Annotated in this window: 38 protein-coding genes and 2 pseudogenes (2 of these 40 cut by a window edge); 18 read left to right on the top strand and 22 right to left on the bottom strand. The window is 65.8% G+C overall.

The window, feature by feature from the left end; genetic code table 11:
• The 4 genes in view from ABIE44_RS13790 to dbpB (ABIE44_RS13775) are tightly spaced (each overlapping or abutting the next) and all read left to right on the top strand, a layout consistent with a single transcriptional unit that may run on beyond the window.
• Positions 1 to 20, top strand: partial view of a hypothetical protein gene (locus ABIE44_RS13790; protein WP_209716569.1) — the end only. It extends 478 nt beyond the left edge of the window; only the last 20 of its 498 coding nucleotides appear in the window; its start codon lies off the left edge, out of view; it ends in the stop codon at positions 18 to 20.
• Positions 17 to 1147, top strand: a complete 1131-nt coding sequence (dbpB, locus tag ABIE44_RS13785) for a DGQHR domain-containing protein DpdB (RefSeq protein WP_209716572.1) — start codon at positions 17 to 19, stop codon at positions 1145 to 1147. The genes ABIE44_RS13790 and dbpB (ABIE44_RS13785) overlap by 4 nt, the downstream gene beginning before the upstream one ends.
• Positions 1144 to 2391: a tRNA-guanine transglycosylase DpdA gene (dpdA, locus tag ABIE44_RS13780; RefSeq protein ID WP_209716575.1), complete on the top strand. Its 1248-nt coding sequence runs from the start codon at positions 1144 to 1146 to the stop codon at positions 2389 to 2391. Before dbpB (ABIE44_RS13785) ends, dpdA begins: the two co-directional genes overlap by 4 nt.
• Positions 2384 to 3487: a DGQHR domain-containing protein DpdB gene (gene dbpB / locus ABIE44_RS13775; RefSeq protein WP_209716578.1), complete on the top strand. Its 1104-nt coding sequence runs from the start codon at positions 2384 to 2386 to the stop codon at positions 3485 to 3487. Before dpdA ends, dbpB (ABIE44_RS13775) begins: the two co-directional genes overlap by 8 nt.
• Position 3488: 1 nt before the next feature.
• Here dbpB (ABIE44_RS13775) and dpdD read toward each other — a convergent pair whose 3' ends face one another.
• The 9 genes and pseudogenes from dpdD to ABIE44_RS13730 form a co-directional block, all read right to left on the bottom strand.
• Positions 3489 to 5627, bottom strand: a complete 2139-nt coding sequence (dpdD, locus tag ABIE44_RS13770) for a protein DpdD (protein ID WP_209716581.1) — start codon at positions 5625 to 5627, stop codon at positions 3489 to 3491.
• Positions 5628 to 5680: 53 nt separating this feature from the next.
• On the bottom strand, positions 5681 to 6211 hold the full coding sequence (gene dpdK, locus ABIE44_RS13765; RefSeq protein ID WP_209716584.1) for a phospholipase D-like domain-containing protein DpdK: 531 nt from the start codon (positions 6209 to 6211) through the stop codon (positions 5681 to 5683).
• On the bottom strand, positions 6208 to 10584 hold the full coding sequence (dpdJ, locus tag ABIE44_RS13760; RefSeq protein WP_209716587.1) for a protein DpdJ: 4377 nt from the start codon (positions 10582 to 10584) through the stop codon (positions 6208 to 6210). The genes dpdK and dpdJ overlap by 4 nt, the downstream gene beginning before the upstream one ends.
• Positions 10581 to 11264, bottom strand: coding sequence for a hypothetical protein (locus ABIE44_RS13755; protein ID WP_209716590.1), 684 nt, complete (start codon positions 11262 to 11264; stop codon positions 10581 to 10583). The genes dpdJ and ABIE44_RS13755 overlap by 4 nt, the downstream gene beginning before the upstream one ends.
• A 3-nt stretch (positions 11265 to 11267) precedes the next feature.
• Complete coding sequence (locus ABIE44_RS13750) at positions 11268 to 14339, bottom strand: ATP-binding protein (RefSeq protein ID WP_209716593.1); 3072 nt, start codon at positions 14337 to 14339, stop codon at positions 11268 to 11270.
• The gene (locus ABIE44_RS13745; RefSeq protein ID WP_209716596.1) at positions 14336 to 15238 is read right to left on the bottom strand and encodes a hypothetical protein; all 903 of its coding nucleotides are present in this window, start codon (positions 15236 to 15238) and stop codon (positions 14336 to 14338) included. Before ABIE44_RS13745 ends, ABIE44_RS13750 begins: the two co-directional genes overlap by 4 nt.
• A gap of 3 nt (positions 15239 to 15241) precedes the next feature.
• Positions 15242 to 17695, bottom strand: a pseudogene (gene dpdF / locus ABIE44_RS13740) (protein DpdF); the annotation flags it as partial.
• 72 nt (positions 17696 to 17767) lie between these two features.
• Positions 17768 to 20872, bottom strand: coding sequence for a protein DpdE (gene dpdE, locus ABIE44_RS13735; protein ID WP_209716612.1), 3105 nt, complete (start codon positions 20870 to 20872; stop codon positions 17768 to 17770).
• 123 nt (positions 20873 to 20995) lie between these two features.
• Entirely contained in the window at positions 20996 to 23167 is a 2172-nt protein-coding gene (locus tag ABIE44_RS13730) for a hypothetical protein (protein ID WP_209716615.1), read from the bottom strand.
• Between the two features lie 200 nt (positions 23168 to 23367).
• Here ABIE44_RS13730 and ABIE44_RS13725 point away from each other — a divergent pair, with 200 nt between their 5' ends.
• Entirely contained in the window at positions 23368 to 25032 is a 1665-nt protein-coding gene (locus ABIE44_RS13725; protein WP_209716617.1) for an ATP-binding protein, read from the top strand.
• A 780-nt stretch (positions 25033 to 25812) separates the two neighbouring features.
• On the opposite strand, the pseudogene ABIE44_RS13720 reads toward ABIE44_RS13725, so the two are convergent.
• Together ABIE44_RS13720 and nrdR are read right to left on the bottom strand one after the other, a co-directional pair.
• A pseudogene (locus ABIE44_RS13720) lies at positions 25813 to 28723 on the bottom strand (vitamin B12-dependent ribonucleotide reductase).
• Positions 28724 to 28852: 129 nt separating this feature from the next.
• A complete protein-coding gene (gene nrdR / locus ABIE44_RS13715; protein WP_209716624.1) occupies positions 28853 to 29341 on the bottom strand; it encodes a transcriptional regulator NrdR in 489 nt (162 codons plus the stop codon).
• A 422-nt stretch (positions 29342 to 29763) separates the two neighbouring features.
• Here nrdR and ABIE44_RS13710 point away from each other — a divergent pair, with 422 nt between their 5' ends.
• Both ABIE44_RS13710 and ABIE44_RS13705 read left to right on the top strand, forming a co-directional pair.
• Entirely contained in the window at positions 29764 to 30075 is a 312-nt protein-coding gene (locus ABIE44_RS13710) for a hypothetical protein (RefSeq protein WP_209716626.1), read from the top strand.
• A gap of 115 nt (positions 30076 to 30190) precedes the next feature.
• A complete protein-coding gene (locus tag ABIE44_RS13705) occupies positions 30191 to 31474 on the top strand; it encodes a hypothetical protein (protein ID WP_209716629.1) in 1284 nt (427 codons plus the stop codon).
• Positions 31475 to 31520: 46 nt separating this feature from the next.
• On the opposite strand, the gene ABIE44_RS13700 is transcribed toward ABIE44_RS13705, so the two are convergent.
• From ABIE44_RS13700 to ABIE44_RS13690, 3 genes are all read right to left on the bottom strand, one after another.
• Positions 31521 to 31871, bottom strand: coding sequence for a VOC family protein (locus ABIE44_RS13700; RefSeq protein WP_209716632.1), 351 nt, complete (start codon positions 31869 to 31871; stop codon positions 31521 to 31523).
• A 12-nt stretch (positions 31872 to 31883) separates the two neighbouring features.
• The gene (locus ABIE44_RS13695) at positions 31884 to 32561 is read right to left on the bottom strand and encodes a thermonuclease family protein (RefSeq protein WP_209716635.1); all 678 of its coding nucleotides are present in this window, start codon (positions 32559 to 32561) and stop codon (positions 31884 to 31886) included.
• 65 nt (positions 32562 to 32626) lie between these two features.
• Positions 32627 to 33022, bottom strand: a complete 396-nt coding sequence (locus ABIE44_RS13690; RefSeq protein ID WP_209716638.1) for a DUF3052 domain-containing protein — start codon at positions 33020 to 33022, stop codon at positions 32627 to 32629.
• Positions 33023 to 33057: 35 nt separating this feature from the next.
• On the opposite strand from ABIE44_RS13690, the gene ABIE44_RS13685 reads away from it, so the two are divergent.
• Positions 33058 to 33780 carry a lysoplasmalogenase gene (locus ABIE44_RS13685; RefSeq protein ID WP_209716641.1) on the top strand — a complete coding sequence of 241 codons (723 nt, stop codon included), beginning with the start codon at positions 33058 to 33060 and terminating at the stop codon, positions 33778 to 33780.
• Positions 33781 to 33996: 216 nt separating this feature from the next.
• On the opposite strand, the gene ABIE44_RS13680 is transcribed toward ABIE44_RS13685, so the two are convergent.
• Positions 33997 to 34362: a LysM peptidoglycan-binding domain-containing protein gene (locus ABIE44_RS13680; protein ID WP_209716644.1), complete on the bottom strand. Its 366-nt coding sequence runs from the start codon at positions 34360 to 34362 to the stop codon at positions 33997 to 33999.
• Between the two features lie 304 nt (positions 34363 to 34666).
• Between ABIE44_RS13680 and lexA the strand changes: the two genes are divergently transcribed.
• From lexA to ABIE44_RS13655, 5 genes are all read left to right on the top strand, one after another.
• Positions 34667 to 35395, top strand: a complete 729-nt coding sequence (gene lexA, locus ABIE44_RS13675) for a transcriptional repressor LexA (protein ID WP_209716648.1) — start codon at positions 34667 to 34669, stop codon at positions 35393 to 35395.
• A 59-nt stretch (positions 35396 to 35454) separates the two neighbouring features.
• On the top strand, positions 35455 to 37995 hold the full coding sequence (locus ABIE44_RS13670) for a fibronectin type III domain-containing protein (RefSeq protein ID WP_209716651.1): 2541 nt from the start codon (positions 35455 to 35457) through the stop codon (positions 37993 to 37995).
• Between the two features lie 100 nt (positions 37996 to 38095).
• Positions 38096 to 39349, top strand: coding sequence for an MFS transporter (locus ABIE44_RS13665; protein WP_209716654.1), 1254 nt, complete (start codon positions 38096 to 38098; stop codon positions 39347 to 39349).
• Between the two features lie 139 nt (positions 39350 to 39488).
• Complete coding sequence (locus ABIE44_RS13660; protein ID WP_209716657.1) at positions 39489 to 41834, top strand: hypothetical protein; 2346 nt, start codon at positions 39489 to 39491, stop codon at positions 41832 to 41834.
• Positions 41835 to 41900: 66 nt separating this feature from the next.
• Positions 41901 to 44195, top strand: coding sequence for a M12 family metallo-peptidase (locus ABIE44_RS13655; protein ID WP_209716660.1), 2295 nt, complete (start codon positions 41901 to 41903; stop codon positions 44193 to 44195).
• On the opposite strand, the gene ABIE44_RS13650 is transcribed toward ABIE44_RS13655, so the two are convergent.
• On the bottom strand, positions 44196 to 46145 hold the full coding sequence (locus ABIE44_RS13650; RefSeq protein ID WP_502912739.1) for an ATP-dependent DNA helicase: 1950 nt from the start codon (positions 46143 to 46145) through the stop codon (positions 44196 to 44198). It abuts the gene before it with no gap.
• A gap of 254 nt (positions 46146 to 46399) precedes the next feature.
• Between ABIE44_RS13650 and ABIE44_RS13645 the strand changes: the two genes are divergently transcribed.
• Genes ABIE44_RS13645 through ABIE44_RS13630 form a run of 4 tightly spaced genes read left to right on the top strand, consistent with a single transcriptional unit; the run spans position 46400 to position 50401 of the window.
• Positions 46400 to 47482 carry an ABC transporter ATP-binding protein gene (locus tag ABIE44_RS13645; protein WP_209716663.1) on the top strand — a complete coding sequence of 361 codons (1083 nt, stop codon included), beginning with the start codon at positions 46400 to 46402 and terminating at the stop codon, positions 47480 to 47482.
• Positions 47483 to 47517: 35 nt separating this feature from the next.
• The gene (locus ABIE44_RS13640) at positions 47518 to 48696 is read left to right on the top strand and encodes an ABC transporter substrate-binding protein (RefSeq protein ID WP_209716666.1); all 1179 of its coding nucleotides are present in this window, start codon (positions 47518 to 47520) and stop codon (positions 48694 to 48696) included.
• Positions 48663 to 49595 (top strand): ABC transporter permease, encoded by a 933-nt coding sequence (locus ABIE44_RS13635; protein WP_354438077.1) that lies wholly within the window; start codon positions 48663 to 48665, stop codon positions 49593 to 49595. Before ABIE44_RS13640 ends, ABIE44_RS13635 begins: the two co-directional genes overlap by 34 nt.
• Positions 49592 to 50401 carry an ABC transporter permease gene (locus ABIE44_RS13630; protein WP_209716669.1) on the top strand — a complete coding sequence of 270 codons (810 nt, stop codon included), beginning with the start codon at positions 49592 to 49594 and terminating at the stop codon, positions 50399 to 50401. Before ABIE44_RS13635 ends, ABIE44_RS13630 begins: the two co-directional genes overlap by 4 nt.
• 85 nt (positions 50402 to 50486) lie before the next feature.
• Here the strand turns inward: ABIE44_RS13630 and ABIE44_RS13625 are convergent, their stop codons facing one another.
• The 3 genes from ABIE44_RS13625 to hflX form a co-directional block, all read right to left on the bottom strand.
• Complete coding sequence (locus ABIE44_RS13625; protein ID WP_209716672.1) at positions 50487 to 51251, bottom strand: LemA family protein; 765 nt, start codon at positions 51249 to 51251, stop codon at positions 50487 to 50489.
• Positions 51252 to 51313: 62 nt separating this feature from the next.
• The gene (locus tag ABIE44_RS13620; RefSeq protein WP_209716675.1) at positions 51314 to 53059 is read right to left on the bottom strand and encodes a DUF2207 domain-containing protein; all 1746 of its coding nucleotides are present in this window, start codon (positions 53057 to 53059) and stop codon (positions 51314 to 51316) included.
• A 76-nt stretch (positions 53060 to 53135) separates the two neighbouring features.
• Positions 53136 to 54629 carry a GTPase HflX gene (hflX, locus tag ABIE44_RS13615; protein ID WP_209716678.1) on the bottom strand — a complete coding sequence of 498 codons (1494 nt, stop codon included), beginning with the start codon at positions 54627 to 54629 and terminating at the stop codon, positions 53136 to 53138.
• 299 nt (positions 54630 to 54928) lie between these two features.
• Between hflX and ABIE44_RS13610 the strand changes: the two genes are divergently transcribed.
• Positions 54929 to 55141, top strand: coding sequence for a hypothetical protein (locus tag ABIE44_RS13610; RefSeq protein ID WP_209716681.1), 213 nt, complete (start codon positions 54929 to 54931; stop codon positions 55139 to 55141).
• Positions 55142 to 55212: 71 nt separating this feature from the next.
• On the opposite strand, the gene ABIE44_RS13605 is transcribed toward ABIE44_RS13610, so the two are convergent.
• The 3 genes in view from ABIE44_RS13605 to ABIE44_RS13595 are tightly spaced (at most 47 nt apart) and all read right to left on the bottom strand, a layout consistent with a single transcriptional unit that may run on beyond the window.
• Complete coding sequence (locus ABIE44_RS13605; RefSeq protein WP_209716684.1) at positions 55213 to 56418, bottom strand: sulfite oxidase; 1206 nt, start codon at positions 56416 to 56418, stop codon at positions 55213 to 55215.
• Positions 56419 to 56460: 42 nt separating this feature from the next.
• Positions 56461 to 57237: an SDR family NAD(P)-dependent oxidoreductase gene (locus tag ABIE44_RS13600; protein ID WP_209716687.1), complete on the bottom strand. Its 777-nt coding sequence runs from the start codon at positions 57235 to 57237 to the stop codon at positions 56461 to 56463.
• Positions 57238 to 57284: 47 nt separating this feature from the next.
• Positions 57285 to 57671, bottom strand: partial view of a winged helix-turn-helix transcriptional regulator gene (locus ABIE44_RS13595; protein ID WP_209716690.1) — the 3' portion only. Its footprint extends 261 nt past the window's final position; the window shows 387 of its 648 coding nt (coding positions 262–648); the start codon falls outside the window, past its right edge; its stop codon occupies positions 57285 to 57287.

Here is a 57671-nt window from a genome sequence, read left to right as displayed (position 1 = left end):
ATGCAGGAGTCACTCGATGACTGAGAAATGGTTGGAACGCAGAGCGCTGAAAGTGCTGCAGAACGACGACGTCCCGCTGTACCTGTTCACACTCGCCGCGGACGAGATCGATCTCGTGGCCGACGTCTCGCGTATCGGCCGCGACGAGGCGGGCAAGCTCATCGGGTACCAGCGTCCTGAAAAGAAGAAACATGTCAAACAGATCCAAGACTACCTCGATTCGGGTGACGTTCTCTTTCCGAACGGACTGATCCTTGCTCTGCCACCCGAGGTGAGGTGGAAGTCGAGTCGTGGCCCAAACACGAGCGACGGCCTAGCGGTATCGGGCACCTTGGAGATACCGGTTTCACCGGACGGCGACGGTCCTCGGCCAGCGTGGATCGTCGATGGTCAGCAACGTAGCGTCGCGCTCTCACGCACCAAGAACAGTCGAATGCCTGTGCCCGTGGCGGGTTTCGTTGCCGGCGACCTGGACGTGCAGCGCGAACAGTTCCTCCGTGTGAACACCGTGCAACCGCTGCCTGTCGGCCTAGTCACCGAACTTCTTCCGGAGATCGCTCGAGTGCCGTCCGCTCGAATGGCGACAAGGCAACTGCCTTCGGCATTGGTCGACATGCTGAACCAAGATCCGGACTCGCCGTTCTTCGGAATCATCCGGCGCGCGTCTACCGCGGCCGACAAGAAGGTAGCGGTGGTCACGGACACAGGCCTGGTTGAGGCTTTGCGTGAGTCGATCGAGTCACCATCTGGAGTGCTCTTCCCCTACCGCAACATCGCTACCGGAACCACTGATACGGAAGGCATCCGTCGACTGCTCATGGCGTATTGGGGGGCCGTTCGGGAGACCTTCCCGCGTGCTTGGGGCAAACCGCCGACTGACTCCCGACTGATGGGTGGAGTCGGCATCCGAGCAATGGGGCGATTGATGGATCGAGTCATGGCTCATGTTGATCCTGCCGCGTCGGATGCCGCCGAGCAGGCACGGGCAGAGTTGGCACTGATCGCCGACCAGTGCCGGTGGACCGCCGGCACATGGGAGGACCTTGGCATGGTCTGGAACGACCTGCAGAACACACCGCGGCACATCAGTGCGCTTTCGAACTTCTTGGTTCGCGCGTACTTGGCGGAACGGACCGGGCGCCGATGAAGTTCTACTTCCCGGATAGCCAAGACCTGGTCAGCCCAACCTACGATTTCGCTCGCGACGAGTACTCGCCACTACGAGTTCGCCAGCGCGACGATCGTTACGCGCACGAAGTGCTCGAGACTCCGCCCTACCACGGCATCTTGGTCAGCAAGTCGATCGTCGACGGCTCTATCATGGGGTCTGGCAAATACACCGCGTCCCAACGAGCCAGGCTGTACCGCCTCGGCGTCGACCGATTCTTCCGACTGCCGGACGGTGTCGAGTCACTCGGTGATAACGGTGCCTTCAACTACGCCGACGAACTCGTGCCCCCTGTCAGCGTGCGGGAGACTCTCGACTTCTATGAAGGGTGTGGCTTCGACGCTGGGGTCAGCGTCGACCACATCATCTTTGGATACGACTCTGCGGCCTCTTTTGAGTCTGTTGATCCTGCGTGGGCTGAGCGCCGACTGATCACGCTGCGCCTTGCCGCGGAATTCATCGAAATGGTCAACGACGAGAAGTCGCCGGTAGTCCCAGTCGGCGCAGCCCAAGGTTGGGGTCCGGCGTCGTACGCCGACAGCGTCGCTCAACTCCAGAAGATGGGCTATCAGCGGATCGCTCTCGGCGGCATGGTCCCGCTCAAAACGAAGGAGATCCTCGAGTCGCTGGACGCGATCCAAGAGATTCTCGAACCGACCACGGACCTGCATCTGCTCGGAATCACTCGGTTCGAGTCGATGGAGACATTCGCTGACCTGGGGGTAACCAGCTTCGACAGCACGTCGGCTTTCCGGCAGTCATTCATGGATGACCGCAAAAACTTCCACTCAATGGACGGTGAGTACGTCGCCCTCCGTATCCCTCAGGTCGACGGGAATCCCACGCTGAAGCGCGCGATTCTGGCCGGGCGCGTGTCCCAGGCCGAGGCAGTGAAGCACGAGCGCGAGTGCCTGGCGGCGGTGCGCGCGTTCGACGGCAGCGCCAAGGCGACCACGAACGCACTGGCCGCCCTTGGCGCCTACGAACAGATCTGCCAGACAAAGAAGAGTTACCTCGAGGCCTACGCCCGTACTCTCGACGCCGCGCCCTGGACCACCTGCCCCTGCAGTCTCTGCCGAGAACTCGGGATCGAGATCGCGATCTTCCGAGGCACCGAGCGGAACAAGCGGCGCGGGTTCCACAACCTGTCGGTCCTGTCGCGGAAGATGGAGACCTTGCAACCGAGAAAGCCCAAAGTGATGTCGAGGAGTACCGATGGCTGACCGATACGACATCAGGCTGCCGGCGATCCAGATCCGTCAGGGGTCGCAGTTCATCTATTGCTTCGGCGTCGACGGCAAGCACATCCACGACTTCGCAACCGTCTCGCGTGTGCACCGCGACGACGCCACGTTGCAGGGATATCAGCGCCCCGAGGTGCTGAGCCACATCAAAGCGATCCGCCGGTATCTCGAGTCGGATGGAGCCATGCTCCCCAATGCGGTGGTTCTTGCGTTTGACGAGCGGGTGAGTTTTGAACCTGCCGGTGTCAACCTTGGGCCTGACTACTCCACCCTTGGCGAACTGGTGATCCCGGTCGATGAGTCGCTGTCCGACGATCAGAAGCCGGCTTGGTTGGTCGACGGCCAGCAGCGAAGTGCCGCCATTCGCGATGCAGACCTCGCGGAGTTTCCGGTCGCAGCTGTCGGGTTCATTGCCCACGGCGAGGCCGAGCAGCGATCCCAGTTCATCCTGGTTAACAACACTAAGCCGTTGCCCAAGGGCCTGATCCACGAACTGCTGCCGGAGACGGCCGGCCACCTGCCGACCGCGTACGCACGTAAGCAACTCCCTGCCCAAGTGCTGGCCTTGCTCAACGGCGGCGAAACCGCACCGGGGTTGCCATTCGCTGGTCGGATCGCGACGCCGACCCGACCCGACGGATACATCAAGGACAACAGCGTCCTGAAGATGATCGAGAACAGCCTGTACGACGGAGCGCTCTACCAGTACCGCGACCCGATGGACGGCACCGGCGACGTCGACCAGATCTTGCTCCACCTTAACTTCTTCTGGACCGTCGTTGAATTGACCTTCCCCGATGCTTGGGCCCTGCCACCGACCAAGTCGCGACTGACGCATGGCGCCGGCATCCAGTCGCTCGGTTACGTCATGGACTACCTCACCGAGGGCATACCAGCGTCGGATCTCCCCGAGATCGACATCCCGGCACGGTTGTCAAAACTGAAGGACGCGTGTGCTTGGACCGGTGGCGCCTGGGACTTCGGCGGCGACCAGCAGAGACGTTGGAACGGGATTCAGAACACACCGAACGATGTTCGGGTGCTCACCGGGCATCTGATGCGGGCCGTTCGCTGACCTAGCCCTCGAGAGAGCTTTCCAGGGCGCGCAAGAATCCGGTCACGCCTTTCTGTCGCGGCAAAATCTGCTGTGACTTCGGCCGAACTTGATCAATCGCACCTGTCGCCTGGTGGGCGGCGTGCCAGGTATCGACGATCAGATGTTCGGCTCGCTCGGCCAGGTTCGTCAGAGCGGCTGTTGCGGTCTTGTCGTCGTTGCCGACGACCTCGCCCGGGTTGCACAGCGCTTTCAAGCGCGTGCTGAATCGCTGCAGAGCTTGAGGAAGCAGCGTATAGAGCCCGACGACAGTCCCGTCCAATCGCGACCACGACGACACGTTCTCGTCGCCCGCCGGCACCACTGGGAGCGGAATGGCGGGGAGGCCGAAGTCTTCGGCGAGAGACTCGGTCACCACCCGTTGCAGTCGGCTCAAGCGATCCAAAGAGCGCAGATAGTGAATCACTGGCGCACCGAAGGCGTTACGTACCTGCGGGTCTGGAGCGCTGGCGCCTGCACACGTGTCGAGAGTTTCCAGAGCCCAATCGACGTGCTGCCGGGCCTTGATCCGGTCCCACAGGACCGACGTCCTGGTCAGTACCTCGGTGTAGGACTCGACGGTTGGACCGGCTCCCAAGATCGCCTCGAACAAGGTTCCGTAGGCCTCCCGGACCTGGGAACTCATGTTTTCCTGATCGGCCAGGAACTCCAGCACAGTCTCAGTGAACAAAGCGCACGACGGATGCCCGACGACATCGGCCGCGACTCGACAAAGGATGTCGAGACCAGCTCGCAACTGTTGCTCGTTCGCCGTGCCGATCGCGCCCAGTACGCCGTCAGCGACCAACGACACGTGGTCGGCGGTCAGTTCGCTGAGCGGCTGCCACCCGGCGTACTGGTTGCGCAACGTCGTAGCAGCGTCGCCCCAGACTTCATCGGCGCCGATCCGCTGGGCCCAGGCGACCCAACCGGAAGTGACATCGGCGACAAGATCATCCAGCGCGCTGATATCGAGCGCCAATCGTCTTCCGGGTTCTACATCCCCGCTGCTAACCCAGTCGCGAACGACCTGGAGTACGTCTCCTGCACGCTCGTGTCCACCCAGGTCGAGTACTGCTTGAACAGCGAAATCGGCGTCACCAGGAAGAGGCTCGGCGAGGAAGATCTCAACGACTCGCTTGTAGCGGGCCTCGTCGAAAGCGAGCCGAATCGGGGCGACTTCCGGCTCGGGCTCGGGCTCCGGGTCCGGCTCCGGCTCCGGATCGGGCTCGAACTCCGGCACAATGGAGCCTGCGGGCGCGCTCAAGGCTGCGAGCGCCCCGGCTTCGTCGGGGTCGAGGACCGCGCGGAGAATCGCCTCCTGGCGTTCCGCGTCATCGTCGGCAAGGGCGGTGAGGTAAGCGAGAATCCGACCCTGAGGCGTCGACGGCACCTCAATCGACCGCAGGATGGCTGTGTACCGGCCAACGATGTCCTGCGACGCGAAGACGCTTGCGACAGAGGCGAGTCCCAGGTGGACAGCGACCTGGGTTGCCCAAACCATCTGGAGCATCGACTCGGTCACTACGCGAGGACGACGAGCTTGCATGAGAACCGCGATGTACGGCAGGTCCGCCATCTCCTGCCATCGTCCGAAGCAGGCCAGCAGTTCGATCGTGAGGAAGCGGATGTTCTCGGCGCTGAGCTGCCCGGTCAGTACCAGTTGGTCAAAGAGCCGCTGCGCGCCGACTCCGTCCTGGCTGAGCATTGCCAGGCGTACGTCGCGAAGGAGATCAACGTGAGTGGGATGGATCTCCTCGATGGTGGCTGGGCGCCCTGCCACGGTGGCGACAAGGTTTTCGAGGCGAGCCAACATGTCGAGGCGATCGACCTGCTGGGAGCGCCGGATATAGGTAGCTTTGGTCAGGCCTAGGTCGACCCAGGCTGGCGGCAGTTGCCCCTCAAGCATCTCGTCGGGCATCGAGACCAGGCGGGCGACACCGGGACCGAGGAACCCGTTGAGCACCTCACGGCCACGGCGCTGTCCTTCCCGGTCCTCCGAGAAGAGATAGAATCCCATCGATCCAACCGCCGGCTGCCAGGGCATCACCAGCCAGTTGCTCCGGCGCGGAACATAGATGTCGACCTGCTTGGCGACGAGCGCTTCGATCCGGTCACTCATGTCGCCGTATACCGAGTAGTCGCCTACCAGGGATTGCGCCGCAGTAGCCAGACTCACAGCACTCCCCCGAACCGGTCGAAGGCGTCCATCTTTGCCTGGGCAACGAACTTCTGATCCAAGCGCAACTGGACCATCTCTTCACGGACCTCGATGCCGTTGTAGGTGATGTTCATGCTTCCCGACAGTGCGAAATCATCGCCGGTGATCGCCTTGGTATGCAGGTGCTCCGAAGGATCGATCGTGATCGTGATCCGATCGGAGACCCGCAGGTCGTCCCCCAGTTGCGTGAGTCGCTCTACGAAGCGGGTGTTGTGCGGATCTGTCGTTGTGCCGACCACGACATGGCAGCCGCGACTGGCGAGAGATACGAGCACTTCGGTGAGTCGGACCCGTCGCTTGCCGAAACGCGAGAGAGCACTGAAAGTGCCGGCCGAATTGTCGATGAGCTCCACGTCGGAGATCCACGGCGAAACCAACCACAAGCATTTCCCTGGAGCAGCGATCTCGGCGGCAAACAGTCCGGCGAGCAGGTCCGCCGCCTCACTCGCGCTCGCGTTCTGTGACTTCCGAATCACCCGGTTCACAACCAGGCCTCCCGCAGTAGCACACGCGCCTCGATGTACTGGCCGGTCTCAGCGACAGCTGTGACCAGAGGATGGAACATCAAGGGTCCAACTTCGACAGGGACGGTGTTCAGGTCAAGGATCGCCCGGCGCAACTGCGATCGCTCAGCGCTGTGAACTCGGACGATCGCCTCGCGTGCTCGCACCAATTCTGCGTGCACGGTGCGCCTTTCTTCGTCGTTCCAAGACGCAATGTCCAGCACCGCAACTGGAGGCGACCAATGGTCGCGGACGACATCGACGGCCGTCGCAAGCACAGGCGCGTACGGGTTGTACGAGGCCACGGAGCGAATGCTCTCACCCCATGGCCAGAGCACATTGCTGACCACACGGGCTCGCTCAACCGCGGTGGGTTGCTGCAAATGCAGGTACGGGTCGACTTCACTACGACCTGCGAGCAACACAGCCAATGTGCGGGGATCGACCGCGAAACCGCTGTCAGCGAGCGAGCGGTCACGCAGGTCCATCCATAGCGAGACCTCGTCGATCAGCCCTGGGTGCGCGCCAGGCCCAGCAAGCCGGGTCGAGAGCGCGGTCCGTGCCGCATGTCCCAACTCGACGCCGACACCTTGCAGTGCAGATTCCAGCCTCGTAGTCGCTGCGCGCACTGCCTGGTGACCTTCCCGCCAGGCCCCCGCAAGCTCCTGAATCGCGACAGCAACCTCATTGTCGGGCGTCGAAAGCAGGGATCGGAGCTCAATGTCCATCAACTCCATGTCGGATGGCCGGATAGCGTCTCGAAGAGCCATCCCCAAGTTGTCTGGGTTCTCGGCCATTGCCCGCGAGAGAGCCTCAATCTGTCCGGTGCCACCCGGCGACTGCTCGGAGATCACGAACCGACTCTCATCCTCAGGGTGAAGGTCAACGGTCAACTCGTCCGCGTCGACCCCCGAGCCCCAACTGGTCAGCGAGGAGAGCAACAAGTTGGCGGCGCTCAAGGTGTGTCGTCGCCGAAGCCAGGCGAGCCAGTGTTCCGACCTGACGTCAGAACGCGCTTCGACTAGAACGTCAAGAAGTAGGGCCTGGACGACGCCGTCCATCAACCAGTCCGCGGCCGAACTGTCGACGTCTTCACGAGTGACGCCGAGCAGCTCTGAGGTGGCAATCAGTTCTCGCGCGAATGCCACACGGTCCGGTGAGTCTTGTCGGGCGCCCGCCCACGTGACAGCGACCGCTCGAAGAACCTCTGCGACGGCGCTACGGTCGAACGAGGTCATATCTGCGGGGAAGGCGTCACTGGTCAAGACCTGATGCTCCATCCAGGCCGAACGCTCGTCAGGGCTGGGCGGATCGTTGAACGTCGGAACGGCAACCTGGCCAATCAAGGCATCACAGTGGATCTCCACTCCAAGTGCGGCGGGCACGAAGCTGTCCGCATCGCGCTTGCCGAAACGGATCCGCTCGACCTGCGGCGTGCCGTTGATCCGAAGCACCCCGGTCGCATCGGCCGTGTAACGCATCAGCCGGACGCCACCGCCCTGGACATGCAAATGCGACGAGAGTTGCGGAATCAAGGTGGTCACCGATGGCGGCAGAGTCAGCGACACTCCGGCGCCCAGTGGCGTCACCGCGAACTGCCAGTTCGCTCGCATTGACGAAGAGTCGGACACGTTCGAGTCGACCGACGACAACGTGACCGCCAGAGGGGCGAACACGGTGACCGCCTGGCCGGCGACCTCGGTCTCGTCGACCTGGGTACCACCGTAGGTTGCGACGTCTACCCATCGGACGCCGTCATCGTCTCGGTCTTCGGGAAGCGGGACCCAATGCCGCTTGTGGGTGGCCCAGACCCCGAAGTGCCGCGACACATTGCCAGGCAGGAACTCGCGGATGGCCCGCAGCGCAGGCAAATGCTCACTTTGGACCTCATTGCCCGCCCACGGCACGGAGAAGGAAACGTCCGGGACCATCAACTCGTCGAAGAGGTTGCCCGGGACGAAATCCCGCAACGGAGTCCGATGCTTGAGCCCGGAATCATCGGGAGTCGGACGCTCCCCCTCCCACTGGTCGATCAGTCTTCGGCGCAGCGTCGGGATTACCCCTGTCAGTAGCGGGCGAGGCGCCTCCCAGAAGATCTGGTCAACTATCCGCTCGGCGTGCGGCCCGTCGCCGAGGGCCAAACTCCTGCGCAGGTGCCGACGCAGGAGGTCACGCTCAGTTCCTTCTCGCAACAACCGCCCGAGGAGATCGGCCATCGCAGTCTGCTGCGCACGGGTCCCTGGCACCTTGTTTGCGTTCTTAGGGTGCAGGAGATCCGCCGGGCCACTGCCGAGAGCCCACGAACTCTGGTACTTGAGATCGAGTTCCGCCGCGAGCCAATCGAGGAGGCTGTAGACCGCCTGGATACGGAGAACGTAAAGGTTCTCGATCGGCAGAGACCGAGCCGGAACGATCGGGCTGAACAATGCGTCGTAGGCGTCCCACGCATCTCGATCCCGGCCAAAATTGCTCAGCACAACTACGGTCCAGGGACGGGTGGCTGCATTTCGGCCCGCGCGGCCCTTGCGCTGCAAGAACTGCGCCACGTCGTGCGGAGCCTTGTGTTGGAGCACGGCGCCGACACGGTCGTCGTCGAATCCGACCTCCAAACTGGCGGTCGCGATCACGATGTCTGCGTCAGTCGCCACGCCGCTGTCCTGGGAACTTGTGCGGTCTAGCTTCTTTTGAACGTCGCCGTCGACGTCGTGTCCCAAGAGCTCTGCGAGCCACCACAGTTGTCCGTCCTGGTCACGCTCGTCAGCGGCTTGCCGTTGTCCTACAGCCAACTGGTCCTGGCTCGGAGAGCGCAGGTGCGCAAGCGTGTGGGGGTTGTGACTCGGATTCGGGCGGCCAGGCCAGGACCAACCCTCAGCATCGAGCAGGTCCCAGAACAACCGGTTCGTGCTGTCGAGCTTGTCGGTGAAGGCGAACAGCCGGGTTCCGACCAGCCCTTCAGAATCGATCGGCGGGTTGAAAGGGTTTCCGTGCAGGACGTCGAGGCTGCGCGATAGCGACATCGCTGCCTGGATCGAGGCGGACAGTGGACCTGTACTGCTGTGCGGGTCATGGCGCAGGGCAACCAGATACTCCGCTCCAGACTCCTCGAGTTCGCTGAATGCGGGCTCGATCACGGTGACATCGCCCGGGTTCAGGTCGACGAGGCGTCCAAAGAAGTCACCGGCATCGGTCAACGTCGCGGACAGGCCGGCCCACACCACCTGTTTGCCGAGGGCCTTGCGGAGGCGGCGCAGCAACACCGCGTTTTGAGCACCCGTTGTGCCCTCGTAGGTGTGGATCTCGTCGAGGAGCACGGCCCTGAGACTTTGCGTCGAGATGCCGAAAGCGCGCAGATTCTTGGGGACGGACAACTGCCGGTTCAGCGATTCGGTGGTGCTGAGCATGATGTCGGCGGGGTTCTTCTGGGCCGAGTCTCGCGTCAGGCGTAGCACCGAACCAGGAATGACGGTGGCGCAGGAAGGCTCCAAGCACTCCAGACGCTCCTCCTTCGCACTGAGCGCGGCCTTGGGCCAGATCAGTTCACCCGAACAATTCGGGCACCGCAGATGGGGACAGAGGTAGCCCGCCCCCTGAAGACGCCACTGCTCCGAGACATAGAACGATGCCTGCGGTGTGGGGCCGAACCAACTGGCAATGCTCAGCGGAGTCGAACCGGGAACCCGTGCCATCAGGTCCAGCGACAAACCGACCAACGTCTGCAATTGGTCCTTGAGTAGTTCGTTACGAGGGTAGAGCGCGAGTGCCGACGTCTTTCCGGACTGGGGTTGAACATGGTCGGACAACCAGGCGAGCAGTGGAAGGTAGAACGCAAGCGTCTTTCCGCTGCCTGTGCCAGCGGTGACGACGACACCGGCTCGCGGGTTCGGCGAATTCAGGGCCGTCAAGATCGATGCGGTCGATCGCTCTTGAAACGCCGACAATGTTGGCGGTGCCAGCGCTGTGACTGTGGCCTTGCCAGCCGAACCGAGGGCGTCGCCGAGACCGGAAACGACCTGGGCACGATCAATATCGCGACGTGGACGGCGGCGGGGGCGCTGCAGGAAACGGTAATCGAGCACCAACGGCCGGCCGTTGAGGATTCGGTCGTCGCGGAACGCTTGACGGAGGGTCGCCAGCAGGCGCATCGTCTCCGCGCTCCGGGTCCTATACCCATTCGTGGGAGTCGGGACGAGCAGACCGAGTCGTTCCAGATCGGCGAAGAGCGCCGGGCCGTCCCCGTGATCGGCCAGGACCGCCTCAGCCTCTTCCCGGGTCCACTGCGCGCCAACTGCTCCCCAGGAAAGCAACTCGGCCTCGCGCAGTTCGAGCACGGTCAGTGCCGCCTGAATATCACTCATCCCTCGGTCGGGCTCCCCGCCACGATCCGGAAGCTCTGCTCCGCCCCGTTCGAAGCGAGCCATGACCGAACATCTTCGGTGAGCATCGCTAGCGACGCTCCGTCGCGAGCAACCGCAGAGAAGAACTGACGAACGCTGTCTGGCTTGAGAGCGGCCTCCAGGTCGTTCAGACGGGCTTCTGCCTCGTCTAGAAGGTCGAACGCCGCCGGGGTCGGGAACTTGTTGGTAGCGGGTACCAACTGGTGCAACACGTCCTTCAGCGCCGCGGCCAGCGGCGCAACACTTGCGACGGCTGCCAAGGTCCCCGCCAGTTGGAGCAGGTCGGGGACCGCGCCCATACGGCCACTTCCATAGGCCGCCCAATCCGCCATCGCCTTGTTTTCGGCTGCAGTCACGTACGAGTTCAGTACTCGGCTGAGCGTCCCCAAGTTGCCCTGAGTCGGCTCCTTCGCGGCGGCCTTGAGCGCCTCAAAGACCTCGGGAGATGCGATGTAGCCCTCGAACCAGGTTCCGCCTCCGGCAGTGGTGGCGCTGCTCAAGGCCGTCAACTTGGCAAGCGGGGCGCCCAGGTTGCGTTGGGCCTCGGTCAGCGTGTCAACCTGCGTCTGCACCTTGGCGGTGTCGGTCGCGGCAGAGACAGCATCAGCCGCTTCGGTCAACCATGCCGGCATCGTGGTCATCGGTCAGCCCTTCCCGGTGAGATTGTTGACGATAGCGTCGAGGTCGGCAATCTGGGTCTTCACGACGGTGCGCAAGCCCTCTACGTCGCCGGCGGCGCTTCCCGTTCGCAAGCACTCCTCCTTGGTTTCTTTCAGGCACCGCTGGATGACGCGGAGTGCACCGGCCAACTGAACAAGCCGCCGCCCGTTGTGTTGCGCCTGGAGTACCCCTGCCGGGCCGGCCGCGATTGTCAGGACCGGCAATGTGCCCGCATGGGGTTCGAGGACTTTGACCGCGCTGCTGAATTGACCCCAACCGTCTGAGGGTCGGAAGTGCCCGCTCTTCTTGGCGGTATCGCCAATCTGAAGCGCCTGATCCGCAACCACCGAAGGCGCCAGCCCACCTAGACCGTCGTTCAAGAAGGCGACAGCGCCCTCGAGGTTCTGCCGCTCGGCATCTGCAGCCTCCTCCAGTGCAGCCAGTAGGGCAGTGGCCCGCAGTTCCAAGGCAGGCTCAGGCTTCGTGTCCTTGACTCGTCTCAGCGCTTCGACCGGATCGCTGAGCCAGGACTCAAGTGCAAGGTCGAGATCCGGTGTGTCGACCAACTGGGCGGCACCTGCCGAACCCTGCCGAACTGCGGCGAACTCTGCTACGTAGACCTGGGCATCGAGTCCGAGTGCTTGCTCGGCAGCTACTTGGACCTTCCCCCACGGTCCAGCGGTCGGCGCCGTGACCGGCGTACGAGCGGCCAAGACGTCTGCCGTGGAACGGAGCCCCACGAGGTCATGCCCGAGCGCAGCAAGTGCCACCGCGCGGATACCCACCGAATCGGCGGCGAGGGACTGGCCGCCTGAAGCCTGAAGGAACCTGTCCCGAGCTGCAGCAGCCCACTCGTCAAGAGTCGATTCGAGTTGAACCATCAGGTCTTCGGGCTTGAACCCCGCCGGCCACTCCCAGATTCCCAATGCAGGATCGAAATGCCCGTGATCTCGGAACCAGCGCGCCGCTACGAGGATCCGCACCGTCTCCGAAGTCGGCTTCAGGTCGAAACGCACCGAGTCCTTGCCAGCACCGGCGCCGCGGGCGCCCTCGAAGTAGAACGACGTCTGGTTGAGGATCTTGGCGAGCATCGCCTTTCCATGGCCGTTGTGGACGTGCACCAGATCCTGGTCCAACTGCAAACGTGACTGCGTAAGCGCAAGAAGCGTTGCGCGGTAGTAATTCGCCTCATCCTCGATCAGCGTGCCCGCACCGTTCTGCCACTGCCACAGCGGCTCCAACGGGCTCGGTTGCAAAGACACGCCGAGCGCAACCGGGGCCGTCTTGGGAGTCGCCGTAGGGACTGAACTGCCGGCCTTCGTAGTCGCGACCTTGGCGGTACCACTGGTCAGCGAGAACGCCTCCTCGATCCCAGCGGGGAGAGGCACGACCTCGTCACCCCAAATGAGGCGGGCCAAATAGGCGCGATCTCTTTCGGACGCCGGTACGCCATCTACTAGGGCATCGGGAGCCATGATCGCGTGCCGATCGAAACGATCTCTCACTCGATCATGCGGATAGGTGCCATCGGCGATCCGAGGGTCTGCCTCGGTGAGGTTCGTCGAGATGCACTCGTCGAGTACCAAGCGCGGAGTGCCTTCGTCCCCGAGATGAGTGATCGCACGGCGCAGTGCCGGAACGCTGTACGGGTACAGGCCGACGTCTCCGAATCCCTCGATCTCGACCTTTCCGAACGACGCGTGGCAGGTGTCCAGGAACTGGCAGGCCTGACCCTCATTCCGCGTGGCGCAGGCGTTCTCCATCCACGGGGTATCCGCATTCTGACCACTCTCGGTCCAAAGCTCGCGGGTGCGGGGCGCACCAACCCGGACCAAGTTCAGGTAGCGACCCACGAACTTCTGCGGATCCGAAAGAGCCGAGCCCCCGACCTCGAAAACGTCTGTCACCCGGGTCGAGACGGTCTTGTCCATTCTGGCGAAGGCGCCATCGGTGACTGCGAACACCACGCGCAATGGCGCGACCTCGTCACTCGGTGCCGTGGCGAACTGGTCGTACAGTTCACCGTCGACGAGGCCAAACTGAGTCAGGTCCTCGAAGATCAGTATGAGTTCGCGGCCCTCCGTCTTCAGAATCTGCCGAGATCGCCGGAAGAGCCCGTCCAAGGTGTCCCCACCCGAAGCGGATCGGAGGCCGAGGGTGGCCGGCACAGCCTGCCGGAGGGCGTCCTCCAGCAAGGACAGTGCGTCGGTCGGGTCGGTGGTGATCATGCTCCACAACTCGGCAAGGTCTGGACGACCGCTCAGCGTCCGCCGGATCCCTGCGACACGCACCGGCAGGTCTTCTTCCGTGAAAGCCTCCTCACTGTCGTCGCGGCGCGAGGTCTCGTCGTAGTACGACGCCACCAGTCGGTCCAGCCGACCTCCTTCACGCAGGAGTGCCTTGCTAACCTGAGGCTCCTCCAGGAGATCGGCAAGGCCGTCGCGGCGACGACCCTGCTCGTCCGGGATGCCAAGAATGTTGTTACGGTCCTCCCGCGCCTGGGCCTGCTCGGGAGTCTCGCCTTCCTCAGCGGGCAGCGGTTGAATCGTCCAGTTCAGCGCAATCCGCATCTCGTTGACCAAGCGGTCCTTGAGTTCACCCGGGCTCGCCTTGCCGATTGCGGCGTCCACCCGATCCAGGAGATCGGTGCCCTCGACGCCCGGCAGGTCAGACACGATTTTGTGCAGCAACGCCCGCAAGGTCTGAACGGCCCTGGGCACGTAGAGCACGCGGTAGCGGTCGTCCTCCCGACTGACGTGCGCGTTGACCCAACGCACCACATGGCTCTTGCCACTGCCTGACTCGCCGGTGACCGCAATCAGGGTGTTGCGTCGACCATCGCCGACGTCCGCCAAGAGAGTCTTGAGGACTTGCGCCTCGCCCGCGGCGTTGACGTCGGTCTCGGTCCCCTTCTTACGGTCTAGTTCGACCGGGGTGTGAGCTGCCAAGAAAATCGCGTCGGCGTCACTCGCCAGCGCACCAATGTCAGAGAAGACCGTGCCGGCGACCTTCTCGCCGCTCCAGCAACGGAACTTCTCCATCGTCTCGTTACTCACGCCGCCACCCCCGTCACCTTGATGATGCCGACTTGGCGCGAACCGCCGCCGAGACCCACCGTGACGACACCCCGGCCGTCGTCGGCCGACTCCAGGGCGAGCACATCACGCTTCTCTAACTTGAGCAGCCCGAGCGATACGGCCGGCGGGATGTCGTGCCACCCCGTCCGCGGCGCGGGCAATGCCGCCAGCAGCGTGCTAGCCCCGAAGATCGGGAGGCGTTTGCGCAACGCCGCGAGCCATTCTCCGGCTCGCTCGCTCGTCGGGAGATATGCCAGCGAGTCGGCGATAGCGGTGGAAGCATCAGCCACGACCACTTTCGCCCCCGGGACGTCGACGCTTCGAGCCAGACCTAGAGCAAGAATCCAGCGCTGGAACGATCGCCACTGTTCCGCGTTTTCAACGGCCTTTACGGCCGTGCCGTCCGCCATTGCCAACTGCCCAAGGGTCGCTTCCGCGCCATTGCCGAACACGGCCCCCAACGGTTTCAACGGATCCTGCTGGAGGAACCAAGCCATCCCTAGAACGAGGTCCGCGGGCTTCTCCTTGGCTGCTAATGACGCCATGGCCTCAGCGTTGATCCGACGCAGGAGTTCGGCTCGGAACCATGCTGCCGCGTCGCTTCCGGCCGCCGCTATCCCTTCCGCGATAGCCGGCTCCACGCTCCAAGCCGAATTCGAGTCTTCGACAATCGCGCCGATTCCAACGGCAACCTTGAGCGAGGTCGCCAGCGAGTCGCTGGCCTTGCCCTGGTCATCGTCGCCCTGATGTTCGGGGAGAGGACGAACAGCACGACGCAACTCAACGCCGGTGATCGGACCGCCCGCGCGCGCCAAGTGGCGACAGATCACATAGATCGCCCCGGCACTCGCTGTCGCGTTGCCCTTCAAGTAGTCCACGGTTCAACCCTTCCTCAGAAGCTCAATGGCGGTCGCCCCCAGCGAGGCGGGAATGTCACGTCCGAGTTCCTTCCCGGCAATGCGGGTGCTCTCGGGAACAAGTAAGACATCGATAAGTTCGTGACCAGACGCATCTCGTCTCGGGGCAGCAGAGCGCGATAGCCAGCTACGCGGAACCGCATCTCCGACCGCGAAGCGCGAGAAGCTCGAGACTGGCGCAAGGTTCTCTCGCGCCAGAGGCAGTTGGTCGCGAAACAGCGGAACTCCCAGCGGTGATTTCGGTACCTGCTTGAACTCACCAGCCAGATGTTGCACGCCCTCACGCACCAGTGCGGTGGCCAACTCATCGGCCAGGTCTTCCCCTGGTCGTTCGATGAGAACCACCAGACCGTTCTTCGCCCGGGAGGCAGCCGCGAACGAGCGCAGCCCGTCACTCAAATCGGCGGATGTCGCCCAGACCTGTTGGGGCCGCGGTGGCGGGTCAACCTGGACAGCGAGTTTTGCAGCACGACACCCAGGGCACCGCCCGCAGGGACCGAGCGGCTTCATCCAGTGCAGGCGATCCGACCAGGCTTCCGAGAGAGCAGGATCGGGCGCATAGGCGGCAGTAATACCATCGCAGGCGCGCAGGTCGCCGCTGGCCACTTTCGTCATCGCTGCAAGGGCATTGCGGGAATGCGCTGACTCCCGCTCGCGCCATTGCTCCCACGGCCCGTCCCAGAAGCCGGGCGCGTTGAGCTCCGCCGAGATCAGTTCCACCGCTACCCAGTCCGACGTGACCGCGTCATCCCCTACGAGCAGGTCCCGCAGTTCGTCGACGCCGACCAGGCGACGCGATAGTTGTTTCAACTCCACCAACCCCTGGATGAGTTGCGCGTTCCAGAATCGGTTGTAGTCACCCTTGCCAACACCGGTGGTGCTCTCCAGGTTGATGTAGTCCTTGCCCTCGCGGACAGTGCGGTGGGTCCACAAGTTCTTCCAACGTTTGGCCGACTTCTCCGCCCCGAGAATCCGGACCGCGAGACTGGCCGCTTCGTCTCGGTCCGGGGGTGCTGTAAGGAGGAACTCGGCGCTCGCCGCGCCATCTCGACCACCTCGACCGATCTCCTGGTACCACCGGTCGACAGTCTCAGGCAGGCAGGCGTGCACGACGGATCGGATGCCGGGGTAGTCGATGCCTAGGCCGAAGGCAGACGTTGCCACTACTAGGTCAATAGCCTCGCCGTTTGGCTCAGTTGCCCTGATCTTGTTCAGCACGCGGGCCCGTTCGGCGGGTGCGGTCTCCCCAGTGACGACGGCGATGCGGCCATAGCCACGTGCCCGCAAGGTGGCGGCCCAGTCATCGGCATTCTTCGGCGCTGTGACATAGAGGACTGCCGGGCGCGGGACGTGAGCAAGCGCCTCCAGCACTCGATCGGCACGCACCTCGGATGTTTCAGACCGTGCAATCCAAATGTCGGGCTCCGACCGCAAGGCATTGGCGACAACAAGTGCACAGGGCCCCGGTTCTGCGAACAGCGAGAGCAAATCGGTCATCTCGGGGGCACCGAGAGTCGCACTGAGCAACAGCGTTACAGCTCGGTCGTGACCGTATTCTGCGGCGCGATTCAACAGGTCGCGACGGAAGTCCGCGAGCGTGCGGAACTCGGGCCGAAAGGATCGGCCCCACTGCGAGACCAGGTGCGCCTCATCGATGACGAAGCCGCGGAAGCGACCAGTCTCCGCAGCCCACATCATCGTCTGGCGCAAGCTCCGCGTCATCGACTCCGGCGAGGTGACGACGATCGGCAACTGACCCTTTTCGATCAGGTCCTTCATCTGAACCTTGACCGGATCGGGCGTGTTGGATGTCCAGGCGAAGTTCAACGTCTCCGGCTTAATCCGGGGGTTCATCTGTACGTAGAGTTCGCGAAAGCGCCGCTCGAAATCGGCGGCCAGGGCGAGCGTTGGCACGATGATGACCGTGACTCCGGACTTTTTCCGCGCCGAGAGGGTCAGTGCAATTTCAGTCTTGCCAGAACCCGTCGGAAGCATGCACAGGACCGTTGCTCCCTCGGGTGAGGAGATCGCTGCGCGACATGCTGCTCGCTGTCCAGCGGTGCGATAGGTCTTGAATGGCGTCAGCGCCTCGAAGAAGGGGTCGGCCAACAGAGGGTCTGGGTGAAACCGCTCCCCTGCCTGGGTGCCGGCGAGCGCAGCAGCATCACAGGGGGCGCTGCTCGCGTCGAGCCATTCGGGCGACCAGGGAGTCGCCGTCCAGCGGTTCGTCGCCGCCTCCAGAAGGCCGACGTCGTAAGCCACAGATCTCAACTTCTCGGAGACTTCGCTCTGAACGTCGACCGGCACTGCGCGGTCGTCGCGCAGCATCCAGCGTCGCAGCAGATGGCGTACGAGCACCGCGAGGTCGAGCGCAGTGGAGGCAGAGTGATTCAGCGCACCCATCAATCTTCGGTGTAGATCGTCGTCAAAGTCGACTGGGTACGGCCCCGCCCTCCGCTAGCGCTGCGATGACACGTGCCTCCTCCGACATCAGAAGTTGTCCTCTGGCCACAGCACACAGACACCGCACGAGGTCATCTGGATCGACTGCCGCTCGATACCAGCAATCAACGCCGTCCCGGCAGCTCTCTCGGATTCGAACTCGATCTGCGCGGCCTCACGCTCGTGCTCGGTCGGCAGGCGTAGCGACCGGGCCCGGAGGATCGCATCACGGCGGCGAGTTTCGTCTTGAGCAGCGCGCAAACCACGGCCGACCCGTTCAGCAAGATCGGCCGAGTCGCTCACGAGTGCGCGAGCCTGATCGGCACTCTGCTTGATCAGCTCGACCCACGCTGGGAACTCCTCGAGAACGGGCTTCCAGATCGGACCGCGCAGAACAACTTCGTCGCGCTTACTGTCGAAAGGAAGGTCAAGGTTTTCGCGCATCAGCTCGTCGGGGGCCGCCCCGTACGGATCGGTCCAGGTTTCGTACTTAACGGGCGGAAACAGGCCATCACCTCGACGCGACAACCTGCGCCTTGCCGCTCCGTCCCACGCCAGGTGCGCGTCATCGAACTCAACCAGGAACTCGCAGTGCACCCACAGAGCAGGGGTCGAAAGCCCAGCGACCGGGCGAACAACCGCATAGGCGCGACCGCGTTCATCGGCGCGAAGGTAGTCGTCCAGCCAGTCGACGAGCGGGTCGCCGATTCGGAAAGGAGCAACGGCGTACCTTTCGGCAGCCACTTCACGCGAATAGGTCTTTGGCGCCAGCAAGAGGGAATGCAGAGCCGGAATCTGGTCCTCGGGAAGGCCGATCTCCTTTGCCCCTCCAAACCGAATCACGCCGTCCTTCGACTCGACTGGCTTCATACCTAGTGAGCCGGTCCCCTGGGTCAGACGCTTGACCGCCTGGCGCAGAGGGTCATCATCGCCACCCTCATACTCGAGCAGTTCAGCGAAGGCCTCGTGACCGAAGGAAACTGCTGCGCTGACCGACTCCATCTCCTCGAGCAGTTCGATGTCATCGCGCTCGGTGTTGAGTTCCGCCCGCAAAGCGGAGACGTCGAGGTCGAGAGCACCAACACCACGAGCAAGGAGTTCGCCGCGGACCTTGTCGAGGACCTCCGTGAGCATCCGCTGGACAGTCGACACGGAACTATCAAACACACCGGTGCCCTCGCCAAGCAGGCGGATCTGCGCGGTAACCCAAGGACTGTTCGGCTCGACCAGAACCACAACCTCAGCGGGTTCAGGCCTCACTGCGTAGCGGTCAAGGCGGCCGATGCGTTGGTCGAGGCGACTCGCGTCCAGTGGCAGGTCGAGATTGATCAGGACCTCTGCCTCTTGAAGATTACGGCCCTCCTCCATTGAACGATCCGCAACCAGGACCACACCACTTGCAGCGTTTAGGAAGTCAGCGACGGCGTTGTCACGGACGTGCGCATGCATGTCGGAGTAGTGATGGAACACCGAGAACTCATCGATCTCTTCGAGTATCCGCTCCTCAAACGCATGAGCGATTGCGGCAAAGCTTGACGACACCACCACCTTGCAGCCTCGCCCGACCCGTTCCTGGGCGATCGCTATGGCTGCGTCGATACGTGCATCAATGCCGGCAATCTCGAGATGCGCTGCGGTCGACTCAAAGAGCGCTCGCACGGCCTCCGGCGGCGCCTTCGGCGAATGGGCCGGAAGGGCCGCTCGGTCACGCAAGAAGGTCAACAGCGCCCTCGGACCCGCAAGTGCGTGCAGCACCGCCTGAGCGTAGAGGTCTTCATGACGGCCGGCTTCCAACTCGAACCGGAGCAGGTCAAGGAACTCATCGGCGTCAGCGCGAGCAGCGTCATGGAGTTCGACGTAGGTCGGCTTGCGCCCGGCGACTGCGTATCCGTCGGTCAAGTCTCCTTCGCGACGATGGCGGATCATCCGCCTGCTCAGGCGATAGGTCTCACGGATGTACTCGGCAAGTTCAGTCCAGGCAGGAGCGAGGTTGTCCTCAACGTCAGCACAGGCGGCTGCGAGCTCAACAATATTGAGGTCGCCGGCAAACATCTCGAGGAGCGAGTCAACGACTCCGCGCTTCTGCCGCGCGCTGGCCCGGCGAGAGTTCAGCAACTGGAGTTCTCCCGCACTGCGCTCGCGTTCATTGAGCCTCTGCAGGAACGATTCTTCCGTGATGGATCCGAATGCGACTGGGTCCACCAGTGCGAGAAGGCGCCGGAAGACCCCCAAATCACCCCGCATCGGAGTTGCGGAGAGAGCCAGGAGAGCAGGCGCGTCGAGAAGTGCCTGGTGGGTTGCCGAACCGTCGAGAATCCTGTCGAGCAGGTTGTGGGCCTCATCGATGACGACCAGGGCCACGTGATCGAGATTCCATTGGTGCCCAAGCTGCTCGTGTGACATGACGACCAGGCGCTGATCCTCGAGCGCGGGCCCAAGCGCAAGGCGCCCGTGGAGCTCGCTGCGCCATTGGCCAACCAGACTGTCCGGCACAAGGACCAGTACCTCGGCGTCAGGATCGTCGATCATCACCTGGCGGATGACAAGACCGGCCTCGATCGTCTTACCGAGCCCGACCTCGTCGGCAAGGAGGTATCGAATGACCGGGTCGGCGAGAACACGGGCAACGGTGTCAATCTGGTGGTGGTAGAGGCTCACTGGAGCCGAGACCACCCCGGATAGTCCACGGGAGACCTGCCGCTGACGCACGAGTGCCGCGAGGAGGTCCGATCGCGCCTCGTGGAACACGGGAGCTTCACTCAGACCGTGCTGCAGCGCGGCTGACGGGTCGGCTAGCGGCTTGGACCAGCGCAAATAGAACTGGTCCTGGTACAGCAGGATCTGACGCGGGACCCCTACCAACGCAACGTGGTAGCGCCCAGTCGACGCAGGCATCTTGATCTCGCCTGCGTGCCAGCCGTAGGGAGCTCCCCGAACCCAGACCCTGGTGCCATTGGGGATGCTCCGGTCAATCAGGTCGGACGGTTCGACCAGGACCTCGTGCTCAGCAACCTCGGGGATGTCCACATAGGACAGCACGTAGGAATCTCCGCGCTTCTCCTTGCAGTATCCGAAGCCAAGGTCAGGGTTGGCACGGGAACGTAACCATCGGCCCACGAAGTGCGATGCGGGCTGAAGTTCCGGCTTGATCATGTGGGGATTCCCGGGCCTATCTGGGTCGGTCGGAGGGTGTTCTTGACCTTAGTGATGGGGCTCGACACATGGGCTAATTTCAAGAACGACGAGGCGCGAAACTGACCACAGATACGAAGTGGACTAGAACGGTCCCTCGGTTCCGGGGTTGAGTTCACCGTCCGCGACACGATCGCAGAGCTGCCGGAGGAACTGCGTCGTCACTGCCGTCGAGTCAGGACTGTCCGTTGGGCCTTGGGGAGGGTAGGGCTCGCGCCCCGCCTCGACAGCAAGGCAATAGGCGCGTATCGGCGCCCAGTTCTTGGCAAACTCGAACGCGTAGCGGACATCACCCACGAGGCTGATCTCGAGTTGCCGAATTTTCGTCGCGGACTGGGCGTAGTCGATTCCGATGTCCGACCAGGAACTTCGCTCGGGGTATACGATTCTGCGTTCCAAGATCGCGCCCATGACCGGCGAGAGTCGCGAGATGAACTGTCCAGCAGCAGTGAACGCGTCGCCAAACAAGGTCGACACCTCGCCGGGCTCCGGGCCATCGTTCTTCGGGAACACTGTTTCATCGCTGCCGTCCTGGACAGCCTCGGCTGGGACGTCGATCTCACTATCGACTGCTTCCTCCGGTCCGCTCGGAAGAACTTCGTCAGCAATTTCGAGGGCCGGGATGCTTGGCACAACCTCCGCAGCGATCTCTGCATGTATGACCCGACTGTGATCCGTCCGCGTAAGCCAACCCACGAACAGGCGAGCAACCTCCGCATCCGAACGCCCGACCCCGGTCGGTGAAGCATCCTCAGCCTGAACGATCCCCGATTGCCGAGCCTCCACTGCCCAGGCAACCGGGAGCCAGGAGTCCGTCCCTGCAACGTGAGCCCGCACTTCGGCCTCGAGGAACTGGATCCGACGTCGCACAGTTGCAACGGTCGTTGCGAACCGGTCTGCAATGTCCTGTGTCGATCTGGGCGCCTGCGCCAGGCAGTGCTCCATCAAGACCGTTCGGTCGAGCTCCTCGAGACCAGTCACATAGTCGACGATCACACTCGGCGCTGTCCGGGTTCGGACCTCGGTGATCGGAGTCTCGGCAAGCATCCCCCAGGCGCGCTCGACCTCTGGCGGTTTCGGATCATCCGTCGCCGCCAACAGGTTCGCCCAGGTCGCCCGACCTCGAGTCGACGCAACCCAGGCTGACACCACGTGGACGGCGACCAGTCGGCTCTCGTACGCCTCTCCGCCGAGATGCGCCAGGAAGTCGAGGATCTGCCCTCGTCGAATCTTGCCAACACCCGGCCAACTCACGATCGTGTCCGTGTTCAAGCGCAAAAGATCGCCGATGGTTGGGACTCGCGGCCCCCTCCGGATGTAGCGCAGCGCTTCCTTGCGCCCTTTGTCCGTTGTGAACTCGTCCAACCAGGGGGACCGCAGATCCACGTCGGCAAGAAACCACAGTTGCGGGAAGACGTCGCCCAGCAACCCGGTCATGGGATCGTCGATAGCTGCAGCTTTGGTCCGCGGCTGCGGACCTGGCGGTTCTACGACGCCCGCGAGCGACCGATGGTTCGCTGTGCGCGCTGTCGCTTGTCGTGGTGTTTTCGCAGCCTGCCTATGGGTAGCTCCCACTACGCCTTGCAACTTCTGAAGGAAGCTCAAGATCTGTAGAAGTTCATCGTCGCCAACTCCCGGCCACTGCAAGACGTCGTCGACCCTTGACGTCAAGACCTTGGCCATCGATCGCGAGTTCGAGCGCGTGGCAATTAGGTCGAGTGCTCGCTTCTCTGCGTCGGTTACGGCCGTGCGCGTGATCCGCCAATACGTGAAGCTTGCCCAACTGAGACTCTCGAGGCCAGGAAACATCTCCCGCAGGGTTTGGGATGGGTCTCCGAAACCGCTCGAGTCCGTGACCGTTTCCGTCGAGACACGCTCTGTGGCGATGGCTCCTGACCATTGGTCCGAGCCGAAACGCCCGCTGCCGGCAAAGGTCAGCGCCTCCGCGCGTAGTGCTCCCTCACCGGCTTCGGGGACAAGCGAACTGTCGCCGACGATGTGGTCCATCCACTCCAGAAGCTCCATGAGTTCGGTGAGTCGCTTGGGCCCGATCCCGGCCCATGACCTCACTGCCAGGAGCCGTATGTCCAGCAGTTCTCCAAGCGTGTTCGCTCGCGACATCCCCGGCACCCACGACCATAGATGCGATTCCTCACGGGACCGCATCAACGGCCCAAACCCCGGCGCATTGAGTTCGATGTGACCGAGACACGCAAGACGCGGGAACATCTCGGACAGCCGCGCTTCAGGGTTCACGGGCGCTACTTAACCAACGATGGTCACGCGAGGGGTGGGGTTCGACCGATTGATCGCTGCAAGAAGGAGCGTCCCAACGAGATCGGCCGCTCGGCCGCTCCACTTAGTCCACCCGAACTTTTCTAGTCCCGAAACCACCCCGAAGTTCTATGGACTCTCCTAGAGTCGCCGCAGGCTGTATCAGAGGTGGAGGCTGAGACGTGGCGAAGCACAAAATCGAACCGAAGGTCAATCTCGACGAGTACTTCCGTGGACTAGCCCGACAGGATTTGGACTTTCACCAAGCGCTCTGCGAACTTGTCGACAACGCGCTTTCAGCGCGGACCATGACCAAACTCGGCGCAACGAAGTCGAAGCCAAATCCAGCCATAGTCGAGATTGTTGTCGATCAGGTCTCCGACGCCAGGGTCCAAATTTCAGTCGCCGACGCAGGCATCGGAATGACGATCGCCGACCTCCAGAACCACGTTTTTGGACTTGGACAACGAGGACGAACTAGTAGCGCCGCCGGTTCGATGAACGAGCACGGGTTCGGACTTAAGAATGCCCTCGCGGTACTGACCGGCGGCGACTCAACTCGAGTTAGTTTGGTCTCGCGATCGGAGGACGACGGACTGACCGCAGATCAGTTCCTTACCGTCTCGGGTCCGTTTGCGAGCGCAATGGACGCCGACGATTCCGGAACGCGGAAGAACGACTGGGCTCCTGGCCTTCAAATACTCTCCGGAGTCGCGACGGGCACGAAAGTGCAGGTTGAGTCCGACATTGCGTACTTCCGCACAGTCTGGACGCGTCGCGGAGCAGCATCGCAATTTCCCGCCTACGTAACTCGACTCGCAGAACATCTCGGCGTGCTGTACCGCGAGTTCATTGATTCTGGAGACACGATCTATCTTTCGTGGCGAGCCCTGGGTGGCAGCTGGTCCGAACCCATACCACTGATGGCGATAAAGCCGCCGTACGGAAACCACGTCACTGCGCGCATCCCTCTGAATGTGGGCGGAAGAAAAATTGACGTCGGCTATACCTATGGCGAGAACGACTATCAAATCCGGGACGAAGGTCCGGAACCTGACCGCAAGACGGTCGGGCACGGCGATCCCTCGTATCCGTATCCGCTGAAGATCTACTACCAAGGTTCCAGCAGTCGATCCGGAGCGGACATCGTCGTTCGCAGACGCGTGATCCGAACACAAGCCTGGAAAGAAATTTGGCCGGACATCGACCACACGGTCGACTACAACCGGTGGCTTGCTGAGATCAACCTGGACGACAACTTTCACACAACCAACAACAAGGCGGGTATGGATCCGAACGATCCCGCCTGGCAAGCACTCGTCGATGTACTCGGTGACAAGGACGGCCCGTACACCCCCGAAAAGACGTCTCCTAAGCAGACCGAGAAATCGATTGAAGACCAACTTGCCGAACATCTAAGGGTTCAAGTCGCAGACCCTGCACTCGTAGCTCAGCAAGTCGGCACGTGGGCCGGCGCGACAACTGCCGATATCGTCGTCTACGAGACTGCATCTAGGACGACTGTTGCCCAAATCTTCGAGGTGAAGGCAGTTCGTGGGACCGTGGACGACGTGTATCAACTGGTCTGTCAGTGGGATGGCTTCGTTAAGGATGGACTCAAGCCGAAGGAAGGGATCCTGTACTGCAAGACGTCCGACCACAAGCCAGCCACCGCAATCGCCGAACTCAATAAGCGCAAGGACGGCAACGGCAACAACTACAACCTTCGAATAAGCCACCTAGTCGGCGCATCGGCGTCGACGCCCAAAAAACCGCCAATCGGCAAAAAGACAGCGGCCACGAAACGGGCGGCGAAAAAGTCGCAGGGCTCAAAGCGTTCAAAATAGCGGCCCAAGAACGAGGAGCGCCGCCGGAATCCACCGCGCTGACGTCCACCAAGCCCGACAAAGACCTAGACGACGCCACCATCGCACTTAGTCCGAAACGCCGAATGATGGCGAGGACCATCGGGCGGAGTTCCGCCTCCATGGCTGGGTCGTTGCACGGCTTGCACACGGCGAACGCCAGCCTCACGAACACCATCAGCGCCTGCGGGATGGGCAGGACCCGGGTGGGCTCACGCAGCAGGTTCCGGGCCTGGACCTTCAGGTCCTCGGAGTAGTACCGCTCGAAGTACTCGAGCTCGACCTCGCGACGGTCCCTCCCGGGGTTGTAGATCGCCCCGACGATGCTGCACGCCCAGTTCACCGCGTGCTCGAGCGGAACCTCAGAGATGAGCCTGGCCACGTCCTCCACGGGCATCCGGTACCCGACAAGGTCCTCGGGGGTGATGAACAGCATCATCTGGTCGAGCGGGCTCACCGGGCGCGCTTCAGCTTCTCCATCACCTCGAACGGGTCTTCCTGCTCGGGCATCACGCACCTCCTCCCTCAACCACGCTGCCTGTCGGCCGCACTCCATGAGACCAAGCGCCACCGACGAACTGCCAACGGATTGTCCTCGCAACGCACCCGGCCCGGGCTCCCACATGGGGGGCCCGGGCCGGGTACTTGCTCACGGTCATCATCACTTTCAACTAGGCGCTTTCATAATGATGGTGTTTGTCACCCACACAACTCGATGACATTTCACGCAACGTGAGCGCGACACTTTCGCGCAACTTCACATCAACTGCAACCGCTGGTCGAGCCGCAACCCTCGCACACGTAGCAGCTACCAGCCGGCCGCATCTTCGTCCCGCACGTCATGCACAGGGGCGAGTCGATCGCCGTACCGGAGATCTTCTCCAGCAGCTCGGCGGTCGTGTGGGCCTCGGCCGGGGCCGGCTTCTCCAGCTTGATCTCCGGCAGGTCGACGGTCTCGACGGCCTGGGCGTCCACCGGCTCGGACTTCGCACGGGCAGCAAGCGTGGGAACTTCCGACGTCTCGACAGGCTCGACGACCGATGAGATCAGTTCGTCCGCGCCACCGGTCTCCTCGACCGGCTCGTAGGAGCCGGTCTCGAGGTGACGCTGGCGCTCCTCGGCGGAGTAGATGCCGAGGGCCGAGCGCTCGTCGAAGGACATGTAGTCCAGCGCCCAGGCGGCGGAAGACGTAGTCCATGAGCGACTGGGCCATCCGGACGTCCGGGTCGTCGGTCATGCCGGACGGCTCGAAGCGCAGGTTGGTGAACTTGGAGACATAGGTCTCCAGCGGGACGCCGTACTGCATGCCGATCGAGACCGCGATCGAGAAGGCGTCCATCACGCCGGCCAGGGTCGAGCCCTGCTTGCCGAGCTTGAGGAAGACCTCGCCGAGCTCGCCGTCGTCGTGCGCCCCGGAGGTCATGTAGCCCTCGGCGCCGCCCACCGTGAAGGAGGTGGTCCGCGAGACGCGGCTCTTCGGGAGACGCTTGCGGAACGGCTTGTGGATCTCGACGACCTGGACAGCAGAGGCGTCCTCGTCCTTGACCTCGGCGTCGGACGACTTGGCCTTGGCGTCGGAGAGCGGCTGGCCGACCTTGCAGTTGTCGCGGTAGACGGCGGTCGCCTTGAGCCCGAGCTTCCAGGACTGCATGTAGACGTCCTCGATCTCCTCGACCGTGGCCGTCTCCGGCAGGTTCACGGTCTTGCTGATCGCGCCGGAGAGGAACGGCTGGGTGGCCGCCATCATCCGGACGTGGCCCATCGGCTTGAGCGCGCGGGCGCCCATCGCGGTGTCGAAGACCTCGTAGTGCTCGGTCTTCAGGCCCGGCGCGTCGATGACGTGACCGTTCTCGGCGATGAACTCGACGATCGCCTCGACCTGCTCCTCCTGGTAGCCGAGCTTGCGCAGGGCCCGCGGGATGGTCTGGTTGACGATCTGCATCGAGCCGCCACCGACGAGCTTCTTGAACTTGACCAGCGAGAAGTCCGGCTCGATGCCGGTGGTGTCGCAGTCCATCATGAAGCCGATGGTGCCGGTCGGCGCGAGCACGGAGGCCTGCGCGTTGCGGAAGCCGTTCTTCTCGCCGAGCTTGAGCACGTCGGCCCAGGCCTTCGTGGCCAGCTTGTGCACCTGGCTGTCGGCGACCGCGAGGGTGCGCACGACGTCGTTGGCGGCCTGGTGCTTGCGCATGACCCGCTTGTGGGCCTCGGCGTTGCGGGCGTAGCCGGCGTACGGGCCGACGACGCCGGCGAGCTCGGCCGAGCGCTTGTAGGACTGTCCGGTCATCAGCGAGGTGATGGTCGCGGCCATCGCGCGGCCACCGTCGGAGTCGTAGCCCAGACCCATCGCCATCAGCAGCGCGCCGAGGTTGGCGTAGCCGATGCCGAGCTGGCGGTAGTCGACGGTGGTCTTGCCGATCGCCTCGGTCGGGAAGTCGGCGAAGCAGATCGAGATGTCCATCGCGGTGATGATCAGGTCGACGGCCTTCGCGAACAGCGGGGCGTCGAAGGTGTCGTCCTCCTTGAGGAACTTCAGCAGGTTCAGCGACGCCAGGTTGCACGAGGAGTTGTCCAGCGACATGTACTCCGAGCACGGGTTGGACGCGGTGATCCGGCCCGTCTCCGGGTTGGTGTGCCAGTCGTTGATCGTGTCGTCGTACTGCAGGCCCGGGTCCGCGCAGGCCCAGGCGGCCTCGCTGATCTTGCGGAACAGGTCGCGGGCGTCGACGGTCTCGATGACCTCGCCGGTGCTGCGCGAGCGCAGACCGAAGTCGGTGCCGTCCTCGACCGCACGCATGAACTCGTCGGTGACGCGCACCGAGTTGTTGGCGTTCTGGTACTGCACCGAGGTGATGTCCTCGCCGCCGAGGTCCATGTCGAAACCGGCGTCACGCAGGGCGCGGATCTTGTCCTCCTCGCGCGCCTTGGTCATCACGAACTGCTCGATGTCGGGGTGGTCGACGTCGAGGACGACCATCTTGGCCGCGCGACGCGTGGCGCCACCGGACTTGATGGTGCCCGCCGAGGCGTCAGCACCGCGCATGAACGACACCGGACCGGACGCCGTCCCGCCGGAGGACAGCAGCTCCTTGCTCGAGCGGATGCGGGAGAGGTTCAGGCCGGCGCCGGAGCCGCCCTTGAAGATGAAGCCCTCTTCCTTGTACCAGTTGAGGATCGAGTCCATCGAGTCGTCGACCGACAGGATGAAGCACGCGGACACCTGCTGGGGAGAGGCGGTGCCGACGTTGAACCAGACCGGGGAGTTGAACGAGAAGTACTGGTGCACCAGCAGCCAGGTGAGCTCGTGCTCGAAGGTCTCCGCGTCCTTCACGGTCGCGAAGTAGCCGTGCTCCTGGCCGGCCTTGGTGTAGGTGAGAACGATGCGGTCGATGAGCTGACGCAGGCTCCACTCGCGGACGTCGGTGCCGACCGCGCCGCGGAAGTACTTGGTGGTGACGATGGTGGAGGCGTTGACGCTCCAGAAGTCGGGGTACTCGACGCCGCGCTGCTCGAAGACGGTCTCGCCGGTCTTCCAGTTCGTCTGGACGACGTCGCGACGCTCCCAGGTGAGCTCGTCGTACGGGTGGACACCCTCGGTGCTGAAGATGCGCTCGATCTTCAGGCCCTTGCGACGGGTCTGCCCCTTTGCTGATCCGCTCACGGTCTCGGTCATGCGTCGTTCCCCTTGTTCTCGTTCTTCGGCTGGTGTTTGGTGCAGGTGTTGCTGGTGGTGCTCGTGACTCTGTGTTGGTAGCCCGGAGGGAAGCGGCTTCCCCACCACACCCCTCCGGGCAGTTCTTGGTCAGCCCGTGGGCTGAGGCGTCTCGTCGTACTCAGGCGACGTAATGCGTTCGGCACGGAGTGCCGCGATCTCGGACTCGAAGTCGTCGGCCGACTCGAAGCCGCGGTAGACGGACGCGAACCGGAGGTACGCGACCTCGTCGAGCGCCTTGAGCGGGTTCAGGATCGCGAGGCCCACCTCGTTGGAGGGAACCTCGGCCCATCCGCCGGCGCGCAGCGTGTCCTCGACGGTCTGGCCCAGGCGGGCCAGGTCGTCCTCGGTGACCGGGCGGCCCTTGAGCGCCTTGCGGGCTCCAGCGACGGCCTTGTCGCGGTTGAACGGCTCCGAGGTGCCGCTGCGCTTGAGGACCGTGAGCTGCATCTGCTCGACGGTGGTGAACCGCTTCTCGCACGTCGGGCAGGTACGCCGGCGGCGGATCGCGGAGCCGTCCTCGGCGACGCGCGAGTCGAGGACCCGGGTGTCGGTGCTGCGGCAGAACGGGCAGTGCATCGCGGGTCTCCTTTCGCGCCTCGGTGATCGATCCTGTCGAGATGTAAAACATGTGCATCGAGCTGTGGATTCCACCGGTAAAACCGCGATTTGCTGTGCGTAAGCCGGTGAATCTGTGGAACTAGATGTGGATAACTACATCCGTGTAACTACTAGATGTAGGGGTAACCGTACGCCTGGCGCGTGACCTACGCAACAGCGCCCCCGAAAAAGTTCGGCTGGAATCCTCAACTCGCACAAACGTGCAGGTCAGGGCCACGGAAGCCTCCTGAAATCCGGCGTGTCGCTCACTCTTCCAGCCGGCACCGACACTTCGCAGACGTGCCCAGAAGGGTCCATTCGGACACCTACGAAGCCTGTGGAGAACCCTCCCCCGTCGCGCCTCCGGGGACCGTTGAAGAGGTTCGGCCACAATGTCCGACGTGGGAAAGCACTCGGGTCAGCACGAACCAGAGATGCACATCCCGCACGCCCGCAAGATGCTGGCTCTCGCAGGTGGCGTCACAGCCACGTTGGTGGCCTGGGGCTTCCTCGTCGTCGCGGCGGTCGACCTCGCCGGCAAGGCGCGTGATGGTCAGGGCGTGGCGTGGTTGTTCGTGTTCCTGGCGACGCTGGGGGCGACAGCGTGCATGTTCCTCACGATGATTTTGGGCAACAAGCTGAGGTTGCTGATGAAGGGCGAGGAGCAGGTCGTGGTGACGCGGATCCCCGGTGGGCGCCGGGCCCGGAAGTAGCTCCGTCCTGTCGTGGCGAACGAGGCATTGGGCGCCATTCGACGCAACGCCCGGACATGTGTCGGGTACCGATGAGACCATCGCATTCCGCTCTGCCGATGACGAGGAACGCACCGTGGACATGCTCTTCCTGGATCCCGACTGGGTGACGCGCGAGCGCGACCCCAGGCACTGGCCAGAACCGCTCTGTGACGATCCCGATGCATTGCTTGCGTGGCGAGCGGCAGGGTTCGTCAGCAGCCAGGCCGCGGGCTGGGTCGGCTTCCTGGACAAGAATTACGGGAGCGTCGCTTGGACCAACGAAGAGCAGATCGCGATCGCTTCGAGCTGGATAGTTGCGGGCTTCGACCCACAAGGCGCACACGCGTGGATGGACGTCCTCGACTTCGACGAGGACGACACCCCGGCTACGGCACGCTCGTGGGCTGGCGCGGGCTTCTCACCTGAGCGCGCCGAGCCTTGGCTGGAGCGGGAAGACGTCGTCGATGCTGCTGCGTACGAGAACGCAGGCTGGACGTTCTGGCAGCGTGACCTTCTCGCAGTACTGCTCGACGAGGAAACAGCCGAGTTGGTGCACGGTGGCCCGGTCGACGACCTCGGGCTCGGGCACCTGCGACACGACCTGCGTGAGTCGGGATTCGCTCCCGGGCGCGTCCTCGATTTTGTGCGCGCCGGCCTGCCGTTCTCAGATTGGCCGGTCTACGAGCGGCTGATGTCGGAGGGCGTCGCGATCGACACCGTACTCAGCCAATTCGGCTCTCGGGTCGAGCGCTCCTACGAGAGCCGCTACCGCGCCGAACAGATCTACCGCGTCGAACCGGGTACGGTTCGTGCGTTCCATCAGCACCCCTATTGGTCAGACGTTCCAGACCTGCATGACATGCGCCACGAGCCACAGGCGCCACTAGTCGGTTGGCCTGGTCCAGAACTCGTGGAGACCTGGGCCGAGAACGGCGGTGTCCGTGTGGAGCGGTACGGCTACGGAGACTTCGATCGGCCAAGTTGCCCTGAGGACTATGCGCTGGAACCGCGACTCGACTGGGATGAAGTCCAGGAGAAGTTGGTTCTTGACGCATTTCAGTCCGAGGTCGAGGCTGACGAGTTGTGCGAGATTGAGTGGCCACCCGCAGGATCGCTGTGGGCACCCGGCTACGCCACCGAACCAGTCGGCGATGGTTGCGACCGTCATGAGTGGTTCGAGGCGCACTGCTTCGAGTGCACTGCTCCAACAGGAGACCAGGAGTCAGAACCAGCTGAGTTCCGGTGGTACATCACCGTCCGGACCTACGCGAAGAACCAGGACGGCGAGCTCGATGAGATCGACAGCGACCACGTCCACATCATGTCGACCTTCTTAGACCCCCGCAGCGTCGAGTACTCCGAGTTCGCTCTGCGCTGAGGACTGCGAGGCCGACGACGAGCCGACACGACCGCCGCACGGTAACTCAGACCGGCTGCCAGAGCTCGACACGGTTGCCCTCCGGGTCGATGACCCACCCGAACCGCCCGACGCCCTCCATGTCACCGATGTCGTCCACGACATCAGCTCCCGCCGCCCTCAACTGCACGAGCATCGCGTCAAGATCCCGCACCCGGAAGTTCAGCATCACGCGCTGCTCCGCCGGGAAGTAGTCGCTGTCGGCCGGAAACGTCGCGAAGACGGTCGGCCCCTCGTCCTGCGCCCACTGGCCGTAGTTGTCGGCGTTGAGCCCGAGGACCTCGCGGTACCAGACCCCGAGTGCGACGGGATCGGCCGCGCGCAGGAAGTAGCCGCCGATGCCGAGTACGCGTTCCATGCGGCCAGCGTGTCAGACCTTCGACCTGCGGTAGCCCGCAGCGCGCGCGGCGGCCTCGGTCTTGAAGCACTCCTCGGGGTTCGTCTTGCTGTAGTACTGCTGACCCGGCACGTGGTAGATCCAGCCGTTCGAACCGCGGTTGCCCTTGATCCGGGCGTACGACGGGCAGTTCCAGGTGCCGGCGACCGGCGCGTACGACGTGCCATGCGAGCCCGAGGACTTCGCGCACAGGTAGTTCTTGTACTTCTTGTCGGCCTTCCGGTACTTCGCCTGACGCGGGTGGTGGTCGTAGCCGTCCTTCGAGTCGTACCGGGCCCTCGAGCCGGCCTTAATCTGCCGCAACGCGATGTCGATCTTGCCGCGGTTCACGTACCGGAGCTTGCGCCCGTACCGGTCGGTGTCCTGGACCGACGCCGGATTGCCCAGCGTGACGATCGAGCCGACCGGCGCCAGCTTGAGGGCGAGCGCCTTGGCCTTCTTCGCCCCGCACTTCCCGGTCTCGGGGGTGTCGACGCCGATGACGCGGATCTTGCCGAACGAGGTGACCACGGTGTCGCCGTCGGACCAGCGCACGACCTTGGCCTTCACCGCGGTCGGACGCGGAGCAGACTCTTGGGCGGACGCGGTCGCGACGGGCGCGACGGTCACGAGCAGGGCGATGGTGAGAGCGGAGGCAGCGGTGCGGAGCATCCAGACAGCGTCGACGATCCGTACGCCAGCCGCAGCCGTTTCGCCATACGCGGGACCCTCGCGACCTAGGTACGGTCCTTGAGCCGACGTACGAACTTCAACCCCGACCAGACCTCGTCGATCGCACACACCTTCACGTCCACCACACCGGCGTCCAAGCCGATCTGGCGGACCAGGTTCTCGTCGATGTCGGTCTCGTAGCCGAGCTTCCTGGCGGCCTTCTTGGGCCAGCAGACCCAGATCATCCCGGCCTGCTCGGTGTGCTCGATCAGCGTTGGCATCCGCTTGGTCAGCGCGGCGAGCTCGGTGTGGAAGGTCAGCGTGATCGCGGCCAGCTTCGGCAGTCGCGTGGTGGTCTCCGCGTCGAGGGTGAACCCGGCGGGCGGCTTGTCGAGGAACACGGTGATGCCGTCCTTGACCCCGAGCTTTTTCTCCAACGGAGTGCCTGAGTAGCCAGCCATGGGCAGACGGTAGCGGGACCCACTAGGTTCTGCTCGTGCCCTCACCGACCGCTCGACTCAGCACGTCCCGACGCCTCAAGCTCGCGTACGTCGCGATCGCAGCTGCCGACACCTGGCTGTCGGGCTCATCCAGTCCGCGCGCCCACCGCGCACGGGTGCTGACCAAGCCGATGCTGATGCCGACGCTGATGGCCTCACTAATCACCGACCCGAACTCCGCCACCTCTCCCCTGCGCACCAGCACGCTGGCAGCGCAGGCCGGTGGATGGGGCGGAGACCTGGCGCTGATGGGCGACGAGCCGAAGCACTTCGTCGCCGGAAGTGGTTCCTTCGCGCTCGGGCACGCGGCGTACATCAGCGGGTTCCTGGCGAACCGCAGCAGGACCCGGCGACCGGGCGCCAAGCTCGTCGTCGGCGCCTGGGCCGCGACGATGCCGGTGATGGCGTTCAAGGCCTCCCAGCTCGACCGGCGTCTCGGGCCGACGATCGCCGGCTATTCCGCGATGCTCGCGACGACAGTCGCCACGGCGACACAGCTGGACCCGGCTCTGCCGCGGTCGGCCCGCCGGCTCACGCTGGCCGGCGCGGCGATGTTCATGCTGTCGGACTCGATCCTCGGGACCCGGAAGTTCCTGCTGAAGAACCCGCCGCCGCGGCTGGAGTCGGCGGTGATGGCGACGTACACGACCGCGCAGCTGCTAATGAGTGAGGGTGCGGCGCGGGCTGGGGTTTCGGCAAGCTCAACCACCGGGACCTAGCCAACCGCCGGGACCTAGCCAACCGCCGGGACCTAGCCAACCGACGGGACCTAGCCAACCGACGGGACCTAGCCAACCGACGGGACCTAGTTCAACCGACACGTGAACGTAGAAGAGGCGGGGCCAGCGCTGGCCCCGCCTCTTCTTCTTCCCACACTGCCGATGACCCGGGTCGAGGGAGTCAACGGACGTCTTGAGTTGTGTGCCCGCCGGGCGTCACTGCGAAACCGGAACCGCCAGCTTCTGGCCGACCGTCAGGCCGCTGCCCGACAGCGAGTTCAGCTCCTTGATGCGGTGGACCATGTCGCGGACCTCGCCGGGGCCGGCGATCTCGCCGGCGATCGCGTAGAGGGTGTCGCCGGGCTGGACCTCGACGGTCCGCACCGGCTCCTGGGTCCCGCTGTCGAGCGAGGCGGTCGCCCATCCGCTGAGGCTCACCATGACGACGACCGCTGCAGCCAGGGCCGCCAGCAGGACGACGATGCGTCCGCGGCGGGTCAGGCGCACGGTGGAGTTGCGGGTCAGTCGCGGCGTCTGCGCGGCACCCGGAACGAAGGCGGGAGAGATAGTCAGCGTGCTCATGGTCAAACCTCCTGGGGAAGATCCGGGCTCCCGTCTTTGGGTGGAGCACCGGTGGTCGGTTTCGTTGCGACCCCTCTGTTGTGTCGAGCTAGTTCTAACCAGGACCCCCGACTCATCCGGAGCGGATTGCGGCGGGGACTCGATCAGACGTTCGATCGAACACGTGTACGAAGTTAGAACAGGTGTTCGTACGTTGTCAAGAACAGGTGTTCGAACAGATTGATTCCCGTCGAGCACGAACCCCCGACACGCGGGATCGAACATATGTTTGAAATCGAGCCGCGAATGGGTCTACCGTCCACCTATGGCGACTGAAGGAAACGACCTCGGCAACGTCCACGAGCTCCCCGACGCTCCCCCGGACGCGACCGGCCTCACCCCGCGTCAGCAGCGGATCCTGACCACGCTGCGCGATGCCATCGAGCAGCGCGGCTACCCGCCGAGCATTCGCGAGATCGGCGAGGAGGTCGGCCTCGCGAGCTCCTCCAGCGTGGCGCACCAGCTGCGCGTCCTGGAGTCCAAGGGGTTCATCAAGCGCGACCCGAACCGTCCCCGCGCCCTCGAGGTGTTCCTACCCGACGTGCTCGCCGCCCGCCGCTCGCTGGCGAACGCCGACGACGCCGGCCAGGACGTCACCGGCTTCGGCGACGCGAACCCGACCGCGACCAACATCCCGCTGGTCGGTCGGATCGCCGCCGGTGGACCGATTCTTGCCGAGGAGCGCGTCGAGGACGTCTTCCCGATGCCGAAGTCGCTGGTCGGCGACGGCACGCTGTTCATGCTCGAGGTCTCTGGTGAGTCGATGATCGACGCCGCAATCTGCGACGGCGACTACGTCGTCATCCGCCAGCAGCCCGACGCCAACAACGGCGACATCGTGGCCGCGATGCTCGACGGCGAGGCCACGGTGAAGACCTTCCAGCGCAAGGACGGCAAGGTCTGGCTGCTTCCCCACAACGAGGCCTACGACCCGATCGACGGCACCCACGCCACGATCCTGGGCAAGGTCACGGCGGTGCTGCGCAAGGTCTGAGGTCCCGGTGTTTCCAGTTCTCGCCCCGCGGCCGGACCCGCGGGGCGAGACTGGTTTTCATGGGAGTACGCCGGGGCTTGCTGGGACTGACCATCGGCGCGCTTGCGCTCTCGCCGTTGGTGGTGATGGCTCCGTCGCAGGCAGCTGACGCCCCTCCGCTTCCGGACGTTGAACGCGTCGTCGATCCGGCACCCGACCTCCCACCGAGCACCAAGCCGTCGCCGCGGAAGGCCGTCGGACAGGCGGCCCTCGCGGTCCCATCCCTGAGCAGCCGACCGGCATCGCTCCGGACGATCTATCTGGACTTCGACGGTGTCACGCTGTCGTCGGCCGCCGGCTCGTTCGGTCGAGACTGGACCCAACCGGACGGCGGCGGAAAGTTCATCAGCGCCGGCACCTACGCCGGGTTCACCGATACCGCCGACGTCCCCTTGATCTGGAAGATCGTCGCTGAGAAGTACTCCTCTTTCGACGTCAACGTGACCACCGTCGACCCTGGCACCGAGGCCCTGCGACGGACGGACGCGGCAGACGCGGCGTACGGGGTGAAGGTCGTGATCACCGACGCCACTGCCCCCAGGAACCAGATCTGCGGTGGTTGCGGCGGCATTGCAAATGTTGACCTGTTCGACGGCCGTCAGCAGAACATTTCCGGAGCCTCGAACCCGATGAACGTCCGGGACACCCAGGAGTTTGCGCTGGCATGGGTGTTCTCCGCGGGACTCGCGGACTTCCCCACGGTTGCCGCCCACGCGATCGCCCACGAGGTCGGCCACACCCTGGGACTCGATCACGACGGCGACGCGACACACGAGTACTACGGGGGCCACAGCAACCACCTTTGGACGCCCATCATGGGCATCGGCAACCAGAACGCGATCATCCAGTTCAGCAAGGGCGAGTACGCCGGCGCGAGCAACACAGAGGACGACCTCGCCATCATTGGGACGAACGGCGTAGCGGGCACGGCCGGCACCTTCTACCGCCCGGACGACTACACGCTCAGCGGCGGTGTCCCGACCGGAGCAGCCGCCCTCGGTGACCAGACGTCGTACTCGGTGAACGGCGTCATCAGCAACGCCGCTGACGACGACCTGTTCTCCATCACCCGCACCTGTACCAGCCCGCTGACGGTCTCGGCGAAGGGGATCGGTACCGGGCAGGCTCTCGACATCAAGCTCGACATCCTCAGCACGAGCAACGTCGTGCTTGCTGCGGGAGACAACCCTGCGACGGTCCTGGACCCCGATGGAGACTACGACTTCGTCAACCAGGTCTATGTCGTGGACGGCATGAACGCTGAAGCCAAACTCGCGTCCCCGACCGCCGGCACGACGTACCGGATCAAGGTCGACGGTGCCGGGAGCGCCGCGGGAAGCGCGGCGGGCAACGCGACTACCGGTTACACCGACTACGGCTCGATCGGCCAGTACACACTGACGATCTCGGGCTGCCCCGCTGGAGCAGTGCCCGGGCCTCCCGCCACCGTCACGGTCGATCCGGGCGTCAAGAACACCACAGCTGGCATCTACTGGACGGCGCCCAGCGACAGCGGTGGGAGCCCGATCACCGGCTACCAGATCACCGGGCTTCCCGGCGGTACGAAGACGGTCGGAAACGTTCTGAACTACGACGCGACTGGACTGAACCCCGGAACGAACTACACCGTCACCGTCTACGCCGTGAACTCCGCAGGCACCTCGGCGACCGGAACCAGCAAGCCCCTCCACGTCCAGACCTGGAAGCCCGAGACCAAGCCCGGCCTCACGGCCGCCCTGACCGACGCGACTGCGAAGGTCACCTGGACTGCACCGCCAAACCCCGGCAACGCGACGCTGACCGGCTGGCACGTCGTCGGCACGGGCGCTTCACCCGTAGACGAGAACCTCGCGGCAGCAACGCTCACCAAGAGCTATCCGGTCACGTTCGGCACCACGACGTACCAGGTCACGGCGAGCTACACAGCGGACCTCGACTCGGTACAACCGGCCTCGGACCCGGCAGGAGTCACGCGGAGCGTCACCGCACCGAACGCGCCTGCCTCCGGGTCTGCGAAGTCGGCTGCCAACGGCAGGAGCGCCACGCTGACGTGGACCGCACCGACGTTCGACGGCGGTGCCCCAGTCACCGGGTACGTCCTGGTCGGCCTCCCGGGCGGGAACGTAGACCTCGGCAACGTGCTCACCTACACCGCACCCGGTCTGACCCCGGGCAAGAGCTACTCGGTCTTCATCGGCGCGAAGAACTCCGCGGGCACCGGCGCGGGTCGGACGGTGAACTTCAAGACCAACGCTGCACCCTCCGCCCCCAGGATCGGTACGGCGGTCTCCGGCGCCAAGGGCGGCGCGAAGAACGCGACCGCCAAGTGGGCCGCACCGACGAGCAGCGGTGGAGCGGCCATCACCAGCTACAAGGTCGTCGCCTACAAGATCAAGAACGGCAAGATCGTCAGCTCGAAGGTCTCCAAGGCGCTCTCCGCCGGCACGCGCTCGTACAAGTTCGCGCTGGCCAAGGGGTCCTACAAGTTCCGGGTCGTGGCGTACAACGCGGTGGGAGCTTCGCCGGCGTCGGCCTACTCGAAGCTGGTGAAGAGCCGGTAGGGCGCCCGGGGTTTCGAGACGGTTGCTGCGCAACCTCCTCAACCAGCCGGGTCGGCAAACTAGTTCGACGGCGACCGAGCCGTCGAACTAGGTTCGACCGGTGGCCTCGGACTCACCCGCACCCCTCACCCGCCGCGGCGTACCGATCGACCCGACGCTCCGCGTCCTCGCCGTCGGCACGCTGGTCAACCGCGCAGGTGCCGGCGCCCTGGTCACGACCTTCGCGCTGTACTTCACCCGCGAGGTAGGGATCCATCCCGCGCAGGTCGGCCTGGCCCTCTCGATCGGCGCACTCGTCGGGATGGTGGCGGCCGTGCCGGGCGGTCACCTCGGTGACCTCCGTGGACCGCGGGAGGTCCTGCAGACGTTCAGCGTCCTGACCGGGCTGGCCACCCTCGGCTTGCTCGTCACCCGCGAGCTGTGGGCACTCGCGCTCGTGATGGCGTTGATCGGCTCGTTCGACTCGGTCGCCAACTCGGTGCGCAACGGGTACATCGCGCGCGCCGCGGTCGGCGGCCAGGGAGTTCGCTTCAAGGCGTACCTGCGCGCAGTCACCAACGTCGCGATGGGGCTCGGCGCCCTGATGGGCGGACTCGCGCTCTGGATCAACGAGCCGTGGGCGTACCTGGCCACCTTCGCTCTCGACGGCGCTTCCTCGATCCTGGCCGGCCTGCTGTTCGCGCGGCTCCCCCACCTCGAGCCCGCTCCTGCCGGCGGCGCCGGCGAGCCGCGGCTCGCGGTCCTGCGGGACGCGCCGTACGTGGTGGTCACGCTGCTCAACGGCATCGTCGTCATGCACTTCGTCGTCATGGAGGTCGGCATCCCGCTGTGGATCAGCGAGCACACCGAAGCGCCGACCTCGATGGTGGCGGTGCTGCTGATCCTCAACACCGCGGTGGTCGCGCTGTTCCAGGTCCGGATGACCCTCGGCGCCGACGACGTCACCAGCTCGGCACGTGCGATGTTCCGCGGCGGACTCTGGATCGCGGTCGGATTCGTGGTGATCGGTTTCAGTGACGGGCTCGGCGCGACCGATGCCGTGCTGCTGCTCCTCGTCGGGTCGTCGATCCACGTGGTCGGCGAGATGATCACCAGCGGGGGTCAGTGGGGCGTGACGATGGGGCTCGCGCCCTCGGAGCGCCAGGGTCAGTACCAGGGCTTTGCCAGCCTGGCCTTCAGCATGGCCAACGTCGTCGCACCGACCTTGATCGCGCTGCTCTGCATCTCCTGGGGTCGACCCGGTTGGTTCGTCCTGGCCGGACTGATTCTCGGGGCCGCGGCGGGGATCGGCCCGGTGTGCCGGTGGGCGTTGGCGACGCGGACCCGGTACGGCGCCGCGACGGCGAGCGGCTGAAGCGAGCCGGCCACCTCGTCGACGCCGGTGCGCTAGCCCAGATCTGCGAAACCGTTCCGCTCCACGCGGCTCTGACCAAGAATGTGCAGGGGCCGTCTCGGCCCGCACCTCTCGGAACAATCCCCTAGGACACTCCCCCATGAAGCGTTCTCTCCTGGCAGCCCCGCTCGCCCTGGTCATCGGTCTCGGCACCGTGCTCGCGACGACGTACGCCGAAGCAGCTCCGCAGACCGACCGACCGACCTTCGCTGCGGCAGCCAAGGAGCCGTCGCAGCTGATGAAGCGGAAGTCCAGCGGCCGTGCCGCCCTGCGCGCCCTCGGCGACAACGTCGACGAGGCAGCCGCGGCCAACGGTCTGAGCACCGCCGAGTTCACCGCGCTCGTCCTCGACGACCCGAGCGTGCGCGTCTACCCGACGGGACGGATCGCCTTCGCCGATCAGGCCGTCATCCGGCCCGGCGGTGGCCCGAAGAAGTCGGCCGCTGCACCCCAGTTCCCGGAGTCCCAGACGTTCACGCTCAACAGCCGCCCGGGCGCCAAGCGCACGATCTTCCTCGACTTCGACGGTGCCTTCGTCGGGAACAGCGGCTGGAACGAGGCCGACGACATCCCGAGCAAGGCCTACGCAGCCTTCTCGATCGACGGCAACTTCGGCGCGTTCAGCGCCGCCGAGCACGAGTACATCCAGGAGGTCTGGCGCCTGGTCTCCGAGACCTACGCGACCTTCAACGTCAACGTCACCACCCAGGACCCGGGCACGGCGGCGTACAACCGCAGCACGCCGAGCGACACCACGTACGGCGACCACATCCTCTTCAGCGACGACCCGGACTCGTTCCCGGTCTGCGACCCGGACGACGGCTGTGGCGGGGTGGCGTGGCTGGACACCTTCGACGAGGTCAACTACCCCGGTGACGGCGACGACTACTACGAGCCGTCCTGGGTGCGGAAGTACGACTACGCGTTCGACGCCGCGATGGCCGCCAGCCACGAGATCGGTCACACGCTCGGCCTGAGCCACGACGGACGCACCTCCCCGAAGGAGGAGTACTACGAAGGCCAGGGCGCCTGGACGCCGATGATGGGCGCCGGTTTCAACGCGATCCACCAGTTCAGCAACGGCGACTACAAGAACGCCAGCAACAGGGAGGACGACCTCAACGTCATCGTCAACGCCGGTGGTCTGCCGCGCCTGCCCGACGAGGCCGGCAACACCCTGGCGACCGCCAACTCGCTGGGTGCACGGAGCACCTACGACCCGATCAAGGCGAACATCTCCACCCGCGCGGACGTCGACTACTACAAGGTCGGGCCGTGCACCAGTGCGCCGACCTTCAGCGCCACCGGCAGCGGCATGGGCAGCGCGCTGGACATCCGGCTCGACGTCTTCAAGAACGGCAGCTCGACCGCGATCGGGACCAACAACCCGACCTCCGGTCAGACCGGGTCCGGTCCTGAGCCGTACACGCCGGTCGGCATGAACGCTTCGATCACCGCGGGATCCGGTGCCGGGACGTACTCCGTGAAGGTCGACGGTGTGGGCAACGGCAACCCGGCCACCACCGGCTACAGCGACTACGGCTCGATCGGCTCGTACACGCTCAACATCAGCGGCTGCGCCGCGGCCAACGGCACGGCCCCGGGAGCGCCGACCATGGTGGGGCTCTCGAACACCAAGGCCGCCGGGACCATCAGCTGGACCGCACCGGCCTCGGCGGGCACCTCCCCGATCACCGGCTACCGGATCACCGGCCTGCCCGGCGGCCCGGTCGAGACGACCGGCACCGCGACGTCGAAGGCTGTCACCGTCAACGGTGGCGAGAACTTCACCTACCAGGTCTTCGCCCTGAGCAACGCCGGCGTCAGTGCTCCCGGCACGTTGACGACGTACGTCGACTCGTGGGTCCCGACCGCGCTGCCTGCGGTCGCGGTGACCACGAAGGTGCTCACGGCGATGATCCGGTGGGCTCCGCCGGCTAACCCGGGCGGCGCCGTGCTGACGGGGTGGAACATCCGGGAGGGCAGCTCCGAGGACGACCTTCCACTGCCGGAGTTCCAGTACGGCGTCAACGCGAGCTGGTCGACGTACGGCAAGCACACCCTGAGGATCACGCCGAACTACACCTCCGACACCGGTGGCGCCGCACCCGGCCGCACGGTCTCCTTCCTGCTCGCGGTGAAGCCGTCAGCGCCGCGGATCGGCAAGGCGTCCTCCGGCAAGTCCGGCAAGCCCGTCACCGCGACGGCCAAGTGGGCCGCGCCGGGCAGCAACGGCGGCGCGGCGATCACGTCGTACAAGGTGATCGCCTACAAGATCAAGAAGGGCAAGGTCGTCAGCACCAAGGTCTCCAAGGCGCTCGGCGGCGGTGCCCGCTCGTACAAGTTCAAGCTCTCCAAGGGCTCGTACAAGTTCCGCGTGGTCGCCTACAACGCCAAGGGCGCCTCGCCGGCCTCCGGTCTGTCGAAGGTCGTCACCGCCAAGTAGGTCCACGCCCGACCGCTCTGTCCCATTCACGGATGTAATCGGACTTTTCGGGAGAGACTTCACCCCATGGTCTCCTCTCGGCTCGTGGCCGCTGCCTGCCTGTCCGCGCTCGTGCTCGGTTCGACGTACGCCGGGACTCTCACGGGCGCGGAGGCTGCTCAGCGAGACCCGGCTCCGGCGGCGGCCCTGCACGGCAAGCAGGCGATCCAGCAGCTCGGTGACGACCTCGACGGGATCGCGCGCCGCTCCGGGTTGAGCACCCCTGCCCTGCGCCGGATCCTGGCCACCGACGACTCCGCGGTCGTGACGCGCGGCGGCCGCCTGGTCTACGAAGACACGTTCGAGGAGTCGGAGCAGGCCCCTGCCGCGCGGATCGCCGAGGCGCAGTTCCCCGAGCCGCAGACCTTCTCCCTGCACAGCCGGCCCGGCTCGAAGCACACGATCTTCCTCGACTTCGACGGGGCGGAGGTGACCGATACCTACTGGAACCACCAGACCGGTATCCCCGACGGTCACTACGACGGCTTCACCCTGCTCTCGGACCCGGACCTGACGACGTACAGCTCCGACGAGCACGGCTACATCCAGGAGGTGTGGCGGATCCTCGCCGAGATGTACGCCGCCTACGACGTCGACGTGACCACGGATGACCCGGGCCCGGACGGCTACAACCGGGCAGGAGTCGCTGACGACACCTACGGCGACCACGTCCTGTTCAGCGACGACCCCGACTCGGGGCCGGTCTGCTCCAACTGCGCCGGCGTCGCGGTCTTCGGTCAGTTCGCCAACCCGAGCGAGTCGGGCGCCGACGCGGACTCCTTGGAGCCCACGTGGGTGCGCCGGCAGCCGAACGCGCACCAGGCGGCGCGGGTCGCGGCGCACGAGATCGGCCACACCCTCGGCCTCAACCACGACGGCCGCACCTCCCCGAGCGAGGAGTACTACGCCGGGCAGGGCGCGTGGACGCCGATCATGGGGTCGGGTGCGCACGGGATCTCCCAGTTCAGCAACGGCGACTACGCCAACGCGTCGAACAAGCAGGACGACTTCGCGAGCATGCTGGCGAAGGGCCTTCCCCTCCTCCCCGACGACGCCGGCAACACGGCCGCCACCGCTACCAGCCTGGGCGCCCGGACCGACTACTCGGTGAAGGGCGTCATCACCAGCCGAGACGTGGACTACTACAAGGTCGGCCCGTGCACAGCGGCACCGTCGGTCGGCGCCGTCGGCGGCGGCCAGGGCAGCGGGCTGGACCTGCGGGTGGATCTCCGGTCCGCGAACGACAACCTGATCGCCTTCTCCGACCCACCGTCGAGCGAGGTCATCGTCGGCGGCTTCGCGCACCGGACGGCCGCAGGGATGGACGCCGACACGATCTCGCCAACCGGGCCGGCAGGCACGTACCTCGTCAAGGTCGACGGCGTCGGCAACGGCAAACCGCTGACCGACGGCTACTCCGACTACGGCAGCGTCGGCGCCTACACCCTGACCGTCAGCGGGTGCGCGGCAGCGAACGGTACGCCGCCGAACGCGCCCGCGACGATCAACCTGACCAGCACCCGGGGCGCCGGAACCCTGACCTGGTCGGCCCCGGCCTCCGGTCCGGCCCCGACCGGTTACCGGATCACCGGTCTCGACTCCGGCCCGATCGAGGTCCCCGCCTCGACGACCTCGCGTGCTGTCGCCGTGCAGGGAGGCCACGACGTCGCCCTGGCCGTCACCGCCCTGAACGCCGCTGGCGGGAGCGAGCCGAAGACCCTCGTCCAGCACGTCGCGTCGTGGCTGCCCGCGACGGCGCCCCCGGTCACGGTGACCACCAGCGGCTTGACCGCCACCCTCACCTGGACGCTCCCGCCGAACCAGGGCAACGCCTACCTGAACTTCTGGCTGCTGAGGATCGACGGGCAGCTGTACCCCCAGACCGCCGCGGTCCGCAGCTACCAGAAGACGTTCAGCGCCTACGGCACGCACACCGTGGAGCTGACCGCCGACATGGAGGCAGAGATCTCCGGGACCGTGCCGACGCGGACCGTCAAGGTCGTGGTCGCCCTCAAGCCGTCGGCACCCCGGATCGGTGCCGCTTCCTCGGGCAAGGCCGGCAAGCCGTACACCGCGACGGCGCGCTGGTCGGCGCCGTCCAGCAACGGCGGTGCCGCGATCACGTCGTACAAGGTCGTGGCGTCGAAGGTGAACAGCGCGGGCAAGGTGGTCAGCACGAAGGTGTCGAAGGCGCTGCCGGGCAGCGCCAGGTCCTACGCGTTCGCGCTGGCGAAGGGCAAGTACCGGTTCAAGGTCGTCGCGTACAACGTGAAGGGGGCCTCGCCCGCCTCGTCGTCGTCCAAGGTCGTCAGCGCGAAGTAGTCACTTCTCGCTCAGCCGCTTCAACGCCTTGCGCACCACAGCCGGGTCGGTCGTCATCCACATCGGCGGCAGGCTCGCGCGCAGGAACGAGCCGTAGCGCGCGGTGACCAGACGCGGATCCAGGATCGCCACCACGCCCTTGTCGCTCGTGGTCCGGATCAGCCGCCCGGCGCCCTGGGCGAGCAGCAGCGCGGCGTGGGTCGCCGAGACCGCCATGAAGCCGTTGGCCCCCGCCTTGTCGGCGGCGGTCGCACGCGCAGACATCAGCGGGTCGTCGGGACGCGGGAACGGCACCCGGTCGATGAGCACCAGCTGGCAGGTGTCGCCGGGGACGTCGAGGCCCTGCCAGAGTGACAACGTACCGAAGAGGTTCGTGTGCGGGTCGCCGATGAATTGGCGCGTGAGCTCGGGCAGCTGGGCGTCGCCCTGGCACAGCGTGGTCAGGTGCGGCAGGCGTTCGCGGACGGTCTCGGCGGCGGCCTCTGCAGCGCGACGACTGGAGAACAGGCCGAGCGTGCGCCCGTCGGCGGCATCGATCAGGTCGACGATCTCGTCGAGCTGGACCTTCTGCAGACCGTCGCGCCCCGGCTGCGGCAGGTGCTTGGCGACGTACAGGATCGACTGCTGGCCGTAGTCGAAGGGCGAGCCGACGTCGATGCCCTTCCAGGTGTCGCCGTTCTTGTCCCGGTCCAGGCCGACGGAGCCGGCGACCACCGAGAAGTCGCCGCCGAGCATCAGGGTCGCCGAGGTGAAGATGACGGTCTTGTCGGTGAGCAGCTTGTCGCGCATCTGGGCGGCCACGTTCAGCGGGGCGATGCAGAGCCGGTTGCCGCCGTGCTTCTGCTCGCGCTCGGAGACCCAGAGGACGTCGTACTCCGAGGCCGCGTGCATCCGCTCCGCGGTCGCGAACAGCTCCTGGGCCCAGCCCTTGGCCTGGGTGGCGCCGGCGTCGGCCTCGGCTCCCGGCGCCGCCTTGGGAAACGCACTGATCAAGGAACGCGCGGCGTCGCGCACCAGCGCGAGTGCGTCGGAGATGTCCTGCGGGACCTGCTCGAGGCGCCCACCGGGAGCACCGGCCAAGGCGTCGCGCAGGGCGTCCCCGGCGTCGGCGAGGTCGTCGGCTTCGGGCCCGTCGATCTGGCGCTGGGACCGGCGGGCCGTCCGGTCGACGTCACCCGGGGAGAGCTCGTCGGTGGCCGCCTGGGTGACCCGCGCGGTCAGCTCGTGGGCCTCGTCGATCACCACGACGTCGTACTCGGGGATCATCGGGATGCCCTCGATGGCGTCGATCGCCAGCAGCGAGTGGTTCGTGACGACGAGCTGGGACTTCGCAGCCTTCTCCTTGGCGCGCTCGGCGAAGCACTCGGTGCCGTAGGCGCACTTGGCCGCGCCGACGCACTCGCGCGCGCTGACGCTGACCTGCCGCCAGACCTGGTCGGTGTGCCGGGGGGCGTTGTCCTTCTCGCCGGTTCCGCCGTCGGTGGCCTCCTCCTCGATCCACTCGCGCAGCGCGACGACCTCGGCCCCGAGCGAACCCTTCGGCAGCTCGACGAGCGCGCCCTGGTCGTCCGGCACGCCCTCGCGGACGCGGTGCAGGCAGGCGTAGTTCGAGCGGCCCTTGAGCACCGCGAAGGTCGCCTTTTCGTCGAGGACCTCATCAGCCGCGGCGACCAGCGCCGGGATGTCGCGCTCAACCAGCTGGTGTTGCAGCGCCAGGGTCGCGGTCGCGATCACGACGCGCTCGTGGTGCAGGAGTGCGGGGACCAGGTAGCCCAGCGACTTCCCGGTGCCGGTGCCCGCCTGGACGAGCAGGTGCTGCCCGGACTCCATCGCCGCAGTGACGGCCTCGGCCATCTGGATCTGGCCGGGCCGCTCCTTGCCGTTGACGGCGGCAACCGCCGCTCCGAGCACGTCCCGGACCGTCGGCTTGTCGGTCGAGGTCTCGGGCACCTGAGCACCCTATGACGGGGTGGCGACGGGAGCGGCACCCGGTCGCAGGGGCTGTGGTCGGGCGAGGCGGACGTCGTACGGGTGGACGGCCCCGCCCCCGCGCATGCAAATGTCGCCGGCGGGACGGCTGGGACTCGCCCCGGCCCCGCGCGCGACATTTGCAGTCGCCCGGGTCGTTGCGGGAACGCACCCGTTACTGATTCGTTGTCCCCCGCTCTAGCGAACCTGAGGATTCCCTGAATACGGTCGGTTTCATGCGTGCGGAGGCGGGGACGCCATCGATCCAGTTGAGGGACCTGGCCAAGAGCTTCGGATCCACCCACGCCGTGGACGGCGTCGACCTGGAGATCGCCGATGGTGAGTTCTTCTCGATGCTCGGCCCGTCCGGCTCGGGAAAAACCACCGTGCTGCGGATGATCGCCGGGTTCGAGCAGCCCACCCGCGGCAGGGTGTTCCTCGCTGGCGAGGACGTCACCGGTCGGCCGCCGTTCGCCCGCGACGTGAACACCGTCTTCCAGGACTACGCCCTGTTCCCGCACATGAGCATCCAGGAGAACGTCGAGTACGGCCTGCGCGTGAAGAAGGTGCCCAAGGCCGAACGGCGCAAGCGGGCGGCCGAGGCGCTCGAGACCGTCCGGCTCGGCAGCCACGGCACGCGGCGTCCCGGGCAGCTCTCCGGCGGCCAGCGCCAGCGTGTCGCCCTGGCCCGCGCCCTGGTGAACCGGCCCAAGGTGCTGCTGCTCGACGAGCCGCTCGGCGCGCTGGACCTCAAGCTGCGCCGCGAGATGCAGATCGAGCTCAAGCAGATTCAGCGCGACGTCGGCATCACCTTCGTCTTCGTCACCCACGACCAGGAGGAGGCGCTCACCCTGAGCGACCGGATCGCGGTGTTCAACGACGGCAAGATCCAGCAGGTCGCCACGCCGCGCGACCTCTACGAGAGCCCGAGCAGCGCGTTCGTCGCCGGCTTCGTCGGCACCTCGAACCTGCTCACCGACGCCGCCGCCCGCCACGTGATCGGACGCGACGGCACCTTCAGCATCCGCCCGGAGAAGATCCACCTCGGCGCCCCTTCCGAGATGCCCAGTCCGGACGGCGCGGTGACCACGCACGGCGTGGTCCGCGAGGTCGTCTACCTGGGCTCGGCCAACCACTTCGTGGTCGACCTGGAGTTCGAGGGCGCCGCGGCGTCCCCGGCTTCGTTGACCGTCCTGCGGCAGAACATCCAGGCCGAGGACGCCGCCATGGCACGTGGGGAGCGCGTGCAGATCGCCTGGCTCCCCGAGAACGTGATCGAGCTCGACCCGAGCCCGGCAGAAGAAGCAGCACCAGAATGAAGCAGTACCGAATCCGCCATCACTGAGGAGTCCGCATGAAACGCACTCGCACGATGACCGCCATCGCCACGATCGGAGCGCTGGCCTTCACCATGGCCGCCTGCGGCTCCGACGACGATGATTCCGGCTCGGCCAACGGAGGCTTCAAGGCTCCCAAGCTCGAGATGAAGAAGGAGCTCGGCGAGGGCGAGGGCGCGGTCAGCATCCTGTCGTGGGCCGGGTACGCCGAGAAGGAGTGGGTCGAGCCGTTCGAGAAGGCCACCGGCTGCAAGGCGACCGTGAAGACGTTCAACACCTCCGACGAGGCCGTCAACCTGATGAAGACCGGCGACTACGACGTCGTCTCCGCCTCCGGTGACGCCTCGCTGCGCCTGATCGCCGCCGGCACCGTCGAGCCGGTCAACACGGACCTGATCCCGAACTACGCCGACGTCTACGACTTCCTGAAGGACAAGCCGTGGAACTCGGTCGACGGTCAGATGTACGGCGTCCCGCACGGCTACGGCGCCAACCTGCTGATGTGGAACAAGGACGTCGTGAAGCCCGCGCCGACCGACTGGAGCATCGTCTTCGGCGAGGAAGCTGCCAAGTACAAGGGCAAGGTGACGGCGTACGACTCCCCGATCTACATCGCCGACGCCGCGCTGTACCTGATGAACACCCAGCCGGACCTCGGCATCAAGGACCCGTACGCGCTGGACAAGAAGCAGCTCGCTGCAGCCGTCGACCTGCTGAAGAAGCAGAAGGAGAACATCGGCGAGTACTGGTCGGACTACGCCAAGGAGCAGTCGGCCTTCAAGACCGGTGACTCCGTGGTCGGCACCACCTGGCAGGTCATCGCCAGCCTGGCGCAGGACGAGGGCACCAAGGTCGAGGCGATCCTGCCCGAGTCGGGCTCGACCGGCTGGTCGGACACCTGGCAGGTCGCCACGAAGTCGGAGCACAAGAACTGCGCCTACCTGTGGATGAACGACATCATCAGCCCGAAGGCGAACGCTGCGGTCGCGCAGTACTTCGGGGAGTCGCCCGCCAACGGCAAGGCCTGCGCCATCGCCGCCAAGGGCTTCTGCGAGACGTACCACGCCGGTGACGCCGACTACGCCTCGAAGATCCACTACTGGACCACGCCGACCTCGACGTGCCTGGACGGCCGCAAGGTCAAGTGCACGACGTACCAGGAGTGGACCTCTGCCTGGACCGACGTGAAGGGCTGACCCTGAGCACCTCCACCGCAACGGCGCAGGGCGCCCCGACGACCAAGCGTCGTCGGGGCGTCCTGCACCGCCGTCCCCGCTTGCGGCTGACCCTGCTGCTCGCTCCCCCGATGCTCTGGCTCGGCGTCGCCTACCTGGCGGCGCTGGCGATGCTCTTCGTCGCCGCGTTCTGGAGCACCAACGAGTTCACCGGCGACCTGGTCAAGGTCTGGAACCTCGACAACTTCCGGGCGCTGAACGACGCCGAGGTCTACCGGACCATCACGTTCCGCACGCTCGGCATCGCCGTCGCGGTCACCGTGCTCGACGCCCTGGTCGCCTTCCCGATCGCGCTGTTCATGGCCAAGGTCGCCACAGCGCGCTGGCAGCGCATCCTGGTGATCGCGGTGCTGATGCCGCTGTGGGCCTCCTACCTGGTCAAGGCCTACTCGTGGCGCGCGATGTTCTCCTCGACCGGCCCGGTCAACCAGATCCTCGACCCGATAGGCCTGCACCTCGGCTACGGGCTCACCGCCACCATCATCACGCTGGCCTACCTCTGGCTGCCGTACATGATCCTGCCGATGTACTCCGGCCTCGAGCGGGTGCCGAACTCGCTGCTCGAGGCCTCTGCCGACCTCGGCGCCTCCGGCGGTACGACGCTGCGCCGGGTGATCCTGCCGATCCTGTGGCCGGCCGTGTTCGCCGGCTCGATCTTCACGTTCTCGCTGACGCTGGGTGACTACATCACCGTCAGGATCGTCGGCGGCACCAACCAGATGCTCGGCAACGCCGTCTACGACAGCGCCTTGACCGGCAACAACCTGCCCTTCGCGGCCGCCCTGGCGACCATCCCGGTGGTCATCATGCTGGTCTACCTCGCCGCCGTACGCCGGACGGGAGCTCTGGAGAACCTGTGATCCTCTCCCGTACGGCGAAGACCGTCCTCGGCGTCCTGACCGGCATCGTCCTGCTGGTCGTCTACGTCCCGCTCGCAGTCGTGGTGCTGAACTCGTTCAACACCTCGCGCTCGTTCACGTTCCCGCCCAGCGGCTGGACCACCGAGTGGTGGGACGCCGCCTGGCACAACGACGAGGTCCGCGAGTCGCTCGGGCTCTCCCTCCAGGTCGCGGCGGTGGCGACCGTGATCTCGCTCGTGCTCGGCACGATGGCGGCACTGGCGCTCGCGCGCTACCGGTTCTTCGGGCGCGACGCCGTCTCGCTGCTGATCATCCTGCCGATCGCGCTGCCCGGCATCGTCACGGGCCTGGCGTTCCAGAACGTCTTCAGCTCGGTGCTCGGGATCAACCTGGGGTTCTGGACGATCGTGGTCGCGCACACGACGTTCTGCATCGTCACCGTGTTCAACAACGTGCTCGCCCGGCTGCGCCGCGTCGGCGGCAACCTCGAGGAGGCATCGATGGACCTGGGGGCCGGGACGTTCACGACGTTCCGGCTGGTGACCTTCCCGGTGCTGCGCTCGGCGCTCCTGGCCGGCGGCCTGCTGGCCTTCGCGCTCAGCTTCGACGAGATCATCGTGACCACGTTCACCGCGGGCGGCGGGACCAAGACGCTGCCGATCTGGATCCTCGACCACATGTTCCGCCCGAACGACGCCCCGGTGGTCAACGTGATCGCGGCGGCCCTGATCTTCGTCTCGATCATCCCGATCTGGATCGCCCAGCGGTTGAGCCAGGGTGACGAGGCGATCGGCGCGCGGACGTAAAACGGTCATCGAGCTTGCCGAGATGCGGTGAGCCGACTGAAGTCCCAGCCAACGTCACGTCTCGGCAAGCTCGACGACCGGTGTGTCAGGCGGGCGGGGCCGTCGGAGGCTCCGGGGCAGCCGGCGGCTCGGCGGCCGGCGGCGGGGTGACCGGCGGGGCCGGCGGAGCGGGAGCAGCAGGCGAGGCGGCCGGAGGAGCAGCCGGGGCCGCGGGAGCTGCCGGAGGAGCGGGCGGGACCGGCGGGGCGGCAGGTGCAGCCGGCGGCGTCGGCGGGGCGGGCGGCGTCGTACCGAAGTTCACCGTCGGGGCGACGTCCGCGCCGGCAGGCGCCTCGTAGAACTCGCGGGTCTTCACGCCGGCCAGGCCGGAGAGGAACATCCACGGGATCGTGACGACGAGCTTGTTCAGCGTCGCGACGGCGTCGTTGTAGTAGGTCCGCGCGAAGGAGATCTTGTCCTCGGTGTCCTTCAGCTGGTTCTGCAGGTCCTGGAAGTTCTGGTTGGCCTTCAGGTCCGGGTACGCCTCGGCGACCGCGTTGACGCGGACGAGCGCCTGGCTCAGCGCCTGGTCGGCAGCGGCCTTCGCCTGCACGTCGTCACCCTTGGCGGCGGCGGCCAGACCGGCGCGCGCCTGGGTCACGGCCTCGAACACACCGGACTCGTGGGCCGCGTAGCCCTTCACGGTCTCGACCAGGTTGGGGATCAGGTCGGCACGACGGGTCAGCTGGACGTCGATGCCACCCAGCGCCTCCTGGGCGCCGATGTCGGTGGTGCGCAGCTTGTTGAAGCCGACGATCACGAAGCCGACGATCAGGACGAGCAGTACGACGATCACGATCACGGCGATCATGAGTCACCTCTTCTGTTGGAGTGTCTGGGCCTATTCAACTGCATGAGGGGCTGGCAGCGCGCTCACCAGGAGCCGCCACCACCACCGCCACCGCCGCCACCGCCGCTGAAGCCGCCGCCCCCGCCGCTGGAGGAGGAACTCTGCGTCGCCTCGTACGACGAGATCGCCGAGGACACGGTGGAGTCGAACGAGTCGACCATCTGGCTGACGTAGGTGCCCGTGTGCACGCCCGCGTACGCCGGGAAGTAGCTCGGCGTCGGGGGCTCCTCACCGGTCTCGATCCGGTACTTCTTGGCCCACTCGTCGGCGCAGTCGAAGGCGACCGCCCACGGCAGGTAGGAGGTGTAGAGCTCCTTGCGCCCGGAGAAGTCGAAGCGGTCCTTGGCCGAGGGGGTCGAGAGGATCCTTTGGAAGCCGCCGACCCGGGACCACAGGTCACGGCCGGCCAGGGTGCGCTTGGTACCGGCACCGGAGACACCGACGCCCAGGGCGCCGATGGCGAACAGGCCGGGCACCAGCGCGATGATCGACATGTTCAGCGGGTTGAACGCGCCGAGGTAGACCGCGAGGCCCGCGGCGAGCAGCAGCACGATGCCACCGAAACCACCGAGACCGCTGGTCACCATGAGGCCGCTGGTCTTCGCCCAGCCGTCGGTGTTGGACTCGAAGGCGGCGAGAGCGGACTTGAGGTCCTCACCGGAGGAGACCGAGTTGGCGCTGGCGTGGAACGAGCCGCCCGCGTTCACGACGCCGAGCGACGATCCGGTCTGCGCGGTGACCTGGTCGACCTGGGTCCAGACGTCGGTCTTGTCGGTCCCGGTCAGCGTCCAGGACTTGTCCTTCTGGTCGAGGGTGACCGCACCCTTCTCCGCGGCGTACATCATCGTCGCGACGAAGGCCTTGTTCTCGACCTTCTCCGTCAGGATGTACGCCGCCTGCGCGGGCCCGATGCCCTCCGGCGGGGCGTACATGAGCGGGTAGGGAGGAGTCTTCTCCCCCACCGAGATGCTCAGCGCGAAACCGCCGGCGCCGACGAGGAGTGCGAGCGCGAGGACGAAGAACAGCATCCCGGTGCTCTGCCCCAGGATCGGGTCCAGCCCACTGGCCCACGGGCGGGTGTCGCCCTCCGGGGTCGGGATGTCCAGACCGGTCTTCAGGGTGACCGGGGTGTTGGTGGAGAGACTGCCTCCGGTGACCACGATCGTGTCGGCGTCGGGCTTGGTGAGCACGCACGGGTCCAGGTCGCTGCCGAGCCCGACCCCGCAGGTGGTTCTGCCGGCGTCGGCGGGCAGGTGGACGGTGAGCTCGTACTTGTCGATCGCCATCTTCCAGCCCGACGGGATCAGGTTCCAGTAGAACTGCGTGGAGTCGTCGCCGGAGCCCTTCGTCAGGGCGCCCTCGATCTTGTAGCGGATGACGTAGGTGTGCGGGCCGTAGATGGTCGTGTCGGCGCTGCCGATCTTGATGTTGCGGTACCGGTTGCGCCCCTCCTTGAGCACCTCGAACGGTTCGTCCCGGCCGTCCCGGGTCACCGAGATGTCGGTCGGGATCAGCCTGTTCTTCGGGACGTTCGGGTCGCGGGTGTCGAAGAACCGGAAGATGCCGTGCTTCGAGGCCGGGAAGTTGGTCGACAGCGTCTCGACCGCCGTCAGGTCGCCGTTCTTCGCGACCGTGAAGTCGGCCTTGTAGTCGGTGATCGAGGCGCTGTCGGTGCCCTCGTCGGTACTGGTGTCGATGTTGACCGCGCCGAAGGCGATCACCGCGGCCAGGACGATCAGCCCGAGGATTCTTCCGACCAGCTTCTTCATGCGCCGAACCCTATCGAGATCGGACATGGCGAGGCCCACTTCGCCGCGGTGGGCTAGGCCGATCGACGACCCCCGGTCACTCCCCTTCGGGCAGACCCGCCAGCGCGTAGAGCTCGACCTCGCCCGCGAACGCCTCGCTGACCCGCGCGTGGATCAGCGTGCCGTCGGCGGTGTGCTCGATGGAGAGCACCTCACCGCTGTCGTGGATCCGGCTGACCAGGTCGCCGCGGCTGTAGGGCAGCAGCACGGTGATCTCGACGTCCGGGTGCGGCAGGTCCGCCTCGATGGCGGCGAGCACGTCCTCGATGCCGGCACCGGTCTTCGCCGAGCAGACCACCGAGTGCGGTTCGTTCAGCTGGAGCCGGGCCAGGGTCAGGGGGTCGGCGATGTCGGCCTTGTTGATGACGACGAGCTCGCGGACGTCGGAGGCGTCGACATCGGCGAAGACACCGCGGACCGCGGAGAGCTGACCCTCGGGGTCGGGGTGCGAGCCGTCGACGACGTGCACGATGAGGTCGGCGTCGGCGACCTCCTCGAGCGTGCTCCGGAAGGCCTCCACGAGCTGGTGCGGCAGGTGCCGGACGAAGCCGACGGTGTCGGTCATCGTGTAGACCCGGCCGTCCGAGGTCGTCGTGCGCCGGGTCGTCGGGTCCAGCGTCGCGAACAGCGCGTTTTCGACCAGGACGCCGGCATCGGTGAGCCGGTTGAGGATCGAGGACTTGCCGGCGTTCGTGTACCCGGCGATCGCGACGCTCGGGATCGCGTTGCGGTGACGCTCGCTGCGCTTGGTGACCCGGGTGGTCTTCATCTGCGCGAGCTCGCGGCGGAGCTTGGCGATCTTGTCGTTGATGCGACGCCGGTCGGTCTCGATCTTGGTCTCACCGGGTCCGCGGCCACCGATGCCCTCACCTCCCGCCACCCGGCCACCGGCCTGGCGGGACAGCTGGCCACCCCAACCACGCAGGCGCTGCTTCATGTAGCTGAGCTGGGCGAGCTCGACCTGAGCCTTGCCCTCCCGAGACTTCGCGTGCTGGGCGAAGATGTCGAGGATCAGCGCGGTCCGGTCGACGACCTTGACCTTGAGCTTGTCCTCGAGGTTCCTCAGCTGGCTGGGCGCGAGCTCGCCGTCCATGATCACGGTGTCAGCGCCAGTGGCCTCGACGATCTCGCGGACGCCGTCGACCTTGCCGCGACCGATGAAGGTGGCCGGGTCGGGCTTGTCACGTCGCTGGTAGACGTTCTCGAGCACCTGCGAGCCCGCGGTCTCGGCGAGCAGCGCCAGCTCGGCCATCGAGTTCTCGGCGTCCTCGACCGTGCCCTCGGTCCACACGCCGACGAGCACGACGCGCTCGAGGAGCAGCTGTCGGTACTCGACCTCGGTGATGTCCTGGAGCTCGGTGGACAGGCCGACGACCCGCCGCAGCGCGTGCCGCTCGGCGAGCTCCATCGAGCCGACGGTGACCTCTTCGGGGTCCTCGTCCGCGTAACCGGTGGGCTCGTCGTCGAGAGCCCAGTCGTTGGTCTCCGCGAGCTCGGCGTCGAGGTCGAAGGGTTCAGGTGCGTTCGTCATAGACCTCCAGGGTAGGCAGCGACCACCGACAACCGCGAACGGTTTGCCGGCGTGGACGTTTGGCTACCCGGTTGGTCGGGTATCGGCCGGGTACGGACCTCGAACGCCCGGTACCTGCCTTACGCAGCGCAGGCCGGGCGTTCGGTCGTTCCAGGGGGGTGTGTTCCCGGGTCCTGCGGGTACGGCGTCCGCATGACGACGAACGCGAACCACCCCGCAGCCGAGCCGACTCCGTCGGAGGAGGAGGCCCAGGAGGAGAACGCCGAGACCTCGCTGGACCAGCCGTCCGAGGGCTCGTCGTGACCGGCACCGATGACCCCGACGAGCTGACCGGTTCCGACCCCAACGGGGGTGGGTCGGCCGGTCTGGCCGGAGGGATGGGCGTCAGCAGCGAACGGGTCGGCAAGGTCCGCGGCTCCTCAGAACCGCAGACGCACGGGGTCGAGGAGACCGGTGTCGCCGCCGCGGACGACGTACCGGCCGATCCGCCGCCGGAGCAGTCGGCGAACTGACCCCGTCCTCCGAAGAACGCCCGGCCGCCATCTCGGGTGCGGCCGGGCGTTCTTGCACGTCACTTCACACGTCACTTCACCAGGACCCGGTGGCGCACGACGGCGTCGAAGAAGTAGCCGTTGCTGTTCAACGGCGTGACCAGGGGTTGGGTTCGACCGGCCACGTCGGTCGCCCGCGCCATCAGCGTGTGCTCCCCGGGAGAGGCGCCCGGCCACCTGAACCAGAACCTGCTCCACGCCTGTCCGTGCTCGAGCAGGGTGGCCCGCTTCCAGCGCGTGCCGCCGTCGGTGCTCACCTCGACCCGGGCGATGCGGCCTGCGCCGCTCCAGGCTCGCCCGTGCAGCAGCTTGCCTCCCCCGCGGGGAAGGGTGGCCACCTCGGGCAGCTCCCAGGCCGACTTCACCGGCAGCACGGTCAGCGGGGGCGAGTCCGTGGGGTAGTCACCACCGGTCATCCGGTACCACTTCGTGTTCCACGGGGAGGTGAGCGCGGTGTCGGAGACCTCCAGCGATCCCAGCCACTTGATGCTGGCGATGCCGATCCACCCGGGGACCACCAGGCGCAGCGGGAACCCGTGGTCCGGGAGCAGAGGCTCACCGTTCGCGCCCCAGACCAGCAGGGCGTCGTCGAGTGCCTTGGCGATCGGGAGCGGGCGGCGTACGGGACCGTAGTCGACACCCTTGTCGACGTACGGCGCATCGAGACCGGTCGGCAGCACGTCCACCGCGTCCGGCGAGATGCCGACGTGCCGCAGCACGTCGGCGAGCCGCACGCCTTCCCAGGTCACGGCGCCGACGGCTCCGAGCTTCCAGGCCGTCCCGGACACCGTCTGACCCTGCTGGGAGGCGAAGTAGCTGCGGCCGTTGCCGGTGCACTCGTGCACGGCCGTGCGGTAGGTCCGTCCGATCCGCTTGAGCTGCGCCAGGGTGAGACGCACCGGCTGGTCGGCGCCCCGCGGGTCGCGCAGTCCCGACCCGTGGATCGCGAGGCTGTAGGTCTTCGGGTCGATCACCGGCGTCGAGGTGTGGTTGCGCACGAAGAGCCGACTCTGCTCGGTGCCGTAGCGCGCCCACGACACGGCGTCCCACCGGGTCTCGGCGTTGGTGCCGTAGGAGTAGAAGTACTTCTCCGGCAGGGGCTTGAGGATCGGGCCGGCCGGCGCGGTCGCGGGTTCCGCGAAACCCGGAGCGGCCCCGGGTGCACCGGTGGTGACCACCGCCGCGCCCAGGGCCGCTGCCTTGACGACTGTCCTGCGAGATGTCCGAGTCGCGTTCATCCCGCCAGCATAGTCGAGTAATCCGCTGAACTTAAGATGGAACTACTTGGGAGGCATCCGGATGCCGCCGTCGACGCGGATGACCTCCGCGTTCATGTACGAGTTGGTGATGCACTCGATGACCATGCTGGCGAGCTCGTCGCCGGTGCCGAGCCGCTTGGGGAAGAGCACGTTCTGGCCGAGGTTCGCCTTGAACGCCTCGGAGGCCTCGCCCTCGCCGTAGATCGGGGTGTCGATCAGGCCCGGAGCGACCGTGTTGAGCCGGATGCCGGCCGAGGACAGGTCGCGGGCGACCGGGAGGGTCATGCCGACGACGCCACCCTTGGAGGCCGAGTACGACGCCTGGCCGATCTGGCCGTCGAACGCGGCGACAGACGCCAGGTTCACGATCGCGCCACGCTCGCCACTCTCGTTCGGCTCGTTCAGGCTCATCGCGGTCGCCGCGAGGCGGACCACGTCGAAGGTGCCGATCAGGTTGATCGCGATGACCTTCTTGAACGCATCCAGGTTGTGGGCCGAGTCCGGGTTCCCGTCGCGACCGATCGTGCGCTGCGCCCAGCCGATGCCGGCCGAGTTGACCACGGCACGCAGCGGGGCGAGCTCGACGGCGGTGTTGACCGCGGTCTGGATCTGCTCGGTGTTGGTCACATCGACGTTGACGAACGCGCCGCCGATCTCCTGGGCGAGGGCTTCACCGGCCTCGGCGTTCAGGTCGGCGATGACCACGATCGCGCCCTTGGCGGCGAGCTGACGGGCGGCGGCGGCTCCGATTCCGGACGCGCCACCGGTGACAATTGCACTGGCTCCATTGATGTCCATGGCGGCGATCCTAGAGCCCCCAGGTGGCGCTCCGGCAGGGTGTCCGGTTAACGAACGTAAACCGGGACCGGGAAGCACCGCGCGAACGTACGCCGCGCCGCGTCGCTGCCCTCGACCACCAGTCGCGGCGCGAGCGCGTCCAGCTCGACGCCGCGGGTGAGCTCGAAGAGAGCGGCCGCACCCCCGGTGACGGTGAGGTCGGGCTCGGCGGTGACATCGGCGCGGACGAGCTTGCCGTCACGGACCTCCAGCCAGTGCTCCTCGCCGTCCAGCACGAACCGCAGCCGCAGGTCGGCGCCGACCGCTCCCACCGGGTCGAACATCGCCCCGATGCCGCCGAAGACGGCCATCCGCGGACGGACCTGACCCTCGGCGGGCGGTTCGAGGTAGGGCATCCCGAACTGGGCGACCGCGCGCAGCACGGGACGGATCCG

The sequence above is a fragment of the Marmoricola sp. OAE513 genome (genome assembly GCF_040546585.1).
Classification (GTDB): domain Bacteria; phylum Actinomycetota; class Actinomycetes; order Propionibacteriales; family Nocardioidaceae; genus Marmoricola.
The sequence above is the reverse complement of the archived record's forward strand: the minus strand, read 5'-3'. Positions and strand labels throughout refer to the sequence as shown.

Excerpts from the sequence above, each read along its gene's own strand:
- dbpB (WP_209716572.1), top strand. The coding sequence starts at position 17 with ATGACTGAGAAATGGTTGGAACGCAGAGCGCTGAAAGTGCTGCAGAAC.
- dpdA (WP_209716575.1), top strand. The coding sequence starts at position 1,144 with ATGAAGTTCTACTTCCCGGATAGCCAAGACCTGGTCAGCCCAACCTAC.
- dbpB (WP_209716578.1), top strand. The coding sequence starts at position 2,384 with ATGGCTGACCGATACGACATCAGGCTGCCGGCGATCCAGATCCGTCAG.
- dpdD (WP_209716581.1), bottom strand. The coding sequence starts at position 5,627 with ATGAGTGACCGGATCGAAGCGCTCGTCGCCAAGCAGGTCGACATCTAT.
- dpdJ (WP_209716587.1), bottom strand. The coding sequence starts at position 10,584 with ATGAGTGATATTCAGGCGGCACTGACCGTGCTCGAACTGCGCGAGGCC.
- ABIE44_RS13755 (WP_209716590.1), bottom strand. The coding sequence starts at position 11,264 with ATGACCACGATGCCGGCATGGTTGACCGAAGCGGCTGATGCTGTCTCT.
- dpdE (WP_209716612.1), bottom strand. The coding sequence starts at position 20,872 with ATGATCAAGCCGGAACTTCAGCCCGCATCGCACTTCGTGGGCCGATGG.
- nrdR (WP_209716624.1), bottom strand. The coding sequence starts at position 29,341 with ATGCACTGCCCGTTCTGCCGCAGCACCGACACCCGGGTCCTCGACTCG.
- ABIE44_RS13700 (WP_209716632.1), bottom strand. The coding sequence starts at position 31,871 with ATGGAACGCGTACTCGGCATCGGCGGCTACTTCCTGCGCGCGGCCGAT.
- ABIE44_RS13695 (WP_209716635.1), bottom strand. The coding sequence starts at position 32,561 with ATGCTCCGCACCGCTGCCTCCGCTCTCACCATCGCCCTGCTCGTGACC.
- ABIE44_RS13690 (WP_209716638.1), bottom strand. The coding sequence starts at position 33,022 with ATGGCTGGCTACTCAGGCACTCCGTTGGAGAAAAAGCTCGGGGTCAAG.
- ABIE44_RS13680 (WP_209716644.1), bottom strand. The coding sequence starts at position 34,362 with ATGAGCACGCTGACTATCTCTCCCGCCTTCGTTCCGGGTGCCGCGCAG.
- lexA (WP_209716648.1), top strand. The coding sequence starts at position 34,667 with ATGGCGACTGAAGGAAACGACCTCGGCAACGTCCACGAGCTCCCCGAC.
- ABIE44_RS13670 (WP_209716651.1), top strand. The coding sequence starts at position 35,455 with ATGGGAGTACGCCGGGGCTTGCTGGGACTGACCATCGGCGCGCTTGCG.
- ABIE44_RS13660 (WP_209716657.1), top strand. The coding sequence starts at position 39,489 with ATGAAGCGTTCTCTCCTGGCAGCCCCGCTCGCCCTGGTCATCGGTCTC.
- ABIE44_RS13655 (WP_209716660.1), top strand. The coding sequence starts at position 41,901 with ATGGTCTCCTCTCGGCTCGTGGCCGCTGCCTGCCTGTCCGCGCTCGTG.
- ABIE44_RS13645 (WP_209716663.1), top strand. The coding sequence starts at position 46,400 with ATGCGTGCGGAGGCGGGGACGCCATCGATCCAGTTGAGGGACCTGGCC.
- ABIE44_RS13640 (WP_209716666.1), top strand. The coding sequence starts at position 47,518 with ATGAAACGCACTCGCACGATGACCGCCATCGCCACGATCGGAGCGCTG.
- ABIE44_RS13625 (WP_209716672.1), bottom strand. The coding sequence starts at position 51,251 with ATGATCGCCGTGATCGTGATCGTCGTACTGCTCGTCCTGATCGTCGGC.
- ABIE44_RS13620 (WP_209716675.1), bottom strand. The coding sequence starts at position 53,059 with ATGAAGAAGCTGGTCGGAAGAATCCTCGGGCTGATCGTCCTGGCCGCG.
- hflX (WP_209716678.1), bottom strand. The coding sequence starts at position 54,629 with ATGACGAACGCACCTGAACCCTTCGACCTCGACGCCGAGCTCGCGGAG.
- ABIE44_RS13605 (WP_209716684.1), bottom strand. The coding sequence starts at position 56,418 with ATGAACGCGACTCGGACATCTCGCAGGACAGTCGTCAAGGCAGCGGCC.
- ABIE44_RS13600 (WP_209716687.1), bottom strand. The coding sequence starts at position 57,237 with ATGGACATCAATGGAGCCAGTGCAATTGTCACCGGTGGCGCGTCCGGA.